General features: G+C 48.9%; 54 protein-coding genes and 1 pseudogene (1 of these 55 running past the window's edge). 7 read left to right on the top strand and 48 right to left on the bottom strand.

The window, feature by feature from the left end; genetic code table 11:
* The 17 genes from murJ to ACE41H_RS14065 all read right to left on the bottom strand — a co-directional run.
* Window positions 1–1,170, bottom strand: the 5' portion of a protein-coding gene (murJ, locus tag ACE41H_RS14145) for a murein biosynthesis integral membrane protein MurJ (RefSeq protein ID WP_375355943.1). 387 nt of this gene lie to the left of the window's left edge; only the first 1,170 of its 1,557 coding nucleotides appear in the window; its start codon is at window positions 1,168–1,170; its stop codon lies off the left edge, out of view.
* Between the two features lies 1 nt (window position 1,171).
* Window positions 1,172–2,323, bottom strand: coding sequence for a glycosyltransferase (locus ACE41H_RS14140; protein ID WP_375355942.1), 1,152 nt, complete (start codon window positions 2,321–2,323; stop codon window positions 1,172–1,174).
* 15 nt (window positions 2,324–2,338) lie between these two features.
* The gene (locus ACE41H_RS14135; protein WP_375355941.1) at window positions 2,339–3,580 is read right to left on the bottom strand and encodes a polysaccharide pyruvyl transferase family protein; all 1,242 of its coding nucleotides are present in this window, start codon (window positions 3,578–3,580) and stop codon (window positions 2,339–2,341) included.
* 44 nt (window positions 3,581–3,624) lie between these two features.
* Window positions 3,625–4,794, bottom strand: a complete 1,170-nt coding sequence (locus ACE41H_RS14130) for a DUF1972 domain-containing protein (protein ID WP_375355939.1) — start codon at window positions 4,792–4,794, stop codon at window positions 3,625–3,627.
* Window positions 4,775–6,199, bottom strand: a complete 1,425-nt coding sequence (locus ACE41H_RS14125; protein ID WP_375355938.1) for a glycosyltransferase — start codon at window positions 6,197–6,199, stop codon at window positions 4,775–4,777. Before ACE41H_RS14125 ends, ACE41H_RS14130 begins: the two co-directional genes overlap by 20 nt.
* A 49-nt stretch (window positions 6,200–6,248) precedes the next feature.
* On the bottom strand, window positions 6,249–6,926 hold the full coding sequence (locus ACE41H_RS14120; protein ID WP_375355937.1) for a sugar transferase: 678 nt from the start codon (window positions 6,924–6,926) through the stop codon (window positions 6,249–6,251).
* 23 nt (window positions 6,927–6,949) lie between these two features.
* Window positions 6,950–7,834: a UTP--glucose-1-phosphate uridylyltransferase GalU gene (galU, locus tag ACE41H_RS14115; protein ID WP_375355935.1), complete on the bottom strand. Its 885-nt coding sequence runs from the start codon at window positions 7,832–7,834 to the stop codon at window positions 6,950–6,952.
* Window positions 7,835–8,066: 232 nt separating this feature from the next.
* Complete coding sequence (locus ACE41H_RS14110; protein ID WP_375355934.1) at window positions 8,067–8,756, bottom strand: CpsD/CapB family tyrosine-protein kinase; 690 nt, start codon at window positions 8,754–8,756, stop codon at window positions 8,067–8,069.
* Window positions 8,737–9,465: a YveK family protein gene (locus tag ACE41H_RS14105; RefSeq protein ID WP_375355933.1), complete on the bottom strand. Its 729-nt coding sequence runs from the start codon at window positions 9,463–9,465 to the stop codon at window positions 8,737–8,739. Before ACE41H_RS14105 ends, ACE41H_RS14110 begins: the two co-directional genes overlap by 20 nt.
* 203 nt (window positions 9,466–9,668) lie before the next feature.
* The gene (locus tag ACE41H_RS14100) at window positions 9,669–11,471 is read right to left on the bottom strand and encodes an ABC transporter ATP-binding protein (protein WP_375355932.1); all 1,803 of its coding nucleotides are present in this window, start codon (window positions 11,469–11,471) and stop codon (window positions 9,669–9,671) included.
* A gap of 11 nt (window positions 11,472–11,482) precedes the next feature.
* Window positions 11,483–12,667: a nucleotidyltransferase domain-containing protein gene (locus ACE41H_RS14095; RefSeq protein ID WP_375355931.1), complete on the bottom strand. Its 1,185-nt coding sequence runs from the start codon at window positions 12,665–12,667 to the stop codon at window positions 11,483–11,485.
* Entirely contained in the window at window positions 12,664–13,143 is a 480-nt protein-coding gene (locus ACE41H_RS14090; RefSeq protein WP_375356077.1) for a lasso peptide biosynthesis B2 protein, read from the bottom strand. The genes ACE41H_RS14095 and ACE41H_RS14090 overlap by 4 nt, the downstream gene beginning before the upstream one ends.
* A 5-nt stretch (window positions 13,144–13,148) precedes the next feature.
* A complete protein-coding gene (locus ACE41H_RS14085; RefSeq protein WP_375355929.1) occupies window positions 13,149–13,451 on the bottom strand; it encodes a lasso peptide biosynthesis PqqD family chaperone in 303 nt (100 codons plus the stop codon).
* 79 nt (window positions 13,452–13,530) lie between these two features.
* Window positions 13,531–14,451, bottom strand: coding sequence for an aldolase (locus tag ACE41H_RS14080; protein ID WP_375355928.1), 921 nt, complete (start codon window positions 14,449–14,451; stop codon window positions 13,531–13,533).
* A 111-nt stretch (window positions 14,452–14,562) separates the two neighbouring features.
* Entirely contained in the window at window positions 14,563–14,688 is a 126-nt protein-coding gene (locus ACE41H_RS14075) for a paeninodin family lasso peptide (RefSeq protein WP_375355927.1), read from the bottom strand.
* Window positions 14,689–14,766: 78 nt separating this feature from the next.
* Window positions 14,767–16,701, bottom strand: coding sequence for an asparagine synthase-related protein (locus ACE41H_RS14070; RefSeq protein ID WP_375355926.1), 1,935 nt, complete (start codon window positions 16,699–16,701; stop codon window positions 14,767–14,769).
* Between the two features lie 135 nt (window positions 16,702–16,836).
* Window positions 16,837–17,136 (bottom strand): hypothetical protein, encoded by a 300-nt coding sequence (locus ACE41H_RS14065; protein WP_375355924.1) that lies wholly within the window; start codon window positions 17,134–17,136, stop codon window positions 16,837–16,839.
* A 183-nt stretch (window positions 17,137–17,319) separates the two neighbouring features.
* Here ACE41H_RS14065 and ACE41H_RS14060 point away from each other — a divergent pair, with 183 nt between their 5' ends.
* On the top strand, window positions 17,320–17,691 hold the full coding sequence (locus ACE41H_RS14060) for a helix-turn-helix domain-containing protein (protein WP_375355923.1): 372 nt from the start codon (window positions 17,320–17,322) through the stop codon (window positions 17,689–17,691).
* Window positions 17,692–17,777: 86 nt separating this feature from the next.
* Here the strand turns inward: ACE41H_RS14060 and ACE41H_RS14055 are convergent, their stop codons facing one another.
* The 7 genes from ACE41H_RS14055 to ACE41H_RS14025 all read right to left on the bottom strand — a co-directional run bounded on the left by ACE41H_RS14055 (window position 17,778) and on the right by ACE41H_RS14025 (window position 22,291).
* The gene (locus ACE41H_RS14055; protein ID WP_375355921.1) at window positions 17,778–17,990 is read right to left on the bottom strand and encodes a hypothetical protein; all 213 of its coding nucleotides are present in this window, start codon (window positions 17,988–17,990) and stop codon (window positions 17,778–17,780) included.
* 228 nt (window positions 17,991–18,218) lie between these two features.
* Window positions 18,219–18,866, bottom strand: coding sequence for an HD domain-containing protein (locus tag ACE41H_RS14050; RefSeq protein WP_375355920.1), 648 nt, complete (start codon window positions 18,864–18,866; stop codon window positions 18,219–18,221).
* Between the two features lie 52 nt (window positions 18,867–18,918).
* Entirely contained in the window at window positions 18,919–19,530 is a 612-nt protein-coding gene (locus ACE41H_RS14045; RefSeq protein WP_375356076.1) for a DedA family protein, read from the bottom strand.
* A 110-nt stretch (window positions 19,531–19,640) separates the two neighbouring features.
* The gene (locus tag ACE41H_RS14040) at window positions 19,641–20,114 is read right to left on the bottom strand and encodes a hypothetical protein (protein WP_375355919.1); all 474 of its coding nucleotides are present in this window, start codon (window positions 20,112–20,114) and stop codon (window positions 19,641–19,643) included.
* Window positions 20,111–21,079 (bottom strand): helix-turn-helix transcriptional regulator, encoded by a 969-nt coding sequence (locus ACE41H_RS14035; RefSeq protein WP_375355918.1) that lies wholly within the window; start codon window positions 21,077–21,079, stop codon window positions 20,111–20,113. Before ACE41H_RS14035 ends, ACE41H_RS14040 begins: the two co-directional genes overlap by 4 nt.
* Before the next feature lie 140 nt (window positions 21,080–21,219).
* Entirely contained in the window at window positions 21,220–21,387 is a 168-nt protein-coding gene (locus ACE41H_RS14030; RefSeq protein WP_375355916.1) for a hypothetical protein, read from the bottom strand.
* Between the two features lie 211 nt (window positions 21,388–21,598).
* Window positions 21,599–22,291: an ArsR/SmtB family transcription factor gene (locus ACE41H_RS14025; protein WP_375355915.1), complete on the bottom strand. Its 693-nt coding sequence runs from the start codon at window positions 22,289–22,291 to the stop codon at window positions 21,599–21,601.
* A gap of 98 nt (window positions 22,292–22,389) precedes the next feature.
* Here ACE41H_RS14025 and ACE41H_RS14020 point away from each other — a divergent pair, with 98 nt between their 5' ends.
* Entirely contained in the window at window positions 22,390–23,259 is an 870-nt protein-coding gene (locus ACE41H_RS14020; protein WP_375355913.1) for a DMT family transporter, read from the top strand.
* A 132-nt stretch (window positions 23,260–23,391) separates the two neighbouring features.
* Here the strand turns inward: ACE41H_RS14020 and ACE41H_RS14015 are convergent, their stop codons facing one another.
* Window positions 23,392–23,904: a GNAT family N-acetyltransferase gene (locus tag ACE41H_RS14015; protein ID WP_375355911.1), complete on the bottom strand. Its 513-nt coding sequence runs from the start codon at window positions 23,902–23,904 to the stop codon at window positions 23,392–23,394.
* A 217-nt stretch (window positions 23,905–24,121) separates the two neighbouring features.
* Here ACE41H_RS14015 and ACE41H_RS14010 point away from each other — a divergent pair, with 217 nt between their 5' ends.
* The 3 genes from ACE41H_RS14010 (at window position 24,122) to ACE41H_RS14000 (ending at window position 25,783) form a co-directional block, all read left to right on the top strand.
* Window positions 24,122–25,048 (top strand): LysR family transcriptional regulator, encoded by a 927-nt coding sequence (locus ACE41H_RS14010; RefSeq protein WP_375355909.1) that lies wholly within the window; start codon window positions 24,122–24,124, stop codon window positions 25,046–25,048.
* 129 nt (window positions 25,049–25,177) lie between these two features.
* A complete protein-coding gene (locus ACE41H_RS14005) occupies window positions 25,178–25,630 on the top strand; it encodes an NUDIX hydrolase (protein ID WP_375355907.1) in 453 nt (150 codons plus the stop codon).
* A 21-nt stretch (window positions 25,631–25,651) separates the two neighbouring features.
* Window positions 25,652–25,783 (top strand): hypothetical protein, encoded by a 132-nt coding sequence (locus ACE41H_RS14000; protein ID WP_375355905.1) that lies wholly within the window; start codon window positions 25,652–25,654, stop codon window positions 25,781–25,783.
* A gap of 262 nt (window positions 25,784–26,045) precedes the next feature.
* On the opposite strand, the gene ACE41H_RS13995 is transcribed toward ACE41H_RS14000, so the two are convergent.
* The 18 genes from ACE41H_RS13995 to ACE41H_RS13910 all read right to left on the bottom strand — a co-directional run bounded on the left by ACE41H_RS13995 (window position 26,046) and on the right by ACE41H_RS13910 (window position 52,301).
* The gene (locus ACE41H_RS13995) at window positions 26,046–28,355 is read right to left on the bottom strand and encodes a glycoside hydrolase family 127 protein (protein WP_375355903.1); all 2,310 of its coding nucleotides are present in this window, start codon (window positions 28,353–28,355) and stop codon (window positions 26,046–26,048) included.
* 302 nt (window positions 28,356–28,657) lie between these two features.
* Window positions 28,658–29,881: an NAD(P)/FAD-dependent oxidoreductase gene (locus ACE41H_RS13990; protein WP_375355901.1), complete on the bottom strand. Its 1,224-nt coding sequence runs from the start codon at window positions 29,879–29,881 to the stop codon at window positions 28,658–28,660.
* Window positions 29,878–30,213: a (2Fe-2S)-binding protein gene (locus tag ACE41H_RS13985; protein ID WP_375355899.1), complete on the bottom strand. Its 336-nt coding sequence runs from the start codon at window positions 30,211–30,213 to the stop codon at window positions 29,878–29,880. The genes ACE41H_RS13990 and ACE41H_RS13985 overlap by 4 nt, the downstream gene beginning before the upstream one ends.
* Window positions 30,210–30,503, bottom strand: a complete 294-nt coding sequence (locus tag ACE41H_RS13980; RefSeq protein WP_375355897.1) for a (2Fe-2S)-binding protein — start codon at window positions 30,501–30,503, stop codon at window positions 30,210–30,212. The genes ACE41H_RS13985 and ACE41H_RS13980 overlap by 4 nt, the downstream gene beginning before the upstream one ends.
* Window positions 30,504–30,533: 30 nt before the next feature.
* On the bottom strand, window positions 30,534–31,970 hold the full coding sequence (locus ACE41H_RS13975; RefSeq protein ID WP_375356075.1) for an aldehyde dehydrogenase family protein: 1,437 nt from the start codon (window positions 31,968–31,970) through the stop codon (window positions 30,534–30,536).
* A 15-nt stretch (window positions 31,971–31,985) separates the two neighbouring features.
* Window positions 31,986–32,873, bottom strand: coding sequence for a dihydrodipicolinate synthase family protein (locus ACE41H_RS13970; protein WP_375355895.1), 888 nt, complete (start codon window positions 32,871–32,873; stop codon window positions 31,986–31,988).
* Window positions 32,874–32,923: 50 nt separating this feature from the next.
* The gene (locus ACE41H_RS13965) at window positions 32,924–33,925 is read right to left on the bottom strand and encodes a proline racemase family protein (protein WP_375355893.1); all 1,002 of its coding nucleotides are present in this window, start codon (window positions 33,923–33,925) and stop codon (window positions 32,924–32,926) included.
* Window positions 33,922–35,130, bottom strand: a complete 1,209-nt coding sequence (locus ACE41H_RS13960; RefSeq protein WP_375355891.1) for an NAD(P)/FAD-dependent oxidoreductase — start codon at window positions 35,128–35,130, stop codon at window positions 33,922–33,924. The genes ACE41H_RS13965 and ACE41H_RS13960 overlap by 4 nt, the downstream gene beginning before the upstream one ends.
* Before the next feature lie 33 nt (window positions 35,131–35,163).
* Window positions 35,164–36,717 (bottom strand): Ig domain-containing protein, encoded by a 1,554-nt coding sequence (locus tag ACE41H_RS13955; protein WP_375355889.1) that lies wholly within the window; start codon window positions 36,715–36,717, stop codon window positions 35,164–35,166.
* Between the two features lie 50 nt (window positions 36,718–36,767).
* Complete coding sequence (locus ACE41H_RS13950) at window positions 36,768–37,859, bottom strand: M24 family metallopeptidase (protein WP_375355887.1); 1,092 nt, start codon at window positions 37,857–37,859, stop codon at window positions 36,768–36,770.
* 42 nt (window positions 37,860–37,901) lie between these two features.
* A complete protein-coding gene (locus tag ACE41H_RS13945) occupies window positions 37,902–38,777 on the bottom strand; it encodes a carbohydrate ABC transporter permease (protein WP_375355885.1) in 876 nt (291 codons plus the stop codon).
* Window positions 38,774–39,679, bottom strand: coding sequence for a carbohydrate ABC transporter permease (locus tag ACE41H_RS13940; RefSeq protein WP_375355884.1), 906 nt, complete (start codon window positions 39,677–39,679; stop codon window positions 38,774–38,776). Before ACE41H_RS13940 ends, ACE41H_RS13945 begins: the two co-directional genes overlap by 4 nt.
* Window positions 39,680–39,712: 33 nt before the next feature.
* Window positions 39,713–41,065 (bottom strand): ABC transporter substrate-binding protein, encoded by a 1,353-nt coding sequence (locus ACE41H_RS13935; RefSeq protein WP_375355883.1) that lies wholly within the window; start codon window positions 41,063–41,065, stop codon window positions 39,713–39,715.
* Window positions 41,066–41,198: 133 nt separating this feature from the next.
* A complete protein-coding gene (locus tag ACE41H_RS13930) occupies window positions 41,199–42,794 on the bottom strand; it encodes a response regulator (protein WP_375355882.1) in 1,596 nt (531 codons plus the stop codon).
* A gap of 17 nt (window positions 42,795–42,811) precedes the next feature.
* Window positions 42,812–44,635, bottom strand: coding sequence for a cache domain-containing sensor histidine kinase (locus ACE41H_RS13925; RefSeq protein ID WP_375355881.1), 1,824 nt, complete (start codon window positions 44,633–44,635; stop codon window positions 42,812–42,814).
* Window positions 44,636–44,767: 132 nt separating this feature from the next.
* Window positions 44,768–48,787 (bottom strand): DUF5695 domain-containing protein, encoded by a 4,020-nt coding sequence (locus tag ACE41H_RS13920; protein ID WP_375355879.1) that lies wholly within the window; start codon window positions 48,785–48,787, stop codon window positions 44,768–44,770.
* A 178-nt stretch (window positions 48,788–48,965) separates the two neighbouring features.
* The gene (locus tag ACE41H_RS13915) at window positions 48,966–50,336 is read right to left on the bottom strand and encodes a glycoside-pentoside-hexuronide (GPH):cation symporter (RefSeq protein ID WP_375355878.1); all 1,371 of its coding nucleotides are present in this window, start codon (window positions 50,334–50,336) and stop codon (window positions 48,966–48,968) included.
* A gap of 27 nt (window positions 50,337–50,363) precedes the next feature.
* Window positions 50,364–52,301 (bottom strand): glycoside hydrolase family 127 protein, encoded by a 1,938-nt coding sequence (locus ACE41H_RS13910; protein WP_375355876.1) that lies wholly within the window; start codon window positions 52,299–52,301, stop codon window positions 50,364–50,366.
* Between the two features lie 250 nt (window positions 52,302–52,551).
* Between ACE41H_RS13910 and ACE41H_RS13905 the strand changes: the two genes are divergently transcribed.
* Complete coding sequence (locus ACE41H_RS13905; protein ID WP_375355875.1) at window positions 52,552–53,427, top strand: helix-turn-helix transcriptional regulator; 876 nt, start codon at window positions 52,552–52,554, stop codon at window positions 53,425–53,427.
* A 272-nt stretch (window positions 53,428–53,699) separates the two neighbouring features.
* Here the strand turns inward: ACE41H_RS13905 and ACE41H_RS13900 are convergent, their stop codons facing one another.
* The 3 genes from ACE41H_RS13900 to ACE41H_RS13890 form a co-directional block, all read right to left on the bottom strand.
* Entirely contained in the window at window positions 53,700–53,843 is a 144-nt protein-coding gene (locus tag ACE41H_RS13900) for a hypothetical protein (protein WP_375355874.1), read from the bottom strand.
* A gap of 86 nt (window positions 53,844–53,929) precedes the next feature.
* Entirely contained in the window at window positions 53,930–54,124 is a 195-nt protein-coding gene (locus ACE41H_RS13895) for an HAD family hydrolase (protein ID WP_375355873.1), read from the bottom strand.
* Window positions 54,125–54,172: 48 nt separating this feature from the next.
* Window positions 54,173–55,024 (bottom strand): AraC family transcriptional regulator, encoded by an 852-nt coding sequence (locus ACE41H_RS13890; protein ID WP_375355872.1) that lies wholly within the window; start codon window positions 55,022–55,024, stop codon window positions 54,173–54,175.
* A gap of 175 nt (window positions 55,025–55,199) precedes the next feature.
* Between ACE41H_RS13890 and ACE41H_RS13885 the strand changes: the two genes are divergently transcribed.
* Entirely contained in the window at window positions 55,200–56,498 is a 1,299-nt protein-coding gene (locus ACE41H_RS13885; RefSeq protein ID WP_375355870.1) for an alpha-glucosidase/alpha-galactosidase, read from the top strand.
* 106 nt (window positions 56,499–56,604) lie between these two features.
* Here ACE41H_RS13885 and ACE41H_RS13880 read toward each other — a convergent pair whose 3' ends face one another.
* Together ACE41H_RS13880 and ACE41H_RS13875 are read right to left on the bottom strand one after the other, a co-directional pair.
* Window positions 56,605–57,072 carry a DinB family protein gene (locus ACE41H_RS13880; protein ID WP_375355868.1) on the bottom strand — a complete coding sequence of 156 codons (468 nt, stop codon included), beginning with the start codon at window positions 57,070–57,072 and terminating at the stop codon, window positions 56,605–56,607.
* A gap of 335 nt (window positions 57,073–57,407) precedes the next feature.
* Window positions 57,408–57,671: pseudogene (locus ACE41H_RS13875) on the bottom strand (3-beta hydroxysteroid dehydrogenase); the annotation flags it as partial.

Here is a 57,671-nt window from a genome sequence, read left to right as displayed (position 1 = left end):
CACGATACAAAATACGATGGTATTGATCGTCGGTGTCTTCACATTATTGTGTACAAAATATACACGGTTCAATAAATACCTGATGCATATCCCTATGAGTCCGATACTATATCCACATAGAGCCATCGTTGTTAAATTTAATGCCTGCTCGTCAAATTCTCCTCTATTAAATAAAATGTTGATAATATCACGGCCATAAACAAGAAGGTAACAAGTAATGGGCAGTATGGACGCAAAGCTGAATATTATGGATTTGTTCATAATCTCGCTGCTGTGTGAAGGATCATCTTTCGCAGATGAAATTTTCGAGAACATAATCATCCCAATCGTATTGATGACGATCATGATGACCATCTGGATTAATCGATCCGCATAGGATAACGCCGATATACTGCCGGTTTGCAAAGTGCTGGCAATCGTCCGGTCAACGAAGATGCCGACCCGTTGGATAATGGTCCCGAAATAGACAGGCAGCAGGAGATACATGAAGTTTTTCATGGTACTGTCGAATTTGAAGTCCACCTTATACGATTGAAGATTTAAGCCGTCTTTGCGAAGGATCCACCATAATGTAAGCACTTGAACCAGGACGGCTCCCAGCATTCCAAGTCCAATCGATTGCACACCCAAATGATCGGAATAGAACAAGATGGATAATATAATGAAGGCGTTAAATGGGATGCTTATGAGCGTTACCGTTTTATATTTTTCCTGTTTCGTCACGATACTTTGCAAAACGCCTAATAAAAACGTAGGAATCAATTGGATCATGGAGATGAGGTATACATTATAAACAAAAGAATAGCTAAATTTATCGCTCGTATTTCTCATAAGAAAACCTATGATTGAATGACTAAATAACATAGCAAGCAAACATATGAAAACAAAGAAAATTGACCCGATGATCACCAGGTTAAATATGAATCTCCTGTTATCCAAACCAAATAACGGTTCCTTTTGGGATAACGTTGGGATGATTGCAATGGAAAGAGCTGCAACAATTCCGGTCATAAACAATTCGGGTATGGAATATACAAAGTAAAAAATATCAAGTTCCTCGCCTGCCCCGAAATAGTAACCCGTTACGGATTCTCGTATCAGCCCTGATAGCTTGGCAATAAGGGAGAGCATGATGATCACAACAAACAAGAATGTAATGTTTTTCTTCACGTCAATTGACCTGTAACAAGGATTGATACAAATCCATGTGCTTATTCATCATTACCTCTTTCGTAAAGGAATGATGCACTAATGACTGTCCTTGTTTTCCATGTTCGATGATTTTTTCAGGATGGTCCAAATAAAATTTCATGCTCTCCGCCAGTTGCTCTACATTTCTCGGCTCTACCAGCAGGCCGTTGACATGATGCTGAATCACCTCCGGTACACCGTTCACACTCGAAGCGATCACAGGAGTTCCCGCACAAAGACTTTCCAGAATAACCATCGGGAAACCCTCGAACATAGAGGGCAGCACCAGCACGTCAATACTTGCCAGAATTTCGGGAATATCCGTTCGGAAGCCCAGCAATGATACATGCGCCTCAAGCTCCAATTCTTTCACCATACGTCTAACTTCCATTTCCTGATCACCCGTACCGACGATTTGCAGTTTGATCCTGTTGGTATAACCAGGATCCTTTACAACCTGATTGAACGCTTGAATTAAGTAAGGGATGCCCTTTTGTTTGGATAAACGTGAAACAAAGCCGAACGTCAATTCACTCTTTTTATCCAAAATATTATTTTTATCCGTAGTATTGTTATTTGGTTTTTCGTAATTATATTTTTGAATATCGATTCCATTGTGAATCGTTATTATATTTTTAATATTATGTAGTTGTTCATATTTCCTCCTCAAGTCGTTTGAAACGGTAATGATTTGGTCGGTCATGATTTTGCCCAAAACTGACTCAATCATCGTGTAAGTCAGTCTTCTGGACTTGGAAATCGTATAACGGTTTTCGTTAATCAACAGATGCAGGGTCCAGATATTTACAGGCTTTTTCTTTGATAAAAAGCCTGCGACCCTTCCAAACAGACCGCCTCTGCTGCCATGAGAGTGAACAATATCAATGTCGTAGTGGTCAATATAATGCCTTAATTTATTAATGGATTTAATATCATAAATATTTTTCATTTCCAAATCCAATAATTGCTCCTTGCCGATGGAATGTTTTTGAAAGAAATCAGCTCTTGCCGGGCCACAAAGATAAGGCGTAAATTGACTCTGATCTACGTTTTTAAATAAATAGGTAATCACTTCTTCTTCTCCACCCGGCTCCTGAAAAGCTCCTATGAACAAAATGTTCTTTTTTTTCACAGTTTCGCTCCTTTATTAGCCCACTATTTTGGGCAGTTGACCCTTGATTAATTGATTCAAAAGAACATTGTTAAGCCTGGATTTATCTTTAATTTTCGGAACGGACAGGGCAAGGATCTCTTTCATGGAATCAAGGGAATGAATAGCGCGATCCACCTTTTGGATGAGTTCCCTCTCCTGAATTCCTTTAATATCTAATACATAATCGCCTAAACCAACGGCCTGCATGATACCATCGGTCTTCAGGTCGTAAGATATAGCCACACAAGGTACAAGTTCTGATAAAGCAAAGATGTTGGAATGCATCCGGGTACCAATGAATAAGTCCATTTTTGAATACACGTATTTCAATTCTTCTGGCGATAAATCGTCATCGACCAAATGAACGGAATCGATATTTAAAAACTCCTGATATACCTCTCTGCTAATCAACAAATCATTGTCCGGCCCAGGGCCGATGACTTGTGGCATGATATAAATACTTGCATTGTAATTTGCAGAAATATGCTTAATCGTGTTTATTACCGCCAATTTATAGTTTTCAAGCAAGCCGGCCCGATCTGCTTCACCAGGAAAATTCCATGTACGCATAGTAATCCCGATTTTTAATTTTTGCTGAAAAGGGATATCGACATTCACTTCTTTCTTCTCAAGAAGGAACGCAATATCACTTGTGTGGAAATAATTCTTGGCATCGGGGATAAAATCACACAAATAGTTATAGGAAATAGGTTCCCGCGGAAGAACTAAAGATGACTTCTTCAACAGATTCTTGATTCTTGATTTAACAAATGCATTTCCGAATGTTCCGACAGTTTGTGCATAGATGACGAGTTTTTTTCTGAATTGCAGGGCTGTAGTAAATTGGACATAATGATACATAAAATCACCTAAAAATTGGGCGAGATTCCTGGCTTTTAAATACCCGCCCCCACAGCTCACCACAATATCCGCATTTTTTATGTCCTTTGACGTAGAATTAAACGGGACGCCAAGGACATTCAGCAAATAAATCAAACAGAATAAGAAGACATTTCTTATTGTCTTCATTAGTCTGCTCTTCCCTTGATACGGTGTAATCAAGCAATCGATAACTTCACAGTCCCCATATTTGCCCTGATCCAGATCCTTGTATAAGGAGATCACCTTAATGTTCGAATCCGGATATTCTTTCTTAAACTCCTGTACCATGGCTCTAATAATGCCAGCATCCCCTTTATTCAGGTAACAGTATGCATTAGAGATAATGATGTTCATTTTTTCAAACTCCTTTTATATAGTTCTGGTTACATTCAGCAGAATTAACTGGTTACCTTTGCTCCTTCATGGGTAGTCGTTACCACCACATAATTTGCCGATTTTTCTTGTGTAATATTTTTATAAGACTCTGCAACCTTATCCCATTGATAGTGTAGTTTAATCCGGTGTTTCATAGATAATGACTGGTCTTCCAAATGTAATGAATCCATAAAAACTTGACTCAGGTTCCCAATGGTAAACCGTTTTCCATTGGCACCCAAGACTTCTTCACTGAAGGGACAATCAATGGCCAAGATCCGCTTAGTCGATTGCATGGCTTCCAGTAATGCCGGATTTGTTCCGCCGACCGAATTTCCATGTACGTAACAATAAGCACAATTCCTCAAAACGGTCAGTTCCGTTGGGTCATAATTAGCCGGCAGCACCTTGACCCCACTTGTCCCCGATTCCGCTTTAATTTTCATGGCATATTCCGTCTCATCCTTCAATCCAATCAACACATATTGATACCCGAGATCTCCTAAAAGAGAGTGTTGAAATTGTTTGATAATTTCCAATGGCAGATTGTCCGGTTCAAAACGTGTAATTTGCAAAAAATACTTCCCCTCTTCCAAGCCGTATTTCCCGAGAATCTCCTTCTTCATTTCACTGCCATACGCTTTGGTTTCAGGAGCGCCATAGGGGATAAACTGTGTCTTCTTCTTGAATGCCTTCTTATAGTAGTTTTGAATCGAAACCGAATCAGATATCAGAGTTTTGCACAGCAAACAAATGAAAAAGGAAGATAAAAAATAATAGGCCTTGAAGGGGGGAGACCATTTTGCTCTTCTCCATTCAAGGCCATCCGTATTGACTGCCATTCTTACGCCTGTAAGCAAAGTTAAAAGAATTCCCGGAAAATTAGCATTGTTGAACCAAAAAATGAAATCATATTCTTTCCTGTGTTTAATTAAATATAACCCTGTATGAATGGAGGAGATAAAGGTATCAAGCTTTCTGTGCTTACTTCCTTTTATGTAAACTAATTCTCTTCCTTCGTACGTTCCCCTATTCATATTCTGTTCCTTATCCCCTCTGCAAAAAACTGCACAGTGAATACCGTTTTTCACAAAGCTTTTTGTTATTTCATCTACCGCTGTTTCAAATCCTCCGTAATTGGCCGGAAGCCCTCTTGTACCACAAAAGGCTACCCTAACATTGGATTGGTTCATGTTCAATCCGCCCCTCCTCGACAATATCGCCCGTATCCAACATGGTACTCTTGTATAAATCAATGATTGCGGTTGTATGCCAACTCATGGAAAAGTTGAAATCGCTGCTAACGATATTTCTGTTCATTTGCACAAGCGTTTCCCTATGGTCCAAAACGGAGGTCAGGTGTTTTGCCAGATCTTCCGAATTAGGCTTGCATACCATGCCTGTAACACCGTCCTGAATCAGGTCCTTAAAACCAACACAATCTGTAACGAGTGCCGGTACCCCATGGGACAATGCCTCTAAACCGATGAAACCAAAGGTTTCCTTCCAAATACTTGGAATGATTAAGAGATCCGTTTCCTTAAAGATTTCATTGAGCTGATGATGCTGATATTTTCCAAAAAAATGGACCTTATCTGCATCATATTGAATTCCTGTTGGCTCGACATCACCGTAGACCCTTAATTTCCAATCATCCCGATCCTTTAATTGCTCCAGAGCATGAAGTAACATATAAAAACCTTTATATTGATCAACCGGTCCAAGGTATGATACATATAAAGGTTTCGTATGATCTGTGTAATTTTTTACTTCTCTGGAATCTTGTATATTTTGGTGTGTGATGGATATAACCTTTCCTTTTGGAGCAATATATTTCTCATATTCTCTCTGAGCTACTGTACTATTAAAGTGAAATGTGTTCACCAAGGAGAGCATTTCATTATAGTAATGTCTCAGTTTAACGTAGCTATCAGCCAATGAAGCGTCAGAAGAATTAACCTTTTCCTCCAATCCCCTATTCACCACAACTTTTTGTTTATCCACTTGCTTTGCACGTATTTTACTCATAAGTGGATTATATTTTAATTCTCTGTATATCTTCGATTGCATAATCGTAATTTTCAGCATACTGTACCCATGTTGATTACATTTTATACATTTCAAACCATTTTCATAATCATCACATAGGTTACCAGTCCAATCCATTAAATTAACCTTTGGACAGATCCCGAAATAATCATGCGAAGTAAAAACCATTTTAATTCCCAGTTCCCTGGCTGCTTCAAGAAGCTCCTTATGAATACCCATCAGTGTATGTATGTGAATGATGTCCGGTTTGTAATGGTTCAAAAAGTTTATATAAGTGCTTCTTGAAGCTTGCCGCAGAAACCTTTCAGCATTTTTAATACCACCAAGCAATGAAACCGGTTGAGGATTAACGATTTCATAAACATCTATTCCCTTATACATGCCATTACTTATGATTTGAGATTTACCGCCAAACTTAAAATGGCCTGGATAAAGCAAACCAACTCGATGAGATAATGAAACCTGGTTTACCATTAAATCAACGGAGTATCTTGTCAGTCCACCAGTTCGGTAAGGAGGCAGACCTAAAGAGACGTGGAGTATTTTCATTCGACTACCTCCAGGCATACATAAATATAAAATCTATACAGACGATTCTTCAAAACGCATTATCAGAGCCGAATAGCACTTTAAAGGTTAATAAAATTATTTTCATATCATAGGCCATATTTCGGTTCTGAATATACTGAATATCCAACTCTACCATTTCTTCAAATCCGACGTGATTACGCCCGCTTACCTGCCACAAGCCTGTGCATCCTGGAGTAACCGCAAGTCTTTTCCAATGAAATGAGTTATATTCCTTTACTTCTCTCGGCAATGGTGGCCTTGGACCTACCAGGCTCATTTCACCTTTCAGTACGTTAAACAGCTGTGGCAATTCGTCCAGGCTCGTTTTCCTTATGATTTTGCCTATTTTCGTAATCCGCGGGTCCTCTTTGATCTTGAACATCAAGCCACTGACTTCATTTTTGTCCAACAATTTCTCAAGCAGCTGCTCCGCATTCGACACCATGGAACGGAATTTATACATGTTGAAAGCTTTTCCGTTCTTTCCTATTCTCTGTTGCTTGAATAGAACCGGACCTTTGGGATCCTCTAACTTAATTAGTAATGCAACCAGAATCAACACAGGGAGCAAAAATACAATGCCAAACAACGCCCCAAGAATATCCAGAGTTCTCTTGGATGCCAGATAAAATTTCGGGTTTTTAGCTGTAGTAGGAACATACCTGCCTGTTTCAGCAAGTTGAGCTTCTTGAGTATAATCTTGCATCCCCTGCTCCCCCTTTGTCAGATTCATTGCGTGCGCACCAGATTGCTATATACAATAGCTTCCATCGCGTTCAACAATTCTCCGCAGAGCTCGCTGTCCCTTAACGCATAATCTAAAGTTGTCAGGATAAAGCCAAGTTTATCGCCAACATCATACCGGATGCCTTCGAAATGAAAGGCATTAACGCCCTGAATATGATTCAATTTCTGAATGGCGTCCGTCAGTTGTATTTCTCCGCCGGCCCCTTTCTCCTGAGCAGACAATATTTCAAAGATTTCAGGTGTTAGAACATAACGCCCCATAATCGCCAGGTTGGACGGCGCGGTCCCAAGCGGCGGTTTCTCCACAAAGGTGCCGACTTGATACAGCCGGTCATTTTGGGTTAGCGGATCGATAATACCGTATCGGGTAGTGTCTTGATCTGGTACCGGCTGTACTCCGATTACCGATGTGCCGGTTCTCTCATACTGTTGAATCAGCTGTTTCAAGCAAGGAATATCGCTATGTACGATATCGTCTCCCAGGAGAACGGCGAAAGGCTCGTCACCAATAAAACGTCTTGCGCACCATACCGCGTGCCCAAGCCCCTTCGGTTCCTTCTGGCGAATATAGTGAATGTCTACGCTGGAGGGCCGGCGTACTTCTTCAAGCAGTTTCAGCTTCCCCTTCTCCACCAAGTTGGTTTCGAGCTCGAACGCGTGATCGAAGTGATCCTCGATCGCACGCTTTCCCTTGCCCGTTACAATGATGATATCCTCTATCCCCGATTCCATCGCTTCTTCAACGATGTACTGAATAGTAGGTTTGCTGATAATCGGCAGCATTTCTTTCGGCATTGCCTTGGTAGCGGGTAAAAACCTGGTGCCTAACCCGGCTGCTGGAATGATTGCTTTGCGTACCTTCTTCATTGATTGTTTCCCTCCGTTTTTTTTCTATAGTTCTTAAAAATAAAATAGGCATCAAACCCATCCTCACGCCACACCACCGACGATCAACGTCTAAGGTTCCATGAACCCACAGCATGGCCGAGTGCCTACAGTGATAAAGGTGCAGTAGACATTACCTATAGAATATTAATTTTATATAGTTATTTCCTATTAAATTTGAATAAGAAACGATGTTGTTCCGGGTTAAATGCCCCTAAGCTCTGTTTTCGTAATAAAAATTCTCTTGTTTATTTCTTTTATTGCGTTTTGCATTGTTGAGCACGACACCCAGAAGTCTCGCCCGGGCATGTTCCAAATGTTCTTTCACCTTGACAACAGCCTCGCGCTTTGCTTTCCCTGCATTCACAACGAGAATAACCCCGTCACATTGGGCGGCAACAACCTGGGCGTCTGTAACAATTAAAGCAGGCGGCGTATCAATAACGACGATGGAATAATTCACCTTCAGCTCATCCAGCATTTCCGTGAAGTAACGGGAAGAGAGCATTTCCGAAGGATTGGGAGGAACAGGTCCCGATGTGATCAGCGACAGGTTATCAATAGGCGTTTCCTGTACCATTTCATGAACAGAGTATTGTTTGGCAATAATATTGGAAAGTCCGCCACGATTATCCTTGTTAAAGATACTGTGAATGGTCGGTTTGCGAAAATTGGCATCGATCAGGACTACATTTTCCCCGGCTTGGGCGAAAGCCGTTGCCATATTCACCGCTGTTGTCGTTTTGCCTTCCAAGGGACTGGCTGAAGTAACAGCAATTGTCTTCAAATCATGATCGAAAGATGAAAACTCGATATTCGTTCGTAACGAGCGGTAGGATTCTGCTATAAATGAAGTCGGGTTCATATCCATAGCCAAGGGGTATTTAAGAGTTAACTGTCGCATAAGGAGCTCCCTCCACATTTTGCTTGTTTAGTTTTTGATCCTGTGGAACCAGGTCTTCCCTCGTAATCACAGGAACAACGGCGAACGTTGGCACTCCAAGGAGCCCGGTGATATCTGCCTCACTTTTAACGGTGTCATCCAGATATTCAAGAAGGAATGCGGTACCGACCGATAACATTAGTGCTACTAAAAAAGCAATCACGACATTTAAAATAGGGTTCGGAGAAACGTCATGTGCAATCCTTGCCTCGCTAAGAATCTCCACATTGTCGACACTCATAATGGTTGGGACCGTTTCTTTAAATACCGATGCCACTGCGTTAACGGTTTTTATGGCGTTATCATAAGAAAGATCCTGCGTGGATAACGTCATGACTTGTGAATCATTAACAGTACCGATGTTAATTTTCCCCATTAATTGTTCCGCCGTTAGCCCCAGTTCAGGATGCTTCTGGACAACCCGGTCCATCACCGCATAGGTCAAAACAATCTCTTTATATGTATTGACCAATTGAATATTTAAATTGACTTCATTCAGATCAAGCTGACTTTCCTTGGATTTATTAACAATTATTTTGGAAAACGCCTGATATGATGGATTAGTAAAGAAATAACTATAAATACCTGCTGCAAAAGTAACAACAACCACACACACAACGATAAGCCACAGCCTCTTCCATAAAACTGCTGCATACTCCTTAATCTCCATGGACGACTCCCTCATGATCGTTTAATCTCCTCCCCTAAAGATCTGTTTTCTATTCAGAATGGTTGAATGAAATCAGATCTTAGATACAATTGGTATCATTTTATGTATAACTTTACTCTATGATACGAATAGTATCATGTCAAGCGAAAATATATTTTCCGTTGTCGTTTTTTATCGAAAGCGCATTCATTTCTTTTTCCTGTTTAAATGTTCATTTCTGTTTGATACCTTAACAGCTGGCCAAATACTCCATTCACTTCTTTAGAAAGCTGTTGGTATCCGCCTTCTTGAATGATTTGGCCGTCTTCCAGCACAAGCACCTGATCGGCGTTTCGAATCGTGGAAAGCCGATGAGCAATGACTATGATGGTCATCTCTTCCTTAAGTCTGTTCAGGACCTCTTGTATTCTTTTTTCATTTTCAGCATCTAATGCACTTGTAGGCTCATCCAGCACGAGAATGGAAGGTCTTCGCAAGAGCGCTCTGGCAAGGATCAACCGTTGTCTTTCCCCCCCGGAAAGCCGGACACCGCGGTCACCGATCTCGGAGTCAAGACCAAGCAGAAGACGTTCAATAAACTCATCTGCAGCGGATGCCTGTAATGCTTCCCATAACTGTTCTTCGCTCGCCTCCGGATTCATCATCATAAGGTTTTCTCTAATGGTTGTATGAAACAGGAACGGATCCTGGGGTACATATCCGATGGAACTCCTTAATAAAAGTGCCGTTTCTTCCGTAAGCCGTATTCCGTCAACCGACATTTCCCCTCTTTCAGGACGTAAAAGCCCCATCAATGTATCTATTAAAGTGCTTTTGCCCGCACCGGACTTGCCGACAATAGCTGTCATCCGGTAAGCTGGAATGAACAAATTGATATTATTAAGGGCGTAGAATTCCTGGCTCTGGTCATATCGGAAGTAAACGCCCCGGCACTCAATCCCTGCTTTCACCCGGAAGGGATTCGATCTATGGAGGCAGTCTAAAGCTATCGATTCAACAGCACTTTCACATTCTTTCTGTATATCGACCAAGTTCCTGAATGCGGGGAGAGTCGAGGCCATTTGTTCCAAATTTGATTGTATTCCCGTAAATCTCGGCCATAAACGTGAAAACAGAATGATAATGATCATCAATTGACCGGATTGTACATGAAATATTTTCAGTGATAAATAAATAAATAATCCGATCAGTATGGCTGAAGATACTCGATATAATAATTGGGAGTTCGATTGTACTTGGACTTGTTCGATTACATTTGATTCAATATCATGATTCAATTTGTGAAACCAGGAGATATGAGCTTGCTCAAGCAAGTTGCTCTTAATATCTTTAATCCCGTTTAATTGATCGTTTATTCCTGCATAGTAATTTTTAGATAGTTCAGTTGTTTTATTCCCATATTCTTTAGCATGCTTAATAAATTTTCGTGAAATAAAAGCCAGTAAAATCCCGCATAAGAGAACCAATAAGGTCATCTTGGCGGATAACCACAGTGCGATGCCAATTTGGATAACCATGAACGTAATGGATGTGATAAGCCGCAGAAAAAGAGTTGTTCCATGATTTACTCTGCCTAACTCAGATGTCAAAATATGCTGAAAATCCGACTTTCTTCTCTTCAGGTGAAAAATCCAGTTCGCCTTCAGCAAAGCCTGATAAATATCCAGTCTTAAACTTCGCATAAAACTTTGTTGAATTTTGGCATCCAGCACGGACTGATTTTTCTGTAATAGAGCCTGGGCTGAAATAACGAATATAAAACTGCCTAAAATGACAGCAAGCTGATATGCAGTGGGGATCGTCCGCAGCATCGCATCAAAAATGGAAGTAAATGATACGTTTCCTAGATGAACATCAAATATCCCGATTAAACTAAGCATAGGCACAAGCAGAAATATCCCGATCCCGTCAAGTAAACTGATTATGATCATGCAGAGCAGATTCAAATATAGTTTAATGCCGGCAAAAGCATGTAATTTGTTCACAAACAACAGGATGTGTCCCATATTCCCCTCCCTTAAGCATGCGTCCTCTGCTTCATTTGCCGCCAAAACCATAAAAAAGGTCGTAAGGGGAAATATATGAAATGTAGCGGTTTTGGCAGCGGCAGCAGCTCTGCATCGTAAGAAGTCGGATGAAGTATGCTAATATAATATTTATATTTTTGAGATAACGGCATAAGCGAAATGAGATAACGGTTTAAGCGGCCTGTTAAATATTTGGGGGCAGTCGGAAATAAATCTGCTTTCTCTTTTATAAAAAAAATGGATTGTTGCGCAATTTGATAAGCATGTCTGTTACATATTAAAGAATCCATAGTTTGCGTTAGCGGTGTCTGAAGCAGCTTTGAAGCCAGTAACAACGATTGTCCTCCGATATGAAGGTTATGATGCTTCTTGAGCAGAGAACATACACTTTCCCACCTCAGCCCCCTCCTTACCAAACGGTCGATATCGACCAGCCAACGAAGGCGAGACCAGGCATGCCGGGCCCCATGGGAAGTAAGAAATAGAAAGAGATCTTCCTCCCCAAGCGAATAGACCGGCTCAGATGTAAGAGAGCTGCGGACTTTCCGTTCCCAGAGCTCTTTAAAGTCTGGTTCATTACCGATGCCCAATTTCAATCTCCAGTGCAGTTCAACTTCAATTTTTTTTTGCGGATGATAATAATTGATATGGTGAGTTCTCCACTTCCAGTCACCTAAAATACGAGGAAATTCATCTTTTAATTGATATCCATAGTTCTCAAGAATCCTTTCTGATTTCTCAATATCCTCTACATGAATCAAAATATCCAAATCTCTCGATGTTCGAAGCGATACATCCCCGTATAATGCTTCAGCAAGCATAGGCCCTTTCAACATGAGTGAATTAATTCCGCTTTCGTTAAAAGCTTTACAAACTTTCTCCATCTCACCGCTTAGATGAAGCATTTGGAACGTATTCTTTATGTAATCTGAATGAAGATTTTGCAAAATTGACGCCGGAATCAACTCTTTGTCTACCTTCTTCAACGTTAAATAAATCAGCGGATATACCCGATGGTGTCTAACAAGCTCCAGAAACCGATCCCAGTCGACATGGGACAGCTGATCCTTCACCTTTTCAGATATATCCGTTTCATCACGCTCCTGCAGCAACTCAAGCAGCAGCGTTAATTCCTTTGGAAAATGTGCTGTATTGAGATGAAATGTACGATTCATGCTTTGCTTATTCCCCTTCTGCCCGCTTTAGAATTCAATAGTTTCCCGAACTTGCCTACCACGGTGAACTTCTCCATTTCCTCGAACCCGGTGATGTACAGAGAGCCGCTGCGCACCCAGGCGTGAGCAATCATTTTACCCGAACGATCCTTGGCCGTTCCCATATATAACGTGCTTTCAATTCCTCGCCGTTCCAGCATCTTCATAGCGGCAATTGCCTTGACCAAACACGTGCTTTCCCAAAGCGTATGCCGGCTCATCGTCCGAACTGCAAATGAGACTGCTCTTAATGCCGGTTCATGATAGGGGTCATGTGTATACGAAGTCTCTAACATGGAAGCTCCCAAGGCAGGAGCGACCCTGGAGAAAGGCAGGCTCTTTAAAATACGGGCCCATGCCAAGTAAAAGTAGGCTTCAATGAACAGCTTGCGCTTTGACGGGGGTAAGGAAATCAATTTCTTTACTTTGCTCCACATGGAATTCACACGCTTACTTCTTCCTCAAGCTGAATCAGGTTTTCCTTAAATAAGGCTGCCACAAAGCTGATCACCTGCTGTTCGCATAGCTCCCGCTCAATGTCATACTCGACAACAAGCGTTTCAACGATCTGACTGACAGTGACCGGCGATGTGGCAAGCTCCCAAATTCTGCCTCCGACTTTTCCAAGATTGTAATATTTCCCGCTTTCGATACTCATCATGACTTTGTCCCCGTCCATATCACTTGCAATGCTCCCGCTAGTTTGAAATATCGTATCGTCTATAGTAATGTTATAACTTTTCATAAATTCTCTGCCCCTCCTTAATGATACATAGTGTATGTTTATTTCTTCATTAGTAATTTATGATACCGAATGTATCAAATCAAGCGAATTTGGACATCACCATATCAGCCAAGCTGGGAGCTGTGAATCCGGAACCCGGTCTTTGCAACCGGAAAAGATCAAGTTGACTCAATAAGATCACTGAGATATTGAAGTGCCACTCCGATAATCCCAATGCAGCAATAACCGACTTGCGATACGTGTGCCGATTCAAGACAAACAGCCGCTCAAGTCCCTGGATCCGGTGCATTCCAAGCTGATCATCCTGTGCCTTGACAAGCTCAAATATGCCAGCAAGCGGAAGCGGTTCCGAATAAAAACTGGAAGCTACAGGTACGGCAAACTTGTTTTCTCTTTCGAATAATGGCTGAAAATCCGCGGCTTCCATCCCAAGCTGTTCAATGCTTTCCTTCCACAGCTTTTGTCGCGGGTAAGACGGCATAACCAAAGGCGTATTGTCTTGAGTCAGCGTTACCGCAATAACATCATCGCTCAGCAGCTGATAACCCCGTTTCAACAGTACGGAAGCGAGTGTGGATTTACCGGCTCCTGATTCTCCGACAACAGCATACACCTTTCCATTCATAGCTATAGCACTCCCATGCAAGGGAAGCACTTTTCTCTGCAGCAATATCACGCCTATACATGTGCCAAGAATGTAAAGACGCATTTTATCCGGATCAGCTCCCTCTGCAGGAGAAACGCGGATGCTTTCACCACCTTGAATGCAAAACGTCCCCACATCAGGCAGTTGAAACATGACGATATTATCTTTTACAGTGAACATCTTTTGTTGTCCGGCAAACTCGCTCCATAATTGTGACAAATCGGCTTTTTGGATAAAAACATGTACATGATCTGCATGGCAGCATGTATGCTCATGCAATTCAGGAAGAGGAATGTCGCTTGATATCGTTAATCCGAAGGCTTTGTAGACGGCTGTCTGATTCGTAATGATCATTCCATTCACTCCAAACGGTTATGAAATCTGTTTTAAAAAAATACTGCCCTTATACATTCCAACACTTATATAAGGGCAGCAATACAGTCAACCGTCATGATTTTTTGCAAATTAGCTGTATTGCACAGGATCATCCACATCGGGCTGTACCGCGTCAGGGATTGCTTTGCCCGGGCCTGCCAATGTCATTTTCACATCAAGAACTTCCAATTCCGGCGTTTCCCACGTTTTTTTCATGCTCTCACCCCCTCACCGTTATAATATCTGTATAGGCAAGGCCTAGAACCTCGACTACCACTCATAGTTACCACCAAATTACGTAAATTTCGTAAGAAATCGGTGAAATATCAAGCTCCGCATAATAATTTTTAGATCGGCGTCGAATATATGGCGGGATTGGGGTTCAGTCTTCAATTTTGAAATGGCTTCTTTTAAAACTGGCACATTGATGAAGCGGGATAATTCGGTATCAGAACTAAGCTGCTGCAGCTCTTCCATGAATACAGCCCAGGACGGTTTCATCCGGTGAATTCCGTCCGCGCCTTGTACTCCTCGAATCCGTAGGTTCATTCTTACATCGTCAGGCAAATTATTTTTCATAGACCTGCGGATGAGTGACCTGTCCACGCCATCCTGGACGAATTGTTCTTCCGGTACTGACAAACAGAACTTAATCACCCGCAAATCATTGGTAGGATCACGTTCCCATATGGAGTGCCGCAAAGATAACTTGGTTCCAAATGTCCCGTTAATATTCCAGAAATACAGTTTCTCAAACTGTCTCTTCCGGTATTCATATGCATTGGCAAGATAAGTGCCGGACACATCAATATCGTGCTGCCGCAGTCTATCAAAAACATCTGTTGTTCTCGCAAACTCCGGATTAATCAGCGATGGAAACGAATCTTCTTTGTTCCAGGCAAGATGTTGAACAAACGGGAACGCTTTCCTGCCAATCACCGGAAGCAGGCGTGACCGTCTTGCGCCTGCGATTCTACTGTGAAGCCGCAGTTCGCGGTAAAAGCGAATCCATCTCATCTTCCTTAGCAAAATTGCCATATAGTCTAAAGGGTGCCCCCACGATATCGTCCAATTGCCCCTTTGGCCGTTCAATAGAATACCTACTCCTTGTTGCCGGGCCGATTCATAAATTCCCTTAATCCAGAAGGAGTTTTCGAAGAACTTGTAAGGCATCTCAAAAGTGTCAAGCCAATCGTCCACTTCCGAAAGCGGGCTTTTCCCTTTAAAATCCAAATAATGAGCCGTGATGTTCCCTACATATTGTACTGTGGATTGGATATAAGGCCTCTCGTTAGCCACTCTTCTCTTCGACGTCCAATCCTCAAAATCGTCAACAGGAACATAACTGAAGGTATGCAGGTGTTTATCCTCGTTGTGCAATGCTTTGGCGGCAAAGCTGACAACAGAGCCGGAATCCAGCCCTCCGCTCAATTGGGCGCCTACCGCACGATGAGTCCGAATCCGCGACTGTACGGCATTTTGAAATACTTCACGAAATGCTTCTTCATACTCCCCGTTCGACGACAGCTTTAACTTGTTGCCCTCCGCTATAGTGCAGTACCTTCTAAACGTAAATTTCCCGTTCATTACAGTTATCGTATGGGAAGGAGATAGTTGTTCTATTTGCCTATAGACCGTCGAGGCTGTATCCACCGCGTCGGTGGTTGTCGGAATCGCGAGAAATTCGGCGATCCATTGCTCGTTAAGCGCTCTATCAATGTAAGGGAGCGTAAATAACGGTTGTATCAGAGTACAGAAGGCGAATCGTTGATGATCCCGGTAAAAATAGAGGGTTCGGGTCCCGGAAAAATCTCGCGCACCGAAAAGCTTATTTTGCCTTTCATCCCAAATCATAAAAGCAAAATCGCCGACCAAATACTTTGGCGCTTCTTCTCCCCACTTATGGTAAGCGAGTAAAATCAGCTCACTATCCCCCATCTTCGCACGCCGTTCATACGCCACCTGCAGCAAATCAAACAGTTCAGCACGGTTGTCAATGATTGCATCTGCAGTGATGGCAAGCTTTCGTTCGGGATCATAATAAGGTAATATTTCATGAACAGATTCAGGAGTTATCCATTGCGCATGACAACCAAAAAAAAGGGTCCTGCCAAACCATGTGCCGGTCTGATCGACAGGGTATTTTCGCAAAGCTTGCATTAGCGCATCGGCTTCGCTGTGATTGATCATGGATCCATTAAAATGAAGAATACCGTTTATCGCGCCCACTTCTTCACCCGATCTCATACGTAATATAAATATTCAAAACTCATGCAGTTCTATTTATTAGTGCAAATTACATTTGAAATATGGTATTATTAAGTGTATTTATTGAGTATAAATATGTATCCATGTGAATGCCGATCATGTTTTCACTGTCAAATACGGAGAATCAGGTTTCAGAAAGGAACCTGCTGTTTCATATGCCTCTATTACTTTTGCATAAACATATGGCCGATCCGCATGAAGCGCCTGAGCCGCATTACGCTGATGTTGTATGGAGTGCTCCATTGCAAGCAGTGGATGGCAAGTTTGCCGAACCGGGGCAGATACGGGTTGCGACAAAACTTGCTTATGGGTGACAGACAGTATCATTTCCTCTTGCTGAAGGCATACTTCAACGACAAGGGAAACTTGCTGAGTATTGAATCGATGATCCGGCAAAGTTCTTGAGCCCCCCTTTTCACCTTTATGTAATAAACAAAGTCCCTTAACTTTGATACATTATGTATTTTTAATCGTATTATACTGTACAATATATGATACGTTAAGTATCAAGTCAAGCATGTTTTTTTGTTTTGTCGTAAATCTTGACAACACGTTTAAAAATTTGAGGGGAATGTCTTTATGCACAATTGCGGTGAACGAATTTCGGCGCTGAGGGAAAATCGAAAGCTGACGCAAGAAGAACTGGCCTCCCAACTGCAAATTTCCCGCGCCTCCTTGTCTCATTATGAGAAAAACAGAAGAAAACCCGATTTTGATACACTTCATAAGATCGCCGATTTCTTTCAAGTATCGATTGACTACTTGCTCGGGCGAGACGATGATTTCGTCCCTGCTGCCAAAGATGAAATCCTGGAATTTTCTGAAAACCTGGAGCTTTCGGACGAAAACATTTTAGAGAGGTTTTCCTTTGCTATTGACGGCAAAGAATTAACGCCTGAAGAAGCGAAAAGATTCATCGCCTTCATTAGGGCCGAAAGATCAATGAGATAAAAAGCCCCTTGTGACAAGTGTTGTCCAGTTTAACAAGCTGACAGCACTCTGCCGTTTTTTTGGACTTATTCTGAAAAGCGAAAAGGTCATATCTTTGCTCTGAATTCAAACCGGTCTCTGAAATAGAATCCTCCGTTGATTTTTACGGCTTCAGGAGTAAATTTTTCTATACTGCCACCACTGTTGACTACAATACTGAATATACTATTCATCGACATGATTACATCTACCTTAGCTTGAGTGACCGCTGCAGCAAATAATTCCTGATCCGTATGTAATGCCTTATATGCAGGCTTCATCCCCATTCCCCCAAAGCCTTTTGATATCACAACTTTTAAATTAAAGCGATTACATTCCTTTCACGATCATATTAGCATACTAACGAAAATATTGATACGATTTGTATCAATAAAATATAAAGAGATCCCTTACTTTATTGCAGGGGATCTCTTTATCAAATATTTTTCCAGTTTTGACCTTGTTGCTGTATAAACGGTGTAAATCATCACCCTCATATCGATTTTATTTTATTTTCCTTCCCATTCTTTATGGAAGCGGTCCAGAAATTCCAGCATGAACTGATGCCGCTCCTCAGCCAGCTCTCGCCCGCTTTCCGTATTCATGAGATCTTTCAGCTTCAGCAGCTTTTCATCAAAATGATGGATCGTCGTGCCCTGATGGCTCCTGTACTCCTCCTCGGATTGAAATTCACGGACGCTCACTCCAGGATCATACATCAGGCGTCCTCTTGACCCGCCATAGGCGAAAGCCCGCCCAATACCGATCGCGCCGATGGCGTCCAGACGGTCGGCATCCTGTACAACCCGGCCTTCCAGCGTTTGCATCGGCGGACGGTTCCCGCCGCTGTAGGACATGGTGGCAATAATCTCAAGAATGTGGTCCTTTGCTTCAGCCGGTACTCCCTCAACTTCCAGCCAATTCTCCACCTTGCGCAGCCCTTCTTCCTTGGAAGGATTCAGCTTCGGGTCTGCCACATCATGCAGCAGCGCAGCCAGAATACAGGTCTGCAGGTCAGCCCCTTCCCGTTCCGCAATGGTTGCGGCTGCCTGCTTGACCCGGTATGCGTGCCACCAGTCATGGCCGCTGCTGTCGTGCTGCAGCTGCTCCTTTACAAATTGCTCCGCCCGGTTTATTATGTCAGAAGCTTCATACATGATCAGTCTCTCCTTTAGATATTCATGTTACTGCTGTTTACCAAGCTGTATCTCAGGAATTCTTCCGGCTTCTGCGAATCCAATAAATAATAAATACAATAACAGCGATTGCGATAACGGCATAGGTAATCTCCGAGTACACATCCATATAAGCAAGAATGCTCTCCCAGGAATCACCCAGCGCGGCTCCAGCACTAACGAGGAAAATGTTCCATATTAACGTGCCGATCGTGGTGAACACAAGAAACACCCAGAAATTCATGCCCGACATGCCTGCCGGGATGGATATCAGGCTGCGGATCAGCGGCACCATGCGGCAAAACAATACTGTCCACGGCCCATATTTGTCAAACCAGGCATCTGCCTTATGTATGTCCTGCTTTTTGACACGAAGGATATGCCCCCACTTGCCAACGATCGTTTCCATTCTCTCAACGCTCAATATACGGCCTATGCCATACAGAATAATCGCTCCGGCCACCGACCCGGCGGTAGCCGCCGCGATCACTCCAAGCACCGTCAAATCGGAGTTCGTGGTCATGAATCCGCCGAATGTCAGTATAACCTCCGATGGTATGGGCGGAAATACATTTTCAAAGGCAATTATCAGAAAGATTCCAAAATAACCGTACTGCTCCATAAATGACGTAATCCAGTTTTCCATCATACACCCTCTGTCACGAATTTGTACTACCACTGCCATTCTACCAAGTATCGTATAGTGGGGGCAAACCCGCTGAAGTAGTATTTAGTATTTCAATGATGACCCGGATTTCATAGCCAGCGCACAAAATGCCCCCATCCCAAGTCCACATCGTTGCTTGCTGCCCATGCTTCCAGAGCTTTGAGGCTAGCTACTCTGTCATCTATCAATCTGAAAGCCCAATGTACAGGAACGATTCTTTTGCCTTTCGGCAGAATCGCAACATTCACCAGCCCCATGAAATCCTGATGAATGATAATTTCATGAATCTCGCTGCATTGTAGCGCTTTTCCGCCCAAAGTAACGGAACCGGAATCAAGTTGCAAGGTTCGCGGACCGATCAACGCCAATATAGCGGCCGCCAGCCACATAATACCCAACAAGCCTGCTACTGGGAGAGTAAAATATTCTATCCCCTCAATTTGTCCCTCTCTGATAGAGTCAGATAGAATAAAAAGGAAGAGGCCTACAAAGAAAAGATGACCAATCAGAACGTTAAAATTTATAGGAAACTTCACTCTAAAAATAACTTTGGTTTCTCTCATTTAACCTCCGTGGACCAATTATTTTGATATAAAGCGGCAATAGCTACCGCCTGTTCACACACCCGGTTCCTTAATTCTTGCGGCTCCAGTACTTCCATCCCGGGACCAAATCCGAGTATAATGCCGCAGGCGGATTCCATAGTGTTGAATTCCACCTCTGCCTCAATCTCTTGCCCTGTCTGTACCCTATGCAGCAGCTTTACATACCGTGTGCGGGACAACCCGTCAAGCAGTTCCTCTTGAAAGCGAAGCTTTGCCGGGTATCGCGGCAGAGTCGCTTTGAAGTCCGCCATGGATTGCTCCCAGTATTGGGCCAATTGAAATCCGGGTGGACGTTCAAAAGATTCCTCCTTCATCGCGGCAGCAGCCAAACGGGAAATACGGAACGTTCGCATCCCATGATCCGTTGCCGCCACTAGGTACCAGACACCACGTTTGGCTACAAGTCCGAGCGGAGATACGGTCCGCTCTTCGGCCTCTCCGGTACGCATATACGTGATGGACAGCAGCCGTTCCTCCCATACGGCTTCCTGAACCATCGGCAGGCACGGACACTGCTCGTCCGCCTGATGCCAGCCCGCTCCGTCGATATGCAGCTTGGTGCGCACGTCTTCGGCACTTCGCTGCACCGTGGGTGGAGCGGAGGATAACAGCTTCTGGATGGCGGAATCGAAGTGTCTGCGAATCCCCAGATCCTCCAGCGCCTTTTCCTGACCGGATATGAACAGGGAGACCAATTCATCCGGCTTCATTCCGGTGAGACGGGTCCTGTATTGTTCAGACAAGCGCCACCCCCCATTGGCCCCTCGTTCGGCATATACAGGGATACCGGCCATGCTGAGCGCTTCCATATCTCTTGCAATCGTCCGCTCCGATACTTCAAGCTGTCCGGCCAACTGCCGGGTGGTCAGTCTGCCCTGATTCTGCAGCAGCAGCAGGATATGCAGTAAACGGTCCGCACGCATCCGCCTTCGCCTCCATTCTGTTTAGTGATATTATTTTAACAGATAATTATGACAATAGATGTCTTATTTCAAGGTTAAAAAAAGACAGATGCCCGTAAGGACAATCTGTCTTGAATCAAAGACCCGTGATCATTCTCCGCTTATTTTTTGGAGTTCTGATCTCCACTGTTCCCTGGTGTCGTTTTCGCAACCCATTCTTCCGCTTCTGGCTCGATATCCTGACCGTTCTCCATTTTCTTTTGCTCCATCAGGGAATCTCCGTCTTTATTCAGCTTGTTACGAAGTTTGTCTTCGGATTGAAATTCCATTGCAATTCCCTCCTTCTACATGTATTCGAGCGGCTACTCCTGTGCTTTCCTCTGCAAAGCCCACATTTTACCTGCGGCCCTGCCTCTTACCTATAGTTACCCGATGATGCCAAATACAAACATGGCCTGTACAGTTCTCTTCACAGCCAGGAAAATTCAAAGTGACCTGTCGTTTGTCAAAAGTAAACCAGCATCTCATCTCTACAATAACTCAAGCATTAAGCTCTATGCCAAACACGTCCTCTAATCCCTTCACCCCAGCCTCAGTCACCAGTACAGCCCTTCCGTCAGGCAGACGCCGAATCCATTCCAGCTCAAATATCCGCCCGGTCAAGGCTGTCCCCAGACTCCCGGCCAGATGATAGCGGCGTTCGCTCCAGTCCAGACATGGGCTGGCAAAACGCCGGCGCTTTTTTTGACACAGCTCAACGTCAATGCCGAAATCCTGCAAAAAGTGTCTTCCCTCCGCAGTCAACTGATAATCCGTTCCCGCTTCCTCAATCCATTTGAGTTCATGCAGCCGATCGTTCAGAACCACGCCAATCCTGCCTGCAAGATGGTCATAGCAGGTGCGCGCGTAGTGGAGCGCCTTCAATTGGTCAGACTCCCTTAATGAGCGGACCGGCTTTTGCGGCGCGATGGCCTGCAGGGCTTCCAGTGCCTGCGCCACCTCGCTGCTCGCCAGGCGAAAATATTTATGCCGACCATGCATCTCAAAAGTAAGAAGCCCTCCTTCTACCAGCTTGGCAAGATGGGTGCTGGCTGTCTGGGGCGAAATCCCCGCGGCGTGGGCCAGCTCCGTAGCAGGGATGGCTTTTCCGCCAATTAGGCGAATAAGCATGGTTATACGCGAGGTGTCTCCGATCAGCTCAGCCACTTTTACAGTATTGGGCGTTACCTCCATTGTTGCATCCTCCATTCGTACATTCACACTTCGACTTTAACCGAACTATATCCATGCTACCATAAGTCCATTCCTGAAAACATATATAGGAGGTCGTCATGAAACCAATTGTGTTTATTTTGCTAGTTATCCTGGCCACCGCATTGATGGGAAGCTCTTTTACGTTCGGGAAAATGGGTCTGAGCTACGCTTCCCCACTGCTCCTGGCAGGCATTCGTTTTACGCTTGCGGGACTGCTGATGGCTGTTTGGGTCCGGAATCATCAACATCCCGCTTCCGTAAAAATCTGGCTTAGAGTAGGAATAATCGGGCTGTTCCAAACCGCCTTGGTCATGGGATTCATTTTTCTCGGTCTCAGGACGATTACAGCAGGCGAGTCTGCCATTCTTACGTTTATTAATCCGCTGCTGGTCATCATTTTAGGCACGATCATTTTCCGGTCCCGCTATCGATTATCCCAGTGGGCAGGGGTCATCATCGGCTTTGTCGGCGTGATCGTTACACTCGGGTTCCAGATACAGCTGCAGACAGGAACGTGGCTGGGACTGGGATCAGCGATATGCTGGGCCATAGCAACGCTTCTGGTTAAACAATGGGGCGGTGAAATGAATATATGGGTGCTGACAGCCTATCAAATGCTGTGTGGGGGAATCGTGCTAGTTGTGCTTGGATTGTTTATAGAAGCTCCTCATTTGGTAATCAATATGCAATCCATTGGGATTATTTTGCATCTGGCGGTGCTGGGTTCCATCGTTCAGTTCGCGATCTGGTATTACTTGCTGCAGCAAGGGGAGCCGGGCAGAACGAGCGCGTTTCTGTTTTTGGCGCCTTTTTTCGGCGTGCTGTCCGGCTGGCTGCTGCTGGGCGAAGTGGTTTATGCAAATGTATACTGGGGCGGCGGGTTAATCCTGGTTGGCATATTTCTGGCTAACTGGCAGCCCGGTAAACTAAGGGACACTGCTTCGTAGAATGTTTTTTGCAATAGAACATTTGAACTCCATCGACGGCAAGGCTGTTAAATTATCTCTCTAGTGCTTAAAGCAAGACTGGAACTAAGCAGCAACCTTAGTCAGGGTACACTGAACCAAGGTTGCTTATGCTTAATCTTCTGTCGGCTGCTGCGGCCCGGTCAAATCAAGCTGATAGAATGCCAAATCGAGCCAATTCCCGAATTTATATCCGGCCTTTCGTATCGTGCCTGAGTGAGTGAAACCCAGTTTTTCGTGTAAGACGATACTCCCCTCGTTGGCGGCGTCAATTCCGGCGATCAGGGTGGCATAACCGTTAGCTTCAGCCAGCTTTATAATTTCTTGAATCAGCAGCTTTCCTGCTCCACGCCTGCGATAATCCTTATGCACATATACGGAATGTTCGGCCGTATATTTATAGGCAGGCCACGGACGAAATGGCCCATAAGTGGCAAATCCCATCGCCTGTCCCCCATCCTCTAAAACAATGACCGGAAATCCGCTCTCCTGTTTGTCGTGAAACCAGCGCATTCGGTTTTCCAATGTTTGTGGCTTGTAGGTATACACAGCGGTTGTATTCATAATAGCATCATTATAAATATCCAGTATTTCAGGAAGATGCGATTCCTTGGCCTTTCGCAGCATAAGCTGTTCCTCCGTTCCATTTCAGCTATTGTCATTACTTATCTTTATATCCAAACTCCAGGTTCATTTTGCTTCTCCTCTTGAATCTGTTGTTTATTGCCTTATATACTAGCACTTTTCATTCAAAATGAATAAATGACTTTATTAATCGTTTGCTATAGAATTTGGTTATAACAAAGTCAATGAACAGCATGTTTTATGGAAAGGTGCCAAGATTATGAAGCTACACCAATTCAAATATTTAATAGAAGTATCAAAGCATGAATCGATCAGCAAAGCAGCGTCTGCTCTGTACGTTACACAACCGAGTATCAGCAAAGCGCTACGGGATTTGGAGGATGAATTGGGAATTACCATTTTGGACCGGACGAATAAAGGCGTTGTTTTTACAAAAGAGGGAAATGAACTATTGTTCTACGCTAAGATGGTGCTGGAGCAAACTGAATCCATCGTCTATCATTTTAACAAGCAAAAAGCAGAAAACTTGACCAAGCTCTCTATTTCCTCTCAGCATTATGGCTTTGCCATAGAAGCCTTTGCGAAGCTGATGGATGCCTTGGCACAACGAAATTTCGTTCTGACAATTCGCGAAGGCAAGACGACGGATGTAATTGACGACGTGTGCGCGAGCAGAAGCATCCTTGGCATTTTGTCTTTCACCAATGCAAACCAGCTTTTTTTCGAGCGTTTTTTTATTTCGAATTCACTGGTGTTTACTCCCATGGTTACGGTAAAGCAGCACGTTTTTCTTAGGAAAGAGCACCCGCTCGCCCACCTCAATTCCATTACCCTGGATCAATTAAAAGACTATCCTTGTCTCACATATCAGCAGGATGATGTACTTCTGCATTTTGCAGAAGAAGCCATTCAAGTGGATAATCTTACGAAACTGGTCTATGTAAAAGATCGGGGCACCATGAACAGTCTGCTGTCCAATACGGATAGCTACAATGTGGGAACCGGCCTTATTACGGAACAGTACATGGAACCGAATATTATTGCTATTCCTTTGGAAGGGCACAGTCTGATGCATATCGGATTTGTAAAAAGAAACGATGTCATATTGCCGGAAGAGATTTATGTATATGTTGATTTGCTGAAAAAATCGTTGGCAAAATCCGCTGTAAAAATTAGTATGGAATAATAACCCATTAGAAAGGGAGTGCGGATATCGCCCATCCTTTAACCAAAGCTTTCCTTCATGCAGCCAGAGAGCAATAGCTCAGTTCTGCTTCCATCTAAAAAATACATTGGATTCCAGAGGAGGGATTGGATGTTCATCGTAAATGTCGAGGGTACGATTTTTCAGCAGGACAAGTGGCTGCTTATCAAACGAAGCAGCAAAGAGGAGCATGCAGGCGGCACCCTTTCCCTGGTCGGCGGCAAGGCTGATTTGGAAGGAGCATCTACGGAAATTCTCGAAAGGACGGTCAGGCGGGAAATCTTTGAGGAAGTTGGCATTGAAGTTACGGAGAATGTTCAATTTCTGTATAGTTCGTCCTTTATTTTAGATGACGGGCTGCCAGTAATCAACGTTGTTTTCCTCTGCGAGTACAGCCAAGGGACTGCACACTGCAAAAGCCCTGACGAGGTTGACGAGGTACTGTGGATGACAGCCGACGAGATCATGAATCATCCCGATGCGCCGCCTTGGACGAAGGAGAGCATATCGCGGGCGGCGCAGCATATAAAGGCCATTCTTCAACAGCATGACCGAATTGAATAATAAATGGAAAGGATCGTTGCGATGACTGAAGATACAAAAGAGAGCCTGGCAGCCGAAATTGCGGCTCATCTTAAGCATACGTTCGGTCTCTCCGTGAGCGAAGCTGCAGTGATTGACAAGGGCTGGCTGCTATTATGGATTTTTACAGAATGACGATGACATATCAGGAAATCGAAAGTCCGACTTCTCCCCAAACGCGAGCTTCACGAGGGAGAATATCGGGATTACTGGTTAATTGAGTACAAACTATAAACAGCGGCAGTAGGTTATAAATGTAAAGAACATCGATATTACTGCAATTGGGTTACCGGGAAGGAGCTGCTGCCCTGTTCCTTCCCGGACAATTTACAAAGCGTTTAATGAACCACGCTACCTCCGGCGTCCTGCATAAATATCTTCGTTTTTAATTTCTCCCCTAACTCCCCACCTGATAGAGCTGCTCATACACATCCTTATTGACCATTCTCAGCCCAAACAATCTGCGGATACGCTGTCCGGGCTTGGCCTTGAAGGTTACAGTCGCCTGCTCTTTGCCCTCCAGACAGGCAGCCGGAATTTCGGCATTGATGTTGTAAAATTTGTCGGCTTCATCAAAGCCCTCCCTAAACTGCTCAAGCAGATGGCCGTTCACTAAAATATCAAAACCGCAGTTTGGCATTTCCAATGCAGCCGTGTAGGTAATGACGAGCAGCATCGGAACAGACGGGTCTGTCTTCAAATCGAAGGAAAACCAGCCGTCAATGCCCGCATTCCGGTAAGGTCGGTTATTCACATATCCTTTACGGGTCGAAGCATCTCCCTGGAAATTATGATCCCGCTCTGGCTGCATTTCTCCAGGCTGGGCATAATCGATGGTGCACTGCTCCAGAATCGCCAGCTTTTCACGTGCGGCAGTGTATTCCTTTTCCGCCTCCTGCCACCCTTCCTCCGTAAAAATGTCCCAATATACGGAATACGTACGGTCATGCATTTTATAAAAAGGAGATAATTCCACATCCCGCGGATGACCGGCTCCGTAAGTGCTGAACGTATTCATCTTCCCCTCCACCGGCTGTATCCAGTCCTCAATTTTCTCTGTTTGGGGAATGAATACAGGGGTATAGAGAAACTCCTTGGCCTTGGGATCATCAATCGGGCCGAGGTCACCCGCCAGCACCAGCGGTCCATACATGACAGCCGCCCGGTCCGGGTTATCCGGCATCGCCTCCAATCTCAGCGACATGGGCATCGTTACCTCTACAGCATCACCGTCAAACCACGTTCTGGCGATAGGGATGAAGCTGCCCGGCTCCGACACAACCTCCTGTTCTTTGCCGTTTACACGTACGGTTATGCCTTGAACAGCCCAATGCGGATAACGAATAAGCAGGGTCAATGACACAGGCTGATCACATTGCATTTCCAGCAGCGTATGATCCGTTTCCGGATAAGAGGTGCTTTGCTTTAAAATGATTCCCGCTTCTTTCCATTCCAAGGTGGACGCGATAAACTGGTTGACATATAGCTTGTCATGATCATGAAAATAGATGCCGCTGCCGTAGCTTGCATGGTTTTCCATTCCTGTGCCGACACAGCATGTAAAACCGTCAAATTTGCTTTCAAAATGCTTGTGTCCACCCATGGCCAACGATAGATAATACGTCACTCCACCATGAACCGGGTCTTGTGAGGCCAAAATATGATTAAACAAAGCCCGTTCATAAAAATCCGCTTCCTTTGCAGAGCCATTCCATTGAAACAGATGATTCGTCAGCTTAAGCATGTTGTAGGTATTGCACGTTTCCGTCGTATGAGGCCCAATACGGTCATTCAAGCCATCCGGCGCTCCAAAATACTCTCCAAAGCTGTTGCCGCCAATGACATACGAATGATGCTTCACCACCCGCTGCCAAAAAAACTCTGCCGTTGCCCGCCGCTTCGGATCATTAGTCAGCTCATACTCCTTGGCAAGCCCGATCAGCTTCGGAATTTGCGTATTGGCGTGTATGCCCTGCAAACAATCTTCCTGCGAGCTCAACGGGTCGAGCACCAGCCTGTGCCAGAATTTTTCCGCCAGCCGCAAGTAGCTTTCCTCTCCGGTATCCGCATACAGGTCCGCCAATACTTCGTTCATTCCTCCATATTCGCAAAACATTACCTGCTGCATCTGCTCTTCATTCAAGGGCTGCAAAATCCCGCCGAGCCAGTCAGCCAGCTTGCGCTCAATCTCTAATGCCTTGTTGCAGCCTGTCAAATGATACGCATCGCGCAATCCGGCGAACAGCTTATGCAGCGTATACAGAGGAGCCCAGGCACCGTTCAGATCAAAGCCCTTGGAGCGAATATTTCCGGCAGACACCTCTGCGAAAAGCTCCCTTCCCCCCGGAATACCGGATACATATCCGTCTCCATGGGCCTCCTGGCAAAGCTCCAGCTCATCCGCAATGTAATGCGCGATTTCTTTAAAGCGTTCATCTGCTGTCGAAGCATACATCATGGAGCAAGCGGACAAATAATGTCCCAACGTATGACCGGAAATGGACATGGCCTCCCAACCTTCATATTGAGGCGCTTTAGGGGCAAGCCCGGCATATTCACGAAAACGCGCCAGCAGCCGGTCAGGCACCAGCTCCAGCAGATAGGAGCGGTTCAACTCCATCGCGTGTTTAAAGGGGCCTTCGCCCAGAGTCACCTCGTTTAACGCGAATGGTCTGGCCTGCATGCGGGCCTTTACTTTTACTGCCATGCTTCTGTTCCTCCTTTTTAGGATCAAAGCCGAAATCGGTGCTTGACCAGGGGATAGGTGCGAATGCGTATAAAAACACAAAAATTCTAACGGTTGTAAGCGACGCTATTTGGGTAAAAACAGAGGATTATAAGATGTAACGGTTGCCAACGAGCTTATTTCCCGTTTTTCGCAGGCAAAGAGGCTGTCTCTCCTAAATAAGCGCGCATATAACCGTTAGCAAAGAAACCTTCGTTTTTCCGGCCAAATAAGCGCTATGACAACTGTTAGCAAAGAAAAAAGCTTCTTCAGTTTCACGAGCATTAATATGCGCCGCCAGAGGCCTGCTCCCATTGCCGGTACAGCTGTGTTCTTGCCTCCGTAATGTCGGGATGAAACTGAATTAACGCATTTGCCCGTGCAGTTTGGACCTCATGGATGGCCTCCTGTACCCGCCGTTCCCCATCGGCTCCGGCAAGACCGGCGGCATGGATAATGGAGGCGGCAGCCAGACGCCCTTGGGACATGGCTACCAGACCGCTTTCGATGCCGGTAATATTTCCGGCCACGTACAGCCCCTTGAGCGTGGTTTCCATGCGTTCACTATGCAGCGGAACATGCCCGCCCAGCCCCGGGCTGTAGATAAATTTGCAGCCCGCCACCGCCGCAAGCTCGGCGAGCGGATACAATCCGCCGCTCAGCGCGACGAAGTCGGCGGGCTCGACACGCTCGCTGCCGGGAATCGGCGAGCCGTCCGGTTTGACCTGGACCAGGGTCACAGACTCGACCCGGTCCCGCCCGTTCACGGACAGCACCGCCGTCCGCAAACGGATGGGAATATCCCACAGGCGGAAGCCCCTGTGGGGATAACAGCGCGCGATGAGGCCCTCCAGCCGCAGCGCCGCTGCCAGCCTGCCGCCTGTGCGCATCCAGGCGGCGGGGGCGAGCCCCGAGAGCTGCAGCAGCAGCTTCACGGCCGCTGCCGGAGTGGCCGCCGAGCCTGCCAGCGGATGGGCGCACGGCAGCGCAATCGCAGCGATCTTGACCCCGGCGACGGACAGTTCACGGGCAATCGCCATGGATAAGACGTTCATGCCTACAATAATGCCACGTTCCCCCGGCTTGACATAATGAACGTTGGTCAGCACCTGCGCGGCTCCAATAGACATAACGCCCGGCAGGGTCCAGCCCTCCAGCGGAACGGGAGCTTCGGCGGCCCCCGTCGCCAGCAGCACGTAATCAGCGGTGAATAATCCGCAGGAGGTGTAAATCCCCCATGTGGCCGTATATTCCATGCCATGTACAGATACACCGCAGCGGATGTCCACCCCCAGGTCCCTACAGCGGGCAATCAGCTGATCCGCAACATGCTTTCCGACCCACCAGCCTTTGCCGCCTTCCTCATGATACTGCCCAGGCATACGCCCACCCGGCTCCGTAAATTCATCCAGTACCGTGACCCGCATTCCGTGCTCGGCAGCCACTGCCGCAGCGGACAGCCCGGCCGGGCCTGCGCCAATGACGATGAGCTGCACGCTGTTACTCATGTCACCATTCTCCCTGTGATTTCATTCGAAAGCTGTCGCCCGCTTTCCACGATCATGCCCTCCTCCAGCCTTGTCAGACAGGAGCGGACGGTACCGAGCGAATGAACCGTCAGACGGCATTCGCTGCAGTGCCCGATCGCACAATAAATGCCCCTGGGCGTGCCGGATTCTTCATGTCTTCTCAGCAAGCGGACACCACCCGCCAGCAGCGCTGCCGCCAGCGGTTCTCCGGCCAGTCCCTGCATGGGACGCCCGTCAAAGGTGAAGGACACCTCATGTCTTGCAGGCTTTGGCCCGAGAATAGGGTGATTTACAATCCGCATATCACTCATAGGGGACCTCCCTCCGCCAGTTGGCCGAACGTGACCGGACGCACCGGTGGCCTTTGCGATAACAGCTCCGCCTCCCGGCGGGCAGCCGGATACTGGCTGTAAAACCACGACTCCACCACCTGCCGGCAGACCCTGCCCTGACATGCCCCCATCGTCACCCGTGTCGCCATTTTAAGCTGCCGCACCGTGTCCATTCCCTCGCGGCAAGCTTCCTCAAGCTGTGCCAGGCTCACTTCCTCACAGCGGCAAACAATCAAATGCATTGACCCGTCAGACGTCCTGACATCCATTCCAACCGCCCCCTTTGCTCCGCTGCCCGCTTATCCAAAATTAATCGCACAGGTTTTAAGTGCTGAATAAAAATCAAGCGCCGCCTGACCCTGCTCCCGCGTATGCGAGCTGGACTGCTTCAGACCGCCAAAGGGAGCCTGATATTCGACACCGGCCGTTTCCTGATTTACCCGTACCATACCGGCCTCCGCCTCATCGAGAAAGCGGTGGGCCAGACGCAAATCGCGGGTGAACAGCGAGGCGCTTAACCCGTATACCGTCTCATTGCACAGCCGGATCGCATCCTCAAAATCGTCCGCTGGCAGGACGCCGATCACGGGTCCGAAAATCTCCTCCCGAATCAGCGGATGTGACGAATCCAGCCCGGCGGCCACCAGCGGACGCACGTAATAGCCGTGCTCCGTCCCGGCAGCAGCCCCGCCCTCGGCCAAAATATCGGCTTCCCGGCGGGCCATCGCCACATAGGACATTACCTTCTCATACTGGCCTGCGGACGCGACCGGTCCGAGATACGCCTCAGGGGCCAGCGCCGGGGCAACCTGGATGCTGTTTACCGCCTGACGCAAAGCTTCCGTAAACGTTTCATAGACTGGCCGCTCCACGATTACCCGGCTGGTGGCCGTGCATTTTTGCCCCGCTGAGCGGAAAGCCCCGCTGATGATCGCCGCCACCGCCTGGGCCACATCCGCATCCTTCAGCACGATGGCGGCATTTTTACCGCCCATCTCGGTCTGGTACTTAAGGTTACGCCGCGCACACCGCTCCGCAATGCCCAAGCCTGTAGAAGTTGAGCCTGTAAAGCTGACGGCATCCAATTCCTTATGCGCCAGCAAAACATCACCTATCGCGTGACCCTGACCGATCACCAGATTCAGCACGCCAGCCGGAAACTGCGCCGACGCAAACAGCTCAGCGATCCGAACTGCCGTGAGCGAAGCATGCTCGGCAGGCTTCCATATGACCGTGTTGCCACACAGGAGCGCGGGCGCGATTTTCCACAGCGGGATGGCGACCGGAAAATTCCACGGTGTAATGACAGCCGTTACTCCGAGCGGAACGCGCTTCGTATATTGCAGCACTCCGGACTCATTGGAGGGAATGACCGCACCGATGGAACGCACGCCCTCTGCCGCGTAGTAGCGGAGCAAATGGACGCCCCGCATCACCTCGCCCCGCATCTCGGTAATGGGCTTGCCCATCTCGCGGCTGGCCAGCTCGGCGACCTCCGCCAGACTTGCCTCCAGCAGACCGGCAGCCCGGAACAGATAGGCCCCCCGGGCTGCCGGAGTTAATGTCCCCCAGCCTGCTTGAGCCCGCCGCGCCGCTTCCCCGGCTTGAGCTATATCATCCTTCGTAGAAAAACGGACAACTCCCACCTCTTCCTGCAGCGCCGAAGGGTTGCACACGACCATCTCATCGCCGGAAGGGTCCTGCCACTCGCCGCCGATCCAATTCCTGCTCGCTATCGTCTTCGCCTTCATTCAGGATGATACCCCGCTCGGACGAACCGCCGCCTCAAAGACTTCACGAATACGGTCATACTCTGCCTGCGGCAGCGCCAGTCTGGGCGGGCGTGTCGGGCCAACCGGAAATCCGGCCAGCTCCATCATATATTTGATGGACTGCACCAGCTGCGGTTTGGCATCATAATGAAACAGCGGCAGCAGCCTGCGGTACAAGGCGGAAGCCTCCGCTATATTTCCTGCCCGTGCAAGCCGGAACAGCTCCACCCCTTCCGTCGGCAGGGCATTGGGCACTCCCGAAATCCAGCCTGTCGCGCCAAACAGCGCTCCCTCCATCGCCAGATTATCCACACCAACCATAACTTCAAGGTCTGTCGTCTCCAGAATGGTGTGCATACGTCTTACATCGCCGGAAAACTCCTTGACAGCTACGATATTATCCAATCGCGATAAGTCTGCAAGCACCTCGGGGGTCAGGTCCACCTTGTAATCATGAGGATTGTTATACACAATGATCGGCAGGCCCACCTCCGCCAGCGCTTCATAATGGGCAGTCACTTCATGGGGCAGCGGATTGTAATTAATAGGCGGCAGTGCCATAACACCTGCTGCCCCGGCATCCTTCGCATGCTGAACCCAATGCACTGCCTGCCTGGTGGATGGAGCCGCCGAGCCAACAACGACCGGGACGCGTCCCGCCGTGGCGTCAATGACGGTATGCACAACCTGCGAGCGTTCTTCCGGGGATAAAGCCGCATACTCGCCCAGTGATCCCGTGGAGACCAGCCCGTCAATACCATTCGCAATCAGATGCTCACACAGCTCGGTCAGACGCTTGTAATCGACCTCTAGTTCGGCCGTAAACGGTGTAACCAATGCCACATATACCCCTTCAAAACGTGCCATATACTCACCAACCCTTTCCCAATCAAATTTTCTTACTTACAAAAAAACGGCTACATCAACAGAAACCCTTCCCTAAGCGGATCCTCCGGGTCCAGCACAAATTGATGATGTCCCGTTACCCAGGCTGAGCCTGTAATTTGCGGAATCACCGCCGGATAGGGACCCACCTGCGTTTCGCCCACAATTTCCGCGCGGAACATCGAGCCCGTGATGCTTTCATGCACAAACAGTTCATGCAGCCCCAGCTTCCCCTGGGCATGCAGCAGCGCCACCTTGGCCGAGGTTCCTGTGCCGCAGGGCGAACGGTCGATGCCTCCCGGCGGGATGACAACGACATTGCGGCAATGGGCCTCTGGAACGGTCGGTTCCCCGTAAAATTCAATATGCGTCATTCCGCGAATCACCGTGTTGTCGGGATGCACTACCTCTACCGCTGCATTCACCGCTTCCCGAATCTGCACCGCCTTCCGGACAATCTCTGCCCCATTACGCCGCTCCAACACAAGACCGATGGAATCAGCCTCGATAATGCCGTAAAAGTTGCCACCATAAGCAATATCCAGCGTCACTTTACCAAGACCTTCGACCTGAACCACCACCCCGCGGCGGTACACAAAGGAAGGAATGTTCGTAAACGTCACCTGCTTCACCTTGCCTTCATCCACATCCAGCCGCACCTGAACGGGGCCGGCGGGAGTATCCAGCAATATGGACTTTTGGTCCGGGGTAATGAATCCGATTTCCATCAGCGCCGTGCATACGCCAATCGTATCGTGACCGCACATCGGCAGATAGCCGCCTGTCTCCATAAACACCACTCCGATATCGGCATCCGGATGACAAGGCTCTGTTAAAATACAGCCTGACATGACCTCATGCCCGCGCGGCTCGAACATGAGCAGACGGCGAAAATCATCATGATGCTCTGCCATGTAAGTCATCTTTTCCAGCATCGTACGGCCAACCAGCTTGGGGGCGCCGTGAATGACCGTTCGTGTCGGGTTGCCTCCGGTGTGGGTATCAATCGTCATAATTTTGCCAAGCTCACTCATCCGGTTACCTCCCCTTGAATCCCATGACTGGCATCATCCTTTTCAAACCGGTCATACCGAAGCGGCTCCAGTGGAACACTGGCCGGCTCGCCGCGTATCATTTCGGTCACCAGCTTTCCCGTCACCGCAGCCAGGCTGATCCCGTCCCCTTCATGACCGGAAGCAATAAAAAGTCCCGGCACTTCCTCCACGGCCGATATAATCGGCAAATGGTCCGGTGTCCACGGACGCAGGCCGGTATACGCCCTCATCAGCGGCATGTTGGCCAGCACCGGAAAGAAGCGAATCGCCCGGCGGGCGATCAGGCGGATCACCTGCTGATCGACACTTGTATCCATCCCGACAAACTGGCGGCTGCTGCCAATCAAAAAGTTTTGCGATGCGGTAGGCTCGAATACCATCGCTATGCCGTATGTTTCATCCTCTTCATCCACGCTCCGTGTTCCGCCAAACTTGCTCATCAGATACCCGAACTCCATGACCTTCCGCTTCCCGATGGAGGGTATGCGGGCAGATACCAGGATATGTCCCTTGCGCGGTATAATAGGCAGGCTTAGGCCAAGTAACTGACCGATGGCGCGTGTCCATACCCCTGCCGCCAATACCACCGCACCCGCAGAGATAACGCCGCGGGGTGTTTCCACCCCGCAGACATTGCCTCCTGCATCCTTCAGGACAGACTGTACCGGCGTGTGCGGCAACAATCTGGCTCCCATCCGGCGCGCGGCTTTGGCCAGCGCATACGTCATCAGCACCGGATTCACGGTGGAATCTGTCGCACACTCCAGCCCCCCCGGCAAATCCTTGGCCAGGTGCGGCCATTCCCCCTGCAGGTCGCGGTGATCCAGCATGCGGAACGGAAGCCCCTCCTGCTGCTGACGAGTGACCCACTGCAACGCCGCCTGCATCTCCTGATCATTTTCACAGACAAGGATGCTACCCGGCGCGCGGTACTCGAACTCATCCTCCAGTTCCCCGGCCAGCTCTGCCACCAGCTGCTGCGACAGCAGCGACATGCGGCTGTCCAGTCCCGGCTCCTTGTCGATCGCCAATATATTTCCGTCACAACGCGACGAAGTGCCGCCGGCAATTTCTCCCCGCTCAACAAGTACGACCTGCAAGCCGGATTTTGCCGCATAATAAGCGATAGCCGCACCGATGATGCCGCCGCCTACAACAAGCAGATCCGCCGCATCGTGTTTCATTCGTTGCCCTCTCCTTCCACTGCTGCAATGGGACTACAGCTTGAGTGTGTAGCTCCGTGTCACAGGTTTGCCCAGTTCATCATAATCCCGCAGTTGTACGGTGAACGTATACGTTTTATTTCCTGTTCCGCTGGCCGCCGTTCCGCTAATCGTTCCCGTGAAGCGATCCAGCTTGAAACCGGCGGGCAGCTCGCCTTGCGTGACCGTCCAATCATAAAACGGTACGCCACCCTTTGCCTCCAGCTTGACCGAATATGCCTGCCCTTGAACAGGTGCGGGCAGCTCCTTCGTCACAATCTCCGGCGCGAGGAAAGGAGTCAAATTTTTGCGCAACGGCCAGCCTGCTTTTTCGGCTACGAGCAGCGACAGCTTGGTGTTCATCCAGCGCCGGGTCGGGAACAGATGGTTCCAGCCGCCATTTTGTCCGCTCAGTCTGTCCACCTCGGCCAGCGCTCCGGAGAGATGATAGCTATTGTCCAGCAGGGCCGGTCTATTTTGATAAGCCAAAATGACCGGATCATTGCCTCCCGACTCCTTCAGCGCTCTCACGCCAGGGAATGTGTCGCTGAACACCACCGCATGGCCGAATTCGTGCATCATCAGTCCATACACATCCGTCACCTTGGACAGGTCAGACAGATACCATTCTTCGTCATTCACGGACGTAAATGGAACCGCATCATCATAGAAATCCAGAATCAGACCGTAAGAACGGTTCAAATTGCCTGGCACAGTTACACCGTTCCGGGTGTGATATTTGCCGTTCGCAGCCGGATAACCCGTGGAATACGGTCCGTTCAACCCTCTGAGGAACACCCACATGCCGTTATAGGCTTTGTTATTTGACACCTGTATCGTATTTTGCCAGTCGTCTCCGGGAAGATGGTTGGCTTCCGCCCCGGTCGGAACCGTGTCGAAGGGCTTCAGATCGAAGAAATAAAACCAGTCCTTTATCGCCAGCTCTGTGGCTTTTCTGGTGGCAGCATCATTGAAATAAGGCTTGATCGTATCGAAGCGGTAGTCAAAATCAATCGGGATGGACGGCTCTGCATTATCATCCTGATCCAGTACTCGAATCGGAATAGTCTGGTTAGTCGTGCTCCCATCCCTTCCCGTCACGGCCATGGACAGCGTGTACTTCTCAATTTCGCCGTTCCCGCCGATCCGGTCAGGATGAATGGCCAGCAGGAAGTTCTTCTCCTCCTGCGCGCTGTTGAAGGTCAAGGTTTTGCTGGCTCCGTTCGCCGACAGCGTGCTTGGCAAATCCATCATCAGGCGGGATGTGCCCTGTGCTTTCAGCGTTACGGTTACCGGAAAAGAAGCGTCCGCCGGCGGTTTGACTTTTAACTTCACATACGGATTTGCCAGATATCCCTGCCAATCGACCAGTTCAATGCCATAATCGTTCACTGTCCGCTGAAAAATGTCGATAACCTGGGCACCCGATGGCGCTAGCGCTTGCAATTCCGCTTGTGCTTGCAATTCCTCTTCGGCAAAAGCCTTCTCACCCGGAACAGCCGGTGTTAAAGCAACGATCAGGGCAGCCGCAAGCGTGGTCAATCCTACTTTTGTGCTTCGTTTGTGCATCTTTAATCCCTCCATCATTTTTTTGGATGACTTGCGAAATAACTGCGTTCCTACAATACAAGCAGTTCCTTCGGCGAAGAGGTCAGCACTTTGACACCATCGTCTGTTATGAACACATCATCCTCAATGCGGACCCCGCCGAAACCCGGAATATAAATCCCCGGCTCCACCGTAAGGACATGACCCGGCTCCAGCACCGACTTGCTTTCGCGGGACAGCCGCACCTGCTCATGAATCTCAAGGCCAAAGCCGTGACCCAACCCATGGCCAAAATACTCGCCATAGCCGTATGAGGCAATCACATCCCGCCCCAGGCTGTCCCCCTCGCGCCCGCTTAACCCCGGGCGAAGTCCCGCAATCGTCTTCTCGTTGGCTTCCAGCACAATGGAATATAATTCTTCATGCCGCTCTGACGGTGTTCCGACAAATACCGTGCGTGTCAGATCGGATAAATAACCGCGCAAGTTGGCGCCAAAATCCATCGTGACAAACTCATCCCGGCCAATTTCCTTATCACTGGCCAGCCCGTGCGGCAGCGCAGAACGCTCGCCCGAAGCGACAATGAACGCAAAGCCGCCCGCATCCGCGCCCGCCAGCCGCAGTCTGTACTCCAGCTCCGCCGCAATCCGCCGCTCTGTTACACCAGGCTTGATCGAATTCAGCACTTCTGTAAAAGCGGCATCCGTGATGCGCACCGCCTCGCTGATGGTACGGACTTCTTCCTCATCCTTCACATCGCGCAGCCTTTCAACTACATCCACAGTCAGCACATATTCCAGCGAGCCCAGCGCCGCTTGAAGCTCGCCCGACTGCTGAAGGGAGACATGACGGCTCTCTACGCCCAACCGCTGAACGCCTAACTTTCTTGCAAGCTCCGCCACGGTTTGGAAAATTGGCCCCTCATGCTGCTGGATGGAATATTCCGGCGCCTGCTCCGCTGCTTGTATCATGTAGCGAAAATCCGTGACCAGGAAAGCTTCCTGCTCTGTAAGGAGCGCTATCCCCGCCGAACCGGTAAACCCGGTCATATAACGGCGGTTGGGACCATGTGTAATCAGCAGCGCGTCTATACCGAGCGCGGGGAATTCCGCGCGCAAGCGGGCCAATCTCCCCGGTACACCCTTCATGCCTTCTTCTTTCATTCGTTCGCCTCCTTTTCTCAAATCATGTATTCTGACTTCCTGTCAGCCTTTTATCCCTGTCAAGGTGATGCCTTCAATAAAATAGCGCTGCCCGATAAAAAAAAGCAGGACAACAGGAGCCAAAATCGTGCTGGAAGCCGCCATCAGATAAGGCCAATTTGTATTGTTCAGCCCGCGAAACGTCGCGAGTCCCAGCGCCAGTGTAAAATTCCTTTCATCGCTTAGATAAATAATCGGACCCAGAAAATCGTTCCACACGTCAATAAAGGTAAAAATGCCGATCACGATCAAGGCTGGCGAACACAGGGGAACGATGACACGCCACAGCACAGTCAGAGGTGTGCCGCCATCCATATATGCCGCTTCATCCAGATCACGCGGAATCGTCAGCATAAATTGACGCATCAGGAAGATATTAAACGCTCCGCCGCCGAACCATGCGGGAACAATGAGCGGCAGGAACGTATTCAGCCCTCCCAGCTCACGCCACATGACGAAGGTGGGAATGAGCGTCACCGCGTAAGGCAGCATCATCGACCCGATCAGCAGGGAAAAAATCAGCTGCCGTCCCGGCCAGCGCAATCGTGCAAAGGAAAACGCCGAGATCATGGAGGTTAACAGCACGCCCGCCAGCACACACACTTCAATGATGAATGTGTTCATGAAGTACCTGCCGAATGGCACCGAGGTCAGCGCTTCCGGATAATTGCTCCATTGAAATGGAGCAGGGACCCACTCCGGCGGGAACACGAAGATTTGCGAGGTTCCCATCAGTGAGCTGCGAATGAGCCATACAAATGGCAGCAGCATGAAAACACTGCCTGTGATTAAAATGATGTACAGCAGCACACGGGTAACCCGGAAGGGTTTGGCACGGGTGACGGCAGTAGGACTGCGGGACCATAAAACCTGATTCATGAACGTCCACCCCCTTCATAGTGAACCCACTTGCTGGCCGTGGAAAAAATAAGGGCAGTCAATGCCATGATGACGAAAAACAAAATCCAGGCCAGTGCTGAAGCATAACCGATTTTCGTTTCCGTAAAGGCTGTGCGCCACAAGTAAAATACATAGAACAAGGTCGAATTGTTGGGTCCCCCCAGAGTCATGACATAGGCCTGATTGAAGGATTGAAAGGTAGAGATTAAAGACATTACGAGATTGAAGAAAATGGTTGGGGTCATCGAAGGAATGGTAATATGAATGAATTTATGCCACATATGGCCGCCGTCTACCTCAGCCGCTTCATACAAATGGGCAGGCACCGACTGCAGCCCGGCTAAAAAGATAATGACCGTGTTCCCGATTCCCCACGTGCTCATCATAATCAGGGAAGGAATGGCTGTCCGCTCATCATAAATCCACTTGCTTCCCGGCAGTCCGACTTGCTCCAGCAATGAATTCAATAAACCAAAATCCGGGTTAAACATCCACAGCCACAGCATGGTGTTGGCAATACTCGGTACAATGGTAGGCAAATAATAAATGGTGCGGAACACCGACAGGCCCTTCACCTTCTGATTTAAGAGCAGCGCAATGATAAAAGCCGCCGCCAGACCAAGGGGGACACTACCCAATGCATAATAAGCAGTTACAAACATCGATTTGGAGAAGGTGTCGTCTTCGGTCAAAATGGTCCGGTAATTATCCAGCCCAATAAAGCTCATTTGTCCGCCTATTGTCCAATCAGTGAGGCTAAAGATAAACGAGGCCGCAATCGGTCCAATCGTAAAGATCATGAGTCCCAGGATAGCAGGAAGCGCAAACAGCAGACCCCAGTTTCGCTCCATGCGCATCATCCCTGATTTTGGCCTCTTCATGGGCTGTTCTCCTTTCCCGGCTGTCCTGCCGGATTATTCATCCGGGTATACGCCTTGCAGCAAGGGCTGAATGACAGGTTCAAGTTCATCCAGCGCCTGCTGCGCCGTTTTCTTGTTCGTCCAGATCAGATCCAGCCCCGGGGTCAGCTTGGAACCGATATCAGGCCAGTTGCGCAGGGTGGTGGTCAACGGCTTGATCGCATAATCTCTGGCATACTTGATGCCTGCCTCCTGAAATTCCGGCGGATGTGCGGCATTATGGGTCCATGACTGGATAGCCTGCTCATCTGTATAATATTTTTCCTCGATAGGCATCCACAGACCGGATTTAAACAGCTCCACCTTCTCCGGGTTGTTATGGTACAAATAAAATTCAAGCGCTTCCTTCGGATGCTTGGTCGTCTGGAAAATTACCGTCGCTCCTGCAACAATCATCGTTTTGGGCTCCTTCAGCTTCGGAAGGACGCCGACGCTCCACTGCAGCTGCTTGTTGTTGGAAAAGTCCAGCAGGGACCATGTTCCGTCTACCACCATGGCAACCTTTTTCGTCTGCAGCCGGATCGTATTGGAAGGCATATCCTGCTGCTGAATCAAATCCGGGGACACATGTTCCTTGAACACCAGATCCTGCAGCTTCTGGAATACCTCCACCGACTCGGGACTATTCAGGGTATACTTCATGCCTGTCTCGTCGGTTAAGCCTCCGCCGTTGCTCGCCAGAAGCGGGCCCCAGGAGCTGCGGTCGTTGCCAAAGGCAAAGCCGTATTGCACAATATTGTCCGGATCAAATCCGCTTTCACCCGGATGCTTGCCGTTCTGATCCTTGGTCAGCTTTTTCGCAATTTCCAGAAACTCATCCCAGGTCCAGGCCTGTTCGGGATCCGCAGGCGGGACGGGGACTCCCGCTTCCGTAAACAGCTCCTTGTTGTAAAATAACTGCATGACTTCCAGTGCGGTGTAATTGCCGATTGATTTGCCGGGTTCGCTGTAGAGATAGGAGGATTTAAGCTTGTTGGTTAATTCGGGATATTCGTCATAATAAGAGGATAAATCCAGGAGCTTACCTTCACTTGCCCATTTCATCGTGAGTGAATCGCCCAGATAGGCGATATCCGGCAGCTGATTCGCGGCCATTAATGTGTTGATTTTGGTCGTGTAATCACCAGGAACATGCTCGCCCTTCACACGGATGTTCGGGTGGGAAGCATTAAAGCTCTCGACCATTTTTTCCATCGCCTGCTTCTCGTCATTGCTTCCCCAGTACATGAACCTGAGCTCGACCGCATCCGAATTGGGCGTTTCGCCTGCGTTTCCGCTGCAAGCCGTCAGCCCTGCCAGCATCGTCGTCAGCACAAGAGCCATCCATGTCCGTAACCGTCGTTTCACAATATCCACCGGCCCCTTCCTGAATCGGATTCTCCTTACAAGTCCATTATGCGCGGAGAGCCCAGTGCCGACCACGCGACAAGTCCAGACTTTCTTTGTTTTGGTATGATTTTTTTAACAGAAATTTAACATTTCACAAAAATGTTTTTCGGAACTCTGTAGGGGTTAGTCCAGTATGCTTTTTGAAGGCGATGCTAAAATAATTCGTATCCGCAAATCCCACGAGTTCCGCCACCTCCGCCACCTTGCGCTTCGGGTCCAGCAGCAGCTCGCGGGCACGCTCAAAGCGGGCGCGGGTCTGGTAATCCGCAAAGCTTTCCCCCGTAACCTGCTTGAAACGGACGCTCAAATATTTGGGGCTCATATTCATGTAAGCCGCAAGACTGTTCAGACCGCCGTCCTCCTGCAGATGCTCGCGAATCCATTGCCTGGCCTGTTGAAATTTGCGCGGAATCCCTTGCTCGCGTGTTTCCCGGATATGGCGGGCCATCCGGATAAAATAACGAAACACATAGTCGATCATCTCGGGTCCATGCCGTAAGCGCGACAGCTCCAGCAGCGGGTCCTGCTCCTGCGCCGTCCCCTGACGAACCGATGCGTCGCTGTGAACGACACGCATGACGAGCAGCATCAACTGAGTGAGGATCATCTTCACCTGCTTCACAGGCAGCCCGGCCAATTGCAGCGACCATTCCTGTAAAATCGCATGCACAGCAGCATCATTGCCGGCCCGCAGCTCCGTAATCATCAGCAGCTCCTTCTCCAGCAAACCGCTGTTGTCCAATGCATGGGTCTGAATGCTTGCAAAAGGGATGATCTGGTTATAGCCGACCCAGGCCCGGTGCTCCGCAGCCAACACAGCCTCCTCATACGCTTCCGGGAGCTGCTCCAGCCGCTGCACCGGGCGGCTGATCCCGATGGAGACCGCCTGGCTCAGCCGCTGCTGTACCGCCTGCCGGATTTGCTGCGCCGTCCGCTCCGCCGCGCGGCCGGATGCAGCCAACAGCAGCACGATACACCGATTCCGGGACACCGCGGCTCCGTATGTCTTTACGCCAGCTTCAGCAGTGATGTCGCCCCAAGCCAGTCCGGTGAAGCTAGAACCGCTGTGATTTTTGCCGTCATGCAGCTCACCTGCAGAAGCCGCTGCCTCCTGAGACGGTTCCTCCAGCTCGCAGCAAAGTACGATATAAGGCAGACTGCCGGTCTCGCCGAAGAAATTCAGCCTCTCCATCTCGCCAATCACCTCCTCCGCAGGACGCCGCTGCTGCAGCAGATCCAGCAGCAGATGCTCCCTATACCATGGCTCAGATGAGCGCTGGCGGTAAATGGCTTCCTCTCGCCCTCTGCGTGATTCGGCAATCCGCTCCCCGGCCCTTCTCAAGGCTGCTTCAAATTCCTCCCTCGTCACGGGCTTGAGCAGATAGTCGGTCGCCTGCAGCGACAGTGCCTGGCGAATATAGGGCACGGATTCGTAGCCTGTCAGAAATAACAGAGGTGTCTGCTTGTCCTGTTCCCGAATCGCCTGAGCCACCTCCAGCCCGCTTGCATCCGGCAAATGAATATCCAGCAAAATCATGTCCGGTCGCCGCTCCGCATACAAGCGTAATGCGGTCTCACCGTCACCCGCCATGGCGCTGACTTTTATGGACAGCCCGCTTTGTGCCACCATGCGCTTGAGCCCTTCCCGAATATGGTACTCGTCGTCCACAATCAGCAGCCGGTACATGCCATCCTCTCCTCTCTTTATTCAGATCGAATCGGCACGAGCAGAGTCACCGAGGTATAATGCCCCGGCTCGCTCGTCACAGACAATCCATACTGTGGACCATAATGCCGCAAACGCTCATGTACATTGCGCAGCCCAAAACCCAGGGTACTGCCCTGCCCGGATTCAAGGGATTTCCTGATCTTCTCCAGACGTTCTGCGGCCATCCCGTGCCCATCATCACTGACCGTTAATCGTAATGCCCCCCCTTCCTTTGTACCGGATAACATGATATACCCGGGATCGGTACGGCCTTTGAAAGCGTGGTAAATGGCATTTTCTACAAGCGGCTGCAAAATGAGCTTGGGGACGTAAAAGCCGCAGATTTCTTCCTCCACTTCGCAAATCCATGCAAACGAATTGTGAAACCTGAACTGCTGCACCTTCACATAGGCGCTTACATGCTCCACCTCCTGGCCCAAGACGATTTCCTCCCGTCCGTAGCTTAAAGAGATGCGAAAGCATTTGCCAAAAGCTCCGATGACCTCCGCCATATCCCCTTCTCCCTTCGCGAGCGCCATGCCTTTGAGCGACTCCAGCGTGTTGTACAAAAAATGCGGGTTAATCTGCGCCTGCAGCGCCCGGAACTCCGCCTGCTTGCGGGACAGCATAGCTTCGTACACTTGCCCGTACAACTCATGATTTTTTTGCAGCATATGCAGATAGCGCTCCCCGATCTGTCCTACTTCGTCCTTTGGATTAAAAACCATCGGAGCGGGGGGCCTCGGGACGGAGGGGTCTATGGCGCTTATCCCCCCATCCGCCGCCATTAATCGCCTGAGCTGCAGCAAAGGACGGTAAATGGTATCACTCATGCGATAAGAGAGAAACCAGCCCAGTGCCAGCGCAATCCAGAACGTCCAGATGGTCCAGACGCCCACCTTGCGCGCATCCTCAAACAGCACGGAGGCATCGACGGTTTGCAGCAGCGTCCATTGTCCTTCATTTAACGGACCATAGGAAATCATCGTTTGCCGCCCGTTCCATGTCCTCCAATCCTTGGCGAGCTCAGGCCGGTCAACAGCGGATTCTGAAATCTGCCGCAAAAGCTGCCGGTCAGCCGCTCCTTGCTCCGGCAAGCCGTACACGGCTTCACCCTCCCGATCCAGCACCCACATCTGCATATTGCTGTCTGCTTCATGGAAAGAAAGTCCCCGGAACAAGCTCTCCTTGTCCATTTCCAGCAGCAGAAATCCGAGTGGTGCATAATCTCCGGTCGTTTTTCGCAGCAGCTTGCCGACATAGATGCGATCCTCCGGCAGCCTGCGCCCTGATGCGAACGGTGAATGAGTCATCCATATCATGGGCTGCTCCGTGAGCAGGCGGCGATACAATTCGTGGGCTTCATTTAATGTAGGAATACCGCCAAAACGGACCGACACATTTCCCTGATAGAGAAAATGCCTCGGTCCGCCATTGGCGGCATAAATAAGCGAGGATATGATATACGGCTTGCTCTGGGTCTGCGCCCGGACAACCATGCTAAGCGTTTCATCATTCCGCAAGTAGGCATAGTCGTCCTCCGGTTTGCTGTCCAGCGTAACCTGCACATCAGGATTGCTGAGAATGGCATTGGTCAGATCGTTCAAATCGGAAAGGGTCGAATTCACATAATTCACACTCATTTTCCAGGATTGCATAGCCAGCGCCTCCGACTTCTCGCCAAGGGAATGAGCCGCGATCCGGGAAAAAGTAAACGTCAGCACTGCCATCGGAACGACGGTAAGCACCAGTGTCAGGACAATAATCTTCCCGCGAATTGTGGGAACTCCGGTGAACCTGATACGACCCTTTTCCCCCATACATCCTCCTCCTTACACATCGTGAAAGTCATGTTCTAAAATACAAGGATACCCGCCGCCACGCTTTCCTTTGCGGGAAAAGAGTGACGACGGGCAACGTTAATAACAGCTATTTAATATTTCCTCTCCCCATCAGGGATTTCCTGCTGACTTGCCGGAACTGATGGGCGAAATCGGCAAATCAGATGTCACCGGGGGAACCGGGGCTGCCAAATTCGGCTGGCTATCCGGGCTTTCCATCTGAACCTCTGCCCCCGCTTCAATAACGGTTACCCTCGCTATGGCCTGCAACAGGGTGCCCTCTACCGTACCCTTCACTTCAAATGACCCGGGAGCAGCGTAGAGTGCAGGGTCTATATCCTCCCATTGCACGTCCACCCATTTGCTGGAGCCTTCTCCTTCTCCATACGTAGCCTCCACCACGCTCGGGAGCTCCGGCTTGATACCCGCAGATGTCGTTACACTTACTTCCTTCAGAGCCGTGATATCTCCCATCGGCAGCAGGCTCTGTGCGGTCGCGGTGGCCAGATTCAGCACCTCGGCTGCACTCAAAGCACGGCTGTAGATGCGGAAATCATCCACCAGACCGTTGAGATACGGGTCAGGGTATTGAGATTTGCCGATATAGTTGTTCTTGGTCTGACCCAGACTGGTCGGATTCAAGGTCAGGCTGGTATTACGCCCTACTTCCCGGCCGTCCACGTACAAAATTCCTGTGGAGCCGTTCAGCGTGACTGCAACATGCTTCCATACCCCTGTCGGCAGCACAGGGCCGGTGATCGTTTGTTCCTGCCCTGCCCCGTTGCCATTGACCGTAATAGCAAACAGCATCCGGTTCCCGGCTTTGGGGGTCAGGAACATGTATTCATTCGTCCCGGAGCCGAAATCAAAAATCCGCATATAATCACTGAGGCTATTCGCCTTAACCCAACCGGATACGGTCAATTGCTGCGCCCGGCTCACGATGCCCGCCGGAAGCTGCACATAGCTGTCCGTGCCGTTCAGGCTGACGGCATTGCCTTTGATCCCCTGAGCCCATGCAGCCGTTCCCTTCACAGCAGCATTATTGCCGCTGCCCGAGGAATCCGCAGCTACTGTGCCGCTCGTTTCATCAAGCTTGTATAGCGCAAGCTGCTCAGGCAGCGGTGCCGCTGGCTCTACCACCACGCTGACAATGTCTTCTGCAGACAGTAAAGAGTCGCTGGCGGTCAGCTTGAACTGATACGTTCCTGGCGCGGATACGTTCACCTTTGTGCGCAGCGATGTTTTGCCGGCGAAGGTGACATTCGCCCCCTGCGGAGCATCAACAAGACTCCACTCGCTGGTCACCTTGCCTTGCGGGAGCCCGTCATCCTCAGCCGTTCCTTTCAGAACGATCGGATCAGGCAGCTTTACTGTGACATCCTGGCCGGCATTGACGGCCGGAGCCTGGTTCGGGTCCGGTGTAGTCGGTGTCAGCTCTACCGTGTAGGAAGCAGCCGTACCGATCTCCAATTTAAGCTTGTTGACTGGCGCATATGCGTTAAATTTTCCTTTCGCTTGACCATTCACCTTTACCAGGTACGTGCCTTTCTCCAAGCCCTCAAAGGTAACATACGTGGTGTGAGCTTGACCTGTTTGATTCTTCAACTGGAACCATACATAGTCCTTGGATGCGGACAGCTTGGCTTCGGTAAATTGATCCTTGCTCAGCTCCATGTACAGCTTCTCCGTAATCAGATTGATCCGCTTGTACAATCCATCCAGCGGCTTGATCGTATAGATATCACCGCTTTCGCTCACCTCTGCACCGTAACCTGTCAATCCAAAAATCGGATCAACCGCGACATCTGCGCTCAGCGTGTGCAGCGCACCGAACAAGCCAAGGTCCGCCTCGCCGCTCATGCCGCGCCAGCCATTCAAGAGCGGAATATTTCTGCCGCCGCCGGTGCCGTTCGTTCCGTTATTGCCCTTTTCCGCCTGATACGTCCAGGCAACCGCCCCGATGTTCGCAGGGTCTGAGCTGATTTGTCCGGAGTTAATCGCTCCGACGTTGGCAATCTTGGCCGCATAGGACAAACGCTGCTGTTCCTCACGGCGATTGCTCTCATGGTAGCGGATCCAGTCATCCATCGCGTAACCTGCCAGCGAGGTCGTATACTGGAAGTTAAACCAGTTCTCCCCGGTAATCGTGACCGGATCGGCGTAATAGTACCATACAGGCATATGCCCGCGTGACGCCCGTGTTTTGGCATTGATTTTGCCCATCATTTCCAGCGACTTGCTTTCCTCTTCACCGGCATTCGCTTTCATTTTAGCCAACGTATAGACTGCCTCTTCGCCTGTATTATCGTAGCTGTATTCAGAGCCGTAAGGATATTTCGTATTTTTGAAATTGTTAAATTTGCGGTCCATTTTTTCCTTGAGATCACTCGCCTCATCCACGAATCCCTCTTCTTCAAGCGCCTGAATAATATCCGGTGTGGTCAGCTCGCCCATCAGACCTGTTTCCCAGTTGTACGCGACCGGCCCTTCATACAAGGCTTTGAAGATGTTATACGCCCGCAGCAAATACGTTTCCTTCGGATGCTTGTAAGTCACAAGATTCGGGTACTCCTTCGCAATCTTGTACATGCTGAAATAGGTATTGTATACGTGCGGATATGCATATCCGCGATAGGTCGGTGTGTCGTTGGGCTCCGGCATCAGGAAATCATGAATCAAATAATCCTCATGATGCCCATTCATCAGATTCGTCCAGATGGCCGTCTCCAGATAATCATCCACCGCCTGCACTTCCCTGGCGACCGGAGTCAGCACATTTTTCTCGGCCAGGAACTGTCCGTGGGTCAGACCCCAATCATCCCCCCAGCCCCAATAGCCATTGAAAACATTGCGCTTCGACTTGGTATGCATCATCCAATCGTCAAATACCTTGTCGCGCAGATCCCCCGGCACATTCCACTGCGTCTTCTCGACCATAAAGGTAGCGTGCCGCTGCAGGGCCTGATCCACCGGCTCGATGGCGTAGAACTGTAACACCGTTTTGCTGCCATTTCCATATTCCACGGTAATATTGTTCGGCCCCAGCTTGGTGAGCTGCAGCTCATAAATGTTATGCCCGCCAGCCTTGCTTTCCTTCACCGGAATGACGGTTCCATCCGGGTAAGTCACCTTGTTAATCGTCTGCTTGGTGCGCAGGTCCACCTTAGCCTTCTGATTCGTAGGCACAATCATGCCCGACACCACGGTCACATCCAGCAAATTTTCCTCGTACAGCTTCTCTTTCATGTCTTGTTCGTCCTTTACCGCCAGAAACTTGAAGCCATAATTGCGGTTTTCAGCGGGATTCAGGGTCAGGCTCGTGTTGGGCAAATACCCACGGTTGGTAGACTTGATGACATTGGAATGAATATAAAAAACATTCAGCCCCTCGATCCATTTGCCTTCATTTGCCGGATTCCAGGCCCACTTGCTGCCCGGATGCTCCTCGTCCCGCCAACGATCCTGGTATTCAAAACCTGCGCTTGTCGCGGCATCCGGAATCATCAGCAGGGAAGAGCCAATACCGCTGGGACGCCCGGCTGTAATATAGGAGCCGTTATTGCCAACAAAGGAATGGGTCACCACTCTCGTTTCATAAATCGCGTCACCATAGGTCCACTGCTCATTGAAAGGCAGCGGCAAGCCAAAATCGCCAATTTCCAACTTTTTGCCACTCGTATTCTGCACCTCGATATTCCACCGCACCGAACCATCCGGCTCCGCCGAATAGGTCTCAATCACTTTAAAATTGCGTATGCCTTCCGCATTGCCCGAATTCTCATACGTGACGGTGACACGATTGCCACTGTTCGTGATCTTGCGCACGTCTGCCGACTTGTTCGTCGATGCCTTGGCCCAACTGCCTCCATCCAGTCTGTACGTGAACATCAGCTCACCCAGCCATTGATGATCTGCGGTGTTCTGCTCCGGGGATACCGTGGCGTTCATTACGTATTCTGTCGGAAAAGCGTCTCCCTTGATACGAATGGATGAAATTTCGCCATGCTGGCCGGTCTGAATGGTCAGCTTGTCATTGGCCAGCTCATAGGCCGCCGCCGTTTGCGTCTTCAACCACATGGATGCAGCGGTTAAAGCTAAAAAGGCTGTCAGGATCATCTTGAATTTCATCTGTACCGCCCCCTTCCTGAATTGAAGTTCCTGCCTGGACTACCCATCGCCTGAAGATTGATCATAACGCCGCAACCTCCTTTATTGAGAATGTAAGCGCTTCACAATCATTGTACAAAGCTTGGCCTATGTGGAGAATAAACAGTTTCAACCGGTTTATGCAGAATTTCAACCTCTATCAACTTCTTCTTGCCATTAAATCCTGTTGAATGGATGCCTCATTCATTTCAAATCTCTTATAGAAAAACATAGGAATGATGCCCACCAGGAAAATGATAAACGGCAGCCAGATAAAGCTGAACTGAATGCCGGACAACGCGGCAGGCGTTTGCACGCCACCGGCAATATAGCCTGTCCGATCCATCACCCACGCTGGCAATAATCCGCCAATTCCGCTGCCCGCTTTGATACAGAAGGCGCTTCCTATAGAGGTCAGAAATCCGCTGGCCCGGATGCCATTTTTCCACTCCCCGTAATCTACCGTATCGGACAACATCGCAAATGGCATGGAACATGCAAAACCGGACCCCAATGCCCCTATGATCCAACCTGTGATAATCAGGGTCAGATTCGCGCTTCCCGTTAAAATCACAACTTGTCCCAATGCAGCCAGAATCAACCCGATGATCATGATCTTATGTTTACCCATTTTCACAGCAAACAACGGAATCAACACCATCGAGATTAACTGTAAAGAGGTTAAACCATTGATGAAGGGCACCAATTCCTTACTGTTCAGATTGTACTGCAAATAGTAGACAAGCGTTGATGAACGAATATTCAGACCAATCCAGTAGCACAGGTTGGCGGTGACAACAAGTATCCAGGGCCAGTTACGTTTGACTGCGGCAAAGCTTTTGGCAATGGGAACGGGTTTGGCTTTAACGGCCGTATGTTCTCGCAAGTTGGTAAAAGCGATGAAAAACATGATGACAGCCATTACACCAAATAAAGAGAGCGTGAACGTGAATCCTTTTTGATCATTGCCTTGTCCAAAGAGCGTTACCAGTGGCAGTGTAAACGTCGTAGCTATGAAAAAGCCCACATTGCCCCCGACCATACGGAAAGAGTTCAGGACAACACGCTCATTGGAATCGGTGCTCAGATTCGGCAAAATGGATGTAATCGGCGTACTGATTCCCGTATACAAAATACCTGCAATGATGTAAGTAGCAGCAGCGTAGGCGATTTTTGCTGTACCGCTCAAATCGGGAGTCGTAAACGTCAGGACCATGAATACGGCAAACGGGATCGCTAACCATAGAAAATAAGGTCGGCTCTGGCCGTATTTTGATTTGGTGCGGTCAATCAGGATGCCCCAAAGCGGGGCATCGATAGCGTCGAGCAAACGGGTAATAAACAGCAGCGTTCCGGCTATTCCCATGGAAAGCCCAAAAACATCTGTATAAAAATACAGCAGATAGCTAGAAATGACGCAGTATAACAAATTGCCAGCCGTATCGGTCAATGAATAACTGATTTTGCGATGGAAAGGAACTGCTCCTGCAGCTTTTCTGGCCGGTTCCGTACTCTCAATTCTTGTACTCATGGTACTTCATCTCCTCATACGACTGAATTATGATTCATAGATCCACACACGCATTTCCCCTTTAGTCCGGTTGCACCAGGCGTAATATGGGATGGCCGTGATCGTCTGAGGAATCCATTCCTGCGACTCGGAGCTGTATAATGCGGCAGTACTTTTTACCCGGTAACCCCCTGCGATCAACTTGGCAACTCCACCCAGCAGGCTTGCATCGAACTCCTCCCTGATCAGGCTGCACTTAGGCAATCTTAGCCCTGCCAGGTTGGGCCCGTTATCCACTTCCTCCAGGCAGTACACGACCGGACCGCGCTGAAGAGCTACCTGCTGCTGATTCATGGATACTAGCGGATGGCTCCGCATGCGTTCCACAGGCATAGCCAAATGCAGAGTAACCACATCCCCATCCTCCCAGGTGCGCTGAAGCACAACATAACCTTTATCCAGGTGATCTAATGAAACGGATTCCCCGTTCACCTCTGCTTGCTTGCACCAACCCGGGATTCGAAATGCCCAGTTAAAGGAAGCTGGCTTTGTCGTATGAACAGAAAAGCTCAAGTCCGCATCCCATGGATAATGGTGAGTTTGTGTGATTTCAACCTCTTGCCCGGATAAAACCAGGCTCGCCTTGCCTGCGATATATAAGTGTGTATACAGGGTGTCCTCCGTCTGGGTGTACACATGATCTTCGACCGACGCGATCATTCGGGCCAGATTGGGTGGGCAGCAGGCGCAGAAGAACCATTTTTGCCGCTCTGTCTTGACATGCTCCTGATCTTTTCTGGAGACTTGGAAAGGATTGACCTCCAGCGGATTGACGTAAAAGAAACGTTTGCCGTCCAGATCCATTCCACTGATCGTTCCATTGTACAACGCCCGTTCCAGCACATCGGCATATTTCCGGTCAGGTGTTAAGCGCAGCATCCGATTAGCCCAGAAGACCAGCCCCACCGAGGCGCAGGTTTCGCAGTACATGCTGTCGTTGGGGAGATCATAACTGGAGGTAAAAGCCTCCCCATTCACGGCAGAGCCGACCCCGCCGGTAATGTACATTTTATGATTGGTCACATCTTCCCAAAGGGTTTCGCAGCTCTTCAGCAGGGAAGCATCTCCCGTCGCCGCCGCCAAGTCCGCCATCGCAATATACAGATACATCGCTCTGACCGCATGGCCGACAGCCTCCGTTTGCTCACGAACCGGCCGGTGCGCCTGCTGGTATTCGAAGCCCAGGCCAAAATTGATATAGTTATCATCATTCCAGGTAGGCGCTGTCTGAATATGCTTTCTCTTTTCCTGTTCCTCTATAAAATAAATGGATTTCTGCCCGCGCTGTTCAATAAAATATCGGGCCAGCATAAGATATTGATCCTTTCCGGTTACACCGTATAATTTGATCAAGGCCAGCTCAATTTCTTCATGCCCCGGATAGCCTTTTAACTTACCGTCCTCTGTGCCAAACGTCTGCTGAATAAGTGATACATATTTCTCCATGATGTGCAGGAGCTTGGTCTTGCCTGTCGTTTCGTAGTAAGCCACAGCCGCTTCTATAAAATGCCCTGCACAGTACAGCTCATGATTGTCTCTTAGATTAGTCCAGCGATTGGCGGGCTCCTTCAACAGATAGTAAGTATTCAGATATCCGTCTTCAGCCTGGGCTCTTCCCAGCAGATCAATCACTTCATCCGCCTGTGCCTCAAGCGCCGGATTCGGATGATCTCTCAGACTAAAGGCCACCGTCTCCAGCCATTTGGCAATATCACTGTCCTGGAATACGGTTCCATAATATTCACCGCTTGATTCCCCGGCAGCAATTTTAAAGTTTTCAATGGCATGGCTTGGTTCTGCATCCGGCAATTCATCATTCAATGCTTTCCATTGATAAGGAATGACCTCTTCCGCTACCACCTGCTTGTACTTTTTCCAAAATGAATCCTCCACGATGACACCCTTGACTGGCTTTGCTGTTTTCATTGAACCAACATTCCCTCCTTGATAATAGAACGCTTTCATTTTCCGTGAAATCACGATAAAGTAAACATCATACCGACCAGATTAACCTGAGCTCTCCTTGCACAGTGCTTATTTTATCAACCTGAATCCCTTAAAAAAACCGCCATCTTTAACTAAAACTTATACGATTTCACACTTGCCTGCATTTTGCGAATGGCAATTGGCTTGCGATTCCGACTGTAAATATGCACTCATAAAGGAGCTGGCTATCATGAGCAAAACGGACTTTCTATCCTTTCTTGTTCCTCCGCTTCCTTATTTCATTGAGGGGAATTTTACGACATACCAAAAAGGGGATTGGCATCCGAACCGTTATAACCTGGGTTATTTTGACGTGATTATCATCAAGGAAGGAATGCTGCACATCGGGGAGGAGGATCAGGTGTGGCGGGTTACTGAAAATTTCGCTTTAATTCTAGAGCCGGACAAGCACCATTTTCCCATTGAGGCCTGTACAGAACAAACCTCCTTTTACTGGTTCCACTTTCAAACCAACAGCACCTGGTGCGCACAAGTCTTACCCAACTTCATTACACCCAGCGCGCCCATTCCGGAGCTGCATTTTCATTCAGAGCATACGACCATTCATTTGCCCAAATTCCAAAAAGTGGTCAATCCGCAAGAGCTGTTTGCCAAATTGGACTATTTGTTAGCCTCCACTTTAAAGCCCAGAAAGCTGGCGCTTTGGGAGACTCAACAAACTTTTGTTAATATTTTCAGCAGCCTGGAGTATGATCAAAGCAGCAAAAACAGCTCTGCCAAGCTGGCAGAGCAGATCGAAATCTATTTAAAGCAAAATTACAAAAACACGGTCACCAATAAAGATTTGGAGGCCCATTTTCACGTGCACCAAAACTATCTGGCCCGCTGCATGAAAGCCGCCTTCCAGCGTACACCGCTTGAATATTTAATGGATTACCGGCTCGAGCAGAGTCGCAATCTTTTGCTGCAAACCGACTTGCCCATTCAACAAATTACAGAAGAAACCGGGTTCTCCCAGGCCAGCTATTTCTCCAGATGCTTCAAGGAAAAATTCGGGGTGTCACCGAAAAATTACAGACAGCAGTATTGGAGGCCAAGCCACTAGCAGGATAAACAAGGGATGGGCTCGCCTCGAATGATCGATATTTCCGGTGCATTTCTTTGCTAACGGATGTCACCGAGCCTATTCGGCCGAGAAAAACAAGGTTTCTTTCCTAACGGTTGTGCGCGCGCTTATTTAGGCGAAACAAGCCCCTGACCTGCGGAAAAACGGGAGATAAGCTCGCTGGCAACCGTTGCATTTTGTAACCACCCCGTTTTCACCCAAATAGCGCCGCTCACAACCATTAGAATTTTCGCGCTGTAAATTCCATGTTACTACCACCGATTCCTTATGTTAAATGTCTTTAACAGATAAGAGACTCTCTCTGTCCATTGTCCCTCTGAGTCTGCCAGAACTGCGGTCCAGCCCAGCTCTTTGGCCGGTACCAGATTCTTCTCCTGATCATCCACATAGATCATTTTACGGCCTCCTCCCACCCGACTGTGAAACTGGTCAAATGCTTGTATATCCGGCTTCTTAATGCCCGCCTCTTCCGAAATTACAATCACATCGAAGCTACTGCGTTTTTTTCTTTATACCCGTCCTCATCCAATTCGATTATCCTTTTGACCAGCCCTTCCCTGGACGTTATATGCTGAAAATATGTATCGGCAAAAGAGCGGGCAAAGTTGGTAAACGTGGTCGTACGCTCCACAAGCGTATTGTCCAGATCAAATATGACAGCTTTAATGGTAACCATAATTGCCTCCTGACCGTTTCAAGTATGAATCAATCTTTCAGTGCCGCTTTACCGCTGAATACGATTTTGCCCCCTATACTCCGTTGGAGAAAGGCCCGCCCATCTGCGAAAAAGCTTGGAAAAATACAGCGCATCCTTAAATCCGACCGCGGAAGCCACTTGTTCTACCGTCAGCGTTCCTTCGAGCAGCGTCTTTGCCTGCTCCAGCCGAACCTGCATCAAATACTGCTTGGGAGAACGCCCTGTTTTCTGCTTAAAAGCCTTGGAAAGGTGTGCACGGTGATAGCCCAGGCTTTGGGCCATGCCTTCAATGGTTATGGGCTGATGATACTGCAGCGTAATCCAGCGGATTGCTTGCTCGACCTGACGGTCTATATCAGACAGATCGTCCCGCCCGAGCGGGATACGTTTCCCCTCTTTGCCCAGACGATGGAGCAGCAGCCGCAGCCAGCCGGACGCCTCCAAATCCTGCAGCCGTGGTTCGCTGGAATCCTCAAAGCAGCGCCGGATACGCCGGTACAAGCTGACTAATCCGCGGATTGAGGTTTTATGTATGACCGGATGCCGGGGAGTCAGACCCATATCCTCCATTACATCGTGTGCCGCCTCCCCTTGAAACGCCGTCCAGATATAATGCCAGGGCTGACTGGCACTCGCTTCATAGCTGAACAGAACACCCGGGAAAATGATAAAGGTATCCCCTTCCCGGCAAATGAGAGACTGTCCGCCGCACTCAAACACACCCTCTCCGCTTAATACCGTATGCATCAAATAGTAGCCGTGGACAGCCGGGCCAATTTTGTGGGCAGGGTAAGGCTTGCCTTCCCCGCTGAACAGCACAGCCAGACTTCTGTCCCGTGGAGACAGGTTGATGCCAACGGTAAACTCCTCGTGATCCATAGCGCCCCCCTCCTGTTCCATCTGCTTATGCAACAAAAGTCCATATGCTTCTTGTATTCTTCCATACTCATCACCGGGGACTTTCTCTATATTATAGCTTGAGCAGAGCAGCTTGGGAGCGCTTTACCTCAACAAAAAAACAGTTGCGCATACCTTTTAAGAGGAGGAAACAAGCATGGCCAAAATTACATTTCTCGGAGCAGGCAGTACCGTATTTGCCAAAAATGTACTGGGTGACTGCATGCATACCCCTGCCCTGCAGGGCTTTGAGCTTGCTTTATTTGATATCGATCCGCAGCGGCTCGCCGATTCAGAGCGTATGCTTAACAATTTGAAGCGCAGCAGCAGCAGCACCTGCATTATAAAATCATACTCCAATCGCAAAGAGGCGCTGCGCGGGGCCAAATATGTTGTCAACGCCATCCAGGTAGGAGGTTATGACCCCTGCACGATTACCGACTTTGAGGTTCCGAAGAAGTACGGCCTGCGGCAGACGATTGCCGATACCGTCGGAATCGGCGGAATCTTCCGTAATCTGCGCACCATCCCGGTTATGCTGGATTTTGCGGCCGATATGCGCGAGGTCTGTCCAAACGCGCTGTTCCTAAACTACACCAACCCGATGGCGGTGCTGACCCAGGTCATGATTACCCAGGGCGGTGTAAATACAGTCGGCCTCTGCCACAGCGTGCAATCCTGCATTCCGGATCTGTTCAGAGATCTGGAGCTGGACCCCACCGGCGTCCAGTCCAAAATCGCCGGCATCAATCATATGGCATGGCTGCTGGAGGTAACGAAGGACGGGAAGGACCTGTACCCGGAAATCAAGCGGCGGGCGGCCGAGAAGCAGAAGGAACAGCATCATGATAGGGTGCGTTACGAAATGCTGCTGAAGTTCGGCTATTATAATACCGAGTCCTCCGAGCATACGGCTGAGTATCATCCATATTTTATTAAGCAACGTTACCCTGAACTGATCGAAAAATTGAATATTCCGCTGGATGAATACCCACGCCGCTGTGTGAATCAGATCAAGCGCTGGACGGAAATGCGTGAGGAAATAGTTAATAATGCGGACTTGGAGCATGCGCGCTCGCGCGAATATGCGTCTTACATTCTTGAAGCGATTGAGACTGGTACTCCTTTCAAAATCGGGGGTAACGTACTGAACACGGGCCTGATCCCAAATCTGCCGCGAGAGGCCTGTGTGGAAGTACCGTGCCTTGTCGACAAAAGCGGTGTAACTCCAACCTATGTCGGAGACCTCCCGCCGCAGCTGGCCGCTCTTAACCGTACGAATATCAACACCCAACTGCTGACGATTGAAGCTGCGGTTACGGGCAAAAAGGAGCATATCTATCATGCGGCCATGCTGGACCCTCATACAGCGGCTGAGCTTTCCCTGGATGATATCGTTGCTCTCTGTGACGACCTGATTGAGGCGCACGACGACTGGCTGCCCGAGTTTCACTAATCTACCTGTAAAAAAGAGGCTGGCCGCATTGCGGCCAGCCTCAACTTTTTTCAGACAGCAAGCTTCAACTTTTTCAGACAAGAAGCCTGCTACTGTACGCTTGTTCTTATTGCTGGTTCAAAATTTTGATCATGGCGTTGATGATGCCTTCATGAGAGCATTCATGTGTATTGCTTAAATGGATAAGTTCGCCAATTGTCTCTGCTTGTCCAAGGTTATCCTTCTTGGCTACAGGTTCATCCAGTATTCCTGCAAAGGTATCGCGGAGACGGGACGGCTGCTCATTTAACAGCTGCATAAGCTCTTCCCAGGACGGCGGTTCTCCGATCCAATCTGCCGGCTTCGTCCCCGGCCAAAAGAAAACGGTATAGCTTTCCGGAAGCGGAATCGGCTTACCCGCAATGCCATAGATGATCCCGTCCGCAAGGGTAACGACATGACCAAGCTGCCAGTGGATACTGTTGTTAAAGCCCTGCGGAACCACGTTTCGCTTGGCTTCCGGAAGCGTCTCCAGTTGCTTCAGTAATCTCTGGCGGGTGCGGTCCATTAAATGAAAAGCGTAGACGTCAGACATTCGTTTTCTCCTCCTGTTCACGTTAGAAATTGTTCAACTTCTCAAGAAGTAATCACTGCATTCCACCTTCATTATTCGCGTTTCATTCCTGTATTCAATGCTCTGGAGCATCATTGAAACTCCGCCCCTTGGTTGATTCAGAATAATGTTGCTATCAGGAATAATTCTACACACGATGGATCACACTATAGAGCAACAAATTTCCATTAGACCTTGTCCAAATGACCCAGGGACATGCAAGCAGAACTTTTGATAAAATACGCTAAGCTAAAGTTGAAGTAATTATAAGGGGGTGTCCAAGCAGCCATTTAAGGCTGTTGGTACACCCTTCTTTTTTATGCAAAATAATGCCCTTCTTCGAGATCAGCGATCAGTCCGGGCTGCATCGGTTTCCAGCCCAGAAGCTCCCGTGTTGCCAGACTCTCCTGCGCAGTGTTGAACGCGCCTGCGATGTCGAATGCCGCAATGGGCCCAAGAAAGCCGAAATGGGCAGTTGCTTCTTCAGCTGTGATGCTGACCGCCGGCACGTTCAATTGCCGCCCGATGACCTCGGCGATCTCGCGGAACGGAATGCCTACTTCACCGACGCCAAGCAGCCG

The sequence above is a fragment of the Paenibacillus enshidis genome (assembly GCF_042136365.1).
GTDB lineage: Bacteria > Bacillota > Bacilli > Paenibacillales > Paenibacillaceae > Paenibacillus > Paenibacillus enshidis.
This window is presented reverse-complemented; position numbering and strand designations above follow the sequence as displayed.

What these genes read in the sequence shown, in the direction of transcription:
- ACE41H_RS14135 (WP_375355941.1), bottom strand. Translation starts at nt 3,580, where the DNA reads ATGAACATCATTATCTCTAATGCATACTGTTACCTGAATAAAGGGGAT.
- ACE41H_RS14130 (WP_375355939.1), bottom strand. Translation starts at nt 4,794, where the DNA reads ATGAACCAATCCAATGTTAGGGTAGCCTTTTGTGGTACAAGAGGGCTT.
- ACE41H_RS14125 (WP_375355938.1), bottom strand. Translation starts at nt 6,199, where the DNA reads ATGAAAATACTCCACGTCTCTTTAGGTCTGCCTCCTTACCGAACTGGT.
- ACE41H_RS14120 (WP_375355937.1), bottom strand. Translation starts at nt 6,926, where the DNA reads ATGCAAGATTATACTCAAGAAGCTCAACTTGCTGAAACAGGCAGGTAT.
- galU (WP_375355935.1), bottom strand. Translation starts at nt 7,834, where the DNA reads ATGAAGAAGGTACGCAAAGCAATCATTCCAGCAGCCGGGTTAGGCACC.
- ACE41H_RS14110 (WP_375355934.1), bottom strand. Translation starts at nt 8,756, where the DNA reads ATGCGACAGTTAACTCTTAAATACCCCTTGGCTATGGATATGAACCCG.
- ACE41H_RS14105 (WP_375355933.1), bottom strand. Translation starts at nt 9,465, where the DNA reads ATGGAGATTAAGGAGTATGCAGCAGTTTTATGGAAGAGGCTGTGGCTT.
- ACE41H_RS14100 (WP_375355932.1), bottom strand. Translation starts at nt 11,471, where the DNA reads ATGGGACACATCCTGTTGTTTGTGAACAAATTACATGCTTTTGCCGGC.
- ACE41H_RS14095 (WP_375355931.1), bottom strand. Translation starts at nt 12,667, where the DNA reads ATGAATCGTACATTTCATCTCAATACAGCACATTTTCCAAAGGAATTA.
- ACE41H_RS14090 (WP_375356077.1), bottom strand. Translation starts at nt 13,143, where the DNA reads ATGTGGAGCAAAGTAAAGAAATTGATTTCCTTACCCCCGTCAAAGCGC.
- ACE41H_RS14085 (WP_375355929.1), bottom strand. Translation starts at nt 13,451, where the DNA reads ATGAAAAGTTATAACATTACTATAGACGATACGATATTTCAAACTAGC.
- ACE41H_RS14080 (WP_375355928.1), bottom strand. Translation starts at nt 14,451, where the DNA reads ATGATCATTACGAATCAGACAGCCGTCTACAAAGCCTTCGGATTAACG.
- ACE41H_RS14075 (WP_375355927.1), bottom strand. Translation starts at nt 14,688, where the DNA reads ATGAAAAAAACGTGGGAAACGCCGGAATTGGAAGTTCTTGATGTGAAA.
- ACE41H_RS14060 (WP_375355923.1), top strand. Translation starts at nt 17,320, where the DNA reads ATGCACAATTGCGGTGAACGAATTTCGGCGCTGAGGGAAAATCGAAAG.
- ACE41H_RS14055 (WP_375355921.1), bottom strand. Translation starts at nt 17,990, where the DNA reads ATGAAGCCTGCATATAAGGCATTACATACGGATCAGGAATTATTTGCT.
- ACE41H_RS14050 (WP_375355920.1), bottom strand. Translation starts at nt 18,866, where the DNA reads ATGTATGAAGCTTCTGACATAATAAACCGGGCGGAGCAATTTGTAAAG.
- ACE41H_RS14045 (WP_375356076.1), bottom strand. Translation starts at nt 19,530, where the DNA reads ATGGAAAACTGGATTACGTCATTTATGGAGCAGTACGGTTATTTTGGA.
- ACE41H_RS14040 (WP_375355919.1), bottom strand. Translation starts at nt 20,114, where the DNA reads ATGAGAGAAACCAAAGTTATTTTTAGAGTGAAGTTTCCTATAAATTTT.
- ACE41H_RS14035 (WP_375355918.1), bottom strand. Translation starts at nt 21,079, where the DNA reads ATGCGTGCGGACCGTTTACTGCATATCCTGCTGCTGCTGCAGAATCAG.
- ACE41H_RS14030 (WP_375355916.1), bottom strand. Translation starts at nt 21,387, where the DNA reads ATGGAATTTCAATCCGAAGACAAACTTCGTAACAAGCTGAATAAAGAC.
- ACE41H_RS14025 (WP_375355915.1), bottom strand. Translation starts at nt 22,291, where the DNA reads ATGGAGGTAACGCCCAATACTGTAAAAGTGGCTGAGCTGATCGGAGAC.
- ACE41H_RS14020 (WP_375355913.1), top strand. Translation starts at nt 22,390, where the DNA reads ATGAAACCAATTGTGTTTATTTTGCTAGTTATCCTGGCCACCGCATTG.
- ACE41H_RS14015 (WP_375355911.1), bottom strand. Translation starts at nt 23,904, where the DNA reads ATGCTGCGAAAGGCCAAGGAATCGCATCTTCCTGAAATACTGGATATT.
- ACE41H_RS14010 (WP_375355909.1), top strand. Translation starts at nt 24,122, where the DNA reads ATGAAGCTACACCAATTCAAATATTTAATAGAAGTATCAAAGCATGAA.
- ACE41H_RS14005 (WP_375355907.1), top strand. Translation starts at nt 25,178, where the DNA reads ATGTTCATCGTAAATGTCGAGGGTACGATTTTTCAGCAGGACAAGTGG.
- ACE41H_RS14000 (WP_375355905.1), top strand. Translation starts at nt 25,652, where the DNA reads ATGACTGAAGATACAAAAGAGAGCCTGGCAGCCGAAATTGCGGCTCAT.
- ACE41H_RS13995 (WP_375355903.1), bottom strand. Translation starts at nt 28,355, where the DNA reads ATGGCAGTAAAAGTAAAGGCCCGCATGCAGGCCAGACCATTCGCGTTA.
- ACE41H_RS13990 (WP_375355901.1), bottom strand. Translation starts at nt 29,881, where the DNA reads ATGAGTAACAGCGTGCAGCTCATCGTCATTGGCGCAGGCCCGGCCGGG.
- ACE41H_RS13985 (WP_375355899.1), bottom strand. Translation starts at nt 30,213, where the DNA reads ATGAGTGATATGCGGATTGTAAATCACCCTATTCTCGGGCCAAAGCCT.
- ACE41H_RS13980 (WP_375355897.1), bottom strand. Translation starts at nt 30,503, where the DNA reads ATGGATGTCAGGACGTCTGACGGGTCAATGCATTTGATTGTTTGCCGC.
- ACE41H_RS13970 (WP_375355895.1), bottom strand. Translation starts at nt 32,873, where the DNA reads ATGGCACGTTTTGAAGGGGTATATGTGGCATTGGTTACACCGTTTACG.
- ACE41H_RS13965 (WP_375355893.1), bottom strand. Translation starts at nt 33,925, where the DNA reads ATGAGTGAGCTTGGCAAAATTATGACGATTGATACCCACACCGGAGGC.
- ACE41H_RS13960 (WP_375355891.1), bottom strand. Translation starts at nt 35,130, where the DNA reads ATGAAACACGATGCGGCGGATCTGCTTGTTGTAGGCGGCGGCATCATC.
- ACE41H_RS13955 (WP_375355889.1), bottom strand. Translation starts at nt 36,717, where the DNA reads ATGCACAAACGAAGCACAAAAGTAGGATTGACCACGCTTGCGGCTGCC.
- ACE41H_RS13950 (WP_375355887.1), bottom strand. Translation starts at nt 37,859, where the DNA reads ATGAAAGAAGAAGGCATGAAGGGTGTACCGGGGAGATTGGCCCGCTTG.
- ACE41H_RS13945 (WP_375355885.1), bottom strand. Translation starts at nt 38,777, where the DNA reads ATGAATCAGGTTTTATGGTCCCGCAGTCCTACTGCCGTCACCCGTGCC.
- ACE41H_RS13940 (WP_375355884.1), bottom strand. Translation starts at nt 39,679, where the DNA reads ATGAAGAGGCCAAAATCAGGGATGATGCGCATGGAGCGAAACTGGGGT.
- ACE41H_RS13930 (WP_375355882.1), bottom strand. Translation starts at nt 42,794, where the DNA reads ATGTACCGGCTGCTGATTGTGGACGACGAGTACCATATTCGGGAAGGG.
- ACE41H_RS13925 (WP_375355881.1), bottom strand. Translation starts at nt 44,635, where the DNA reads ATGGGGGAAAAGGGTCGTATCAGGTTCACCGGAGTTCCCACAATTCGC.
- ACE41H_RS13920 (WP_375355879.1), bottom strand. Translation starts at nt 48,787, where the DNA reads ATGAAATTCAAGATGATCCTGACAGCCTTTTTAGCTTTAACCGCTGCA.
- ACE41H_RS13915 (WP_375355878.1), bottom strand. Translation starts at nt 50,336, where the DNA reads ATGAGTACAAGAATTGAGAGTACGGAACCGGCCAGAAAAGCTGCAGGA.
- ACE41H_RS13910 (WP_375355876.1), bottom strand. Translation starts at nt 52,301, where the DNA reads ATGAAAACAGCAAAGCCAGTCAAGGGTGTCATCGTGGAGGATTCATTT.
- ACE41H_RS13905 (WP_375355875.1), top strand. Translation starts at nt 52,552, where the DNA reads ATGAGCAAAACGGACTTTCTATCCTTTCTTGTTCCTCCGCTTCCTTAT.
- ACE41H_RS13900 (WP_375355874.1), bottom strand. Translation starts at nt 53,843, where the DNA reads ATGATCTATGTGGATGATCAGGAGAAGAATCTGGTACCGGCCAAAGAG.
- ACE41H_RS13895 (WP_375355873.1), bottom strand. Translation starts at nt 54,124, where the DNA reads ATGGTTACCATTAAAGCTGTCATATTTGATCTGGACAATACGCTTGTG.
- ACE41H_RS13890 (WP_375355872.1), bottom strand. Translation starts at nt 55,024, where the DNA reads ATGGATCACGAGGAGTTTACCGTTGGCATCAACCTGTCTCCACGGGAC.
- ACE41H_RS13885 (WP_375355870.1), top strand. Translation starts at nt 55,200, where the DNA reads ATGGCCAAAATTACATTTCTCGGAGCAGGCAGTACCGTATTTGCCAAA.
- ACE41H_RS13880 (WP_375355868.1), bottom strand. Translation starts at nt 57,072, where the DNA reads ATGTCTGACGTCTACGCTTTTCATTTAATGGACCGCACCCGCCAGAGA.